A 43,642-nucleotide genomic window follows, 5' to 3' on the forward strand; every position below is an offset into this window, starting at 1 on the left:
CCTACTCTCATTTCCCATACTCTCCGTGTAGATCCAATGTCAAATCACTGGCTCCATCTATAAGTGGTTCAGCCTTAAATCTCAAGCGTTTCTTACCAAATCTCACAACTTTTTCTTGTTCTTCTAACCGAGTTGTTGTGCTTTTGATGGCAAGCCCCTTAAAACTCTCACTTTTTGACCAACTTAGAGCATTGACGTCAGATTTTTACCAAAAAACTTATTTCTTGTTACACAATAAATCCACATTACAAAAGATTTGCTTTCATTAATAACTCAAAATTTAAACACTAAATGCTACAAATTAACCACTTGGACGATATAAATCACAACAAAGAGCATTAATGTCGATATATTATTTTAACTACGGTAAAGTGCACTCCGACTCAATAAGGATATCCTGACTCCTTACTAACGATTGGATAAGAGGCTCTTAGTATGTTACAAGCCCAACAACGCCTACCAAGTTTGACTCAAGTGATTGTCTCTCTTGGCCTGTTTTTACTGTTAGCGTTTTCATTTACTGCGCAATTGGATCTACCAATCCAACTTGCTCTGTACATCGGCTGGTTCGTTATTATTACTTTAGGTATTCGCCTAGGGCACAAATATAAAGATCTAGAAACAGCGGCTTTAAATGGCATTTCAAATGGTTTAGGTGCAGTCCTGATCCTACTTGCTGTTGGTGCACTGGTCGGTACTTGGATTTCCGGCGGTATTGTTCCAACCATTATTTACTACGGTTTGAAAGCAATTCACCCCTCTATCTTTTTATTAGCCACTATGGTGATTTGCTCATTAACCGCTTTAGCAACAGGTACCTCTTGGGGTGCAGCCGGTACAGCGGGTATCGCAATGATGGGGATCGGCCAAGGCCTTGGCATTCCTGCACCAATCACTGCGGGTGCGGTGCTTTCAGGCTGTTACTTCGGCGATAAAATGTCTCCACTTTCTGACTCGGTGATCTTGGCTTCATCCATGTCTAATGTAGAAGTGATGGAGCATATTAAAGGCATGCTGCCAATTGCCCTGATCAGCTATGTCATCACTGGCATTCTGTTCACTCTGTTTGGTTTCCACTACGCAGGTAATGTTGATATGTCTCAAGTGGAGACTGTCATTGCAGCGATGGAACAGCAGTTCTACATCACGCCTTATTCTTTCGTCCCTGTGTTGATCGTACTTGGCCTATTGGCAATGCGTATGCCTTCCTTCCCAGTGATCAGTTTTGGTTCACTACTGGGAATTATTTGGGCCGTGATGATTCAGGATGTGGATTTCCTACAAGCCTTCAACACTGCATGGGCACCTTACAATATTGAATCAGGCGTGAGCTTCATTGATGCGATCCTTAACCGTGGTGGCATGTCATCTATGCTGGGTTCTGTAGCGGTTATCGTGTTCGGCCTTGGCTTTGGTGGTCTGTTAGATAAGGTTGGCGTACTTGAAACCATCGCTAAATTATTTGAACGTCGTGTAACTAGCCCAGGCTCATTGGCAACAAGCACAATTGGTACAGCCTTTATGGGTAACGTGTTTGGTTCAGCGATGTATGTTTCACTAATCCTGACGCCAAAAATCTGCGCTAAAAACTATGACCGCCTCGGTTATCAACGTAAAAATCTGTCTCGTAACGCAGAATTCGGCGGCACGCTGACTTCAGGTATGGTTCCATGGAGTGATAACGGCATCTATATGGCGAGTATTTTGGGTGTTGCTACCCTATCTTACGCTCCATTTATGTGGCTGAGCTTCGTGTGTATTATCGTAACCATCGTCACGTCTTACTGTGGTTGGTTTGTCGATAAGTGTGAACCGACAGCTCGGTGAGTGCTGAAGAAAATTCAGAATCTCAAAAAGTTCCAGTGTCGGCATAACCCTACATTAAATATTACCTAAAGAGCGCTTCGGCGCTCTTTTTGTTTATTGAGAAGCATTGTGTGATTCTAATCGCACCACATGCCATTCAGCTTCACGCACCGTTTTTGCTAAATATGAGGAAAGATTATCCAAGAGTCTTTCACTCGGTATCTGTCCTAAACGCAATTCACCTTCAATCTCTGCCGCTGCATTTTTTAACCGTTCAGCGCCCAAGCTTGCGGCCACACTCTTTAAACTGTGGCTAACTCGCTGTGCGCCATCAGGATCATTTAGCAATAACGTTCGTATCTGCTCATCATCAGTTTTGTGATCTTCTAAAAATACATTCAGCAGTTGCCGAACCGACTCGATATTGCCATTCATAGCTTGTTTAACTTGTTCAATGTTCACATGGCTACTCGCTCCATCCATCGAACAACCTAGGGATGTTTCTTGTGGAGTGATTAGTGACGACTGAAACTGACGACAAGACAGCAGCAACATAAAACTGAACATAGCGAGTAGACTACTCACCACCAAAATAACGATCATCATCCATAGTTGATGGTGATATTCCATTTCAAGCAAGCTAGCTTCTTCATACACTGCATGCTTGAGCAGTTTATTGGCAATGTTGTCCCCTTCTGCATACTGAGTGAGAAGACGAGATATTTGTGCCAGTGCTATTTGCAGATGTTCCTGCTCAGCATTAGGTAGGCTCAATGAGTTCTTCAAGATCCGATCTAAACTGCGATAAATTTCCGGATTATTTTTGAGGCCAGCAAACAAGGCCTCAAAGCTAAATGCCCCCAACTGAAAATATTCACCCAAGAGTCTGTCGTCAGACAGCACTCGTTGACGGCTTTGGTGCAATAACTCCGCCAGTTGTGTTGAATGAAGTTCAATGTTGGTAAAAGATCGAGCCTGTTCCACGAATCGATCCGTTTGATATAAGAGCTGCTGTATATCACCAGCAAACCAGATGTTTGGGTGCTCAGCCTCAATTTGCATTCGTAATGCTTGCAGTAGTGATAATTCCAACTCTAGGTCCGACGCTTGATTGGCGCGATAGGGCTGCGGAAAATACAGGGCATCACGAAAATGCATTAAACGGTTGGTGAGTTCTTCGAGATTACGAGTGGAAGCTGAGATGTTATGAAATTGCCACAGTATCAAAGTAGCAACGATGCTCCAGACAACGCAAATCGTCATCACCGCTTTATTCCTAAAGCGCTTGTTCGATAAAAGCTGTTCCATGCACACTGATCCTGTTTAAAACCTAAGATCAAGCATATACGCTATTTTTCCACTTGATTGGCAATGCGGTGATTTGCGTGAAAAAAAGAGAGCGTGATCGCTCTCTTTATCAAGATAATGGTTAAACCAATTATGGTTTCGTTACCATGTCCTTAACGCAGACGCGTTAATTGGTCACGTAAGTTTGGCGGCGTACCTTTGATGGTAAGAGTATCGGTTTCTGGATCATAGAAAACGCGCTCTCCAAGCAGCAAGCTATCAAAGCTCAGATTCAAACCGCCGCCCGCGCCCACATATTTGGTTAGTTTGCGTACGGTTGAACGATCGGCTGGGAAGCTCTCTTCTAACTCATAACCTTGCTCACGAGTGAAATCAAAGAAGCTTACGCCTTCATTGCTTGGCGGCAATTCGCCAGAAAGATCCTGCACCTTAACTTCGTCACCCGATTTGATTTGATCGTTACAATATTCATAAACCTGCTTCTTGTAGCTGATCACTTCATCTTTTTCGAATTTTGCATCAGCGCAGAAATCTTCTACCGCCTGCATCAGCACCTGGTTTTGCTGCTTAGTATCAAGGCCAATATCCGCCTGCAGAAAATCAAGGAAGAAATCAGCTACCTTACGACCAACTCGACCTTTAATGTAGCTCAGGTAACGTTTTGATTCTTTGTCGGTTTCAAAACTGGAGAGATCAATACGTGCCACGATATCCATTTTGTTGATATCCAAATAATCGGTGGCACTGATGTCTAACCCTTCTGTAACTTTCAGGCTTTGGTTGAGTGGCAGTAAGCCAATAAACAGATAATCGGTAGCCAGCGATTGATATTCCGCCATAACCAAAATGCCTTCATCGGCAAAAGGATACTTGGCTAACTCATTTTTCAGGCGCTGCGCACTTTGTTGTGAAAAATCATAGAACGGCAAATCACCACGGCGCATCTCTTGCAACCAAAGCTGAAATTCACTGTCTGACTTAAAGCAACCGAAACCTTTACCTGCTTTCGCATTAAAAACACGATGTAACTCAGCGACTAAGTTTTCAGTTGACGTATCATTGCGAAGAGATTCGGCGCGATAGTTCACCACCAACTCATCGTTATCGTTTTTACGTAGTTGGTGCAAAATCACGTTAGAAAGGAATAGGCTCATAGTGAAATAATCATCGTTCTGGTTTCAGTTGTCAGGCATAGTAGGTTATCATAAGCCGCTTTTACTATCATCATCAGAGTCAATATGCCTATTACATCTAAATACAGTGACGAACACGTTGAATCCATTCTGACTGAAATTGCTGCGGTACTAAACAAACACAATGCGTCACCAGAACTCACCTTAATGGTGGTTGGTAATATCGCTACCAATGTACTCAATCAAAACGTTGCTGCTGCGCAACGTAAAGTGATTGCAGAAAAATTCGCGCAAGCGTTAGTGTCATCTTTGCAAAGCTAAATTGACCCATTTAACCAATAAATAGAAAAAGCACATGGTAGACAGCGAAAACACATACGGCGATCGAGTATCTCGTTTGGTAGGTTGGGGACATTGGTTCGCCTTCTTTAATATCATCGCAGCTATGTTGATTGGTACGCGATATATCTCTCAATCACCTTGGCCAGAAACTTTGCTTGGACAGCTCTATTTGGTGCTGTCTTGGGTTGGTCATTTTGGTTTTCTTGTTTTCGCACTCTACCTATTAGTGCTTTTTCCACTCACTTTTATTATTCCATCGAGAAGCCTATTCCGTTTCTTAGCGGTCTGCTTCTCGACTTTAGGCCTGACTGTTTTACTGATTGACACTCAAGCCTACCAGATCATTAACCTGCACCTTAACCCTGTGGTGTGGGAGTTACTGTTTAGCGATGAAACAAGCAGTGTTAGCGCTGATTTACAACATTTGTTTGTCGTACTACCACTGATATTTCTACTCGAACTTGGCCTATCTGAATGGGTATGGCGTAAGCAGCGCAAGCTATCACACAAGCGTATTGGACGCCCACTCGCCGCAGTGTTTTTCGTGAGTTTTATCGCAAGCCACTTAATTTATGTCTGGTCAGACGCTTATCTGTATTCTCCCGTGACCAGTCAACGAGCGAACTTCCCTCTTTCTTATCCAATGACCGCGAAGTCCTTTATGGAAAAACACGGTTTGCTCGATAAAGAAGAGTACAGCAAGCGCCTTGCAGAGCAGAGTAGCGATTTTGATGTTCTTGCTTATCCGCTTGAACCGCTTGAGTTCAATCGCCGAGCGAACAACCTGAACGTGCTAGTGGTCAGCATCAATAATTTACGTGCAGATGCACTGACGCCTGAGCTCATGCCAAACACGTATCAGTTTGCCAATGAGAACCTCAACTTCACAAACCATTACAGCTCAAGCAACGATATGTTTGGATTGTTTGGTTTGTTCTACGGATTGCCAAGCACATACGCCAGCAGCGTACGTGTACAAGGTAATCCCCCATTGTTTATTGATGTCATGAAGAAGAATGACTATCAATTTGGGTTATTTAGCGGCAACAACTTCGCAGACTCGATTTACCAAGAGACCATCTTCCGCTCTCTAGAACTTGAAAAAGTCGCAGCTAGTGATGGCATCAGCCCTGATGAACAAGCCGTGAAAAATTGGTCTGAATGGGTGCAAACCAAACAGAAAAGTCCATGGTTCAGCTATTTAGAGCTAACAACTGTGGAGGAGTTTTCAGAGCTCACTACTAACGCAGCTCAAAAATCAGCAGAAGAGCGTTTACGTACCACTTATAATCTTTCGGCAACACAAGCCGACTTAGTGGTTAAGAGTTTGCTAGAGCAGCTTGAATCTTTAAGCCTGCTGGATAATACCATTATCGTGATCACGTCTAATCACGGCACCGAGTTTAATGAAACGAAAACCAACACTTGGGGTTCAAATAGCAACTACAGTCGCTATCAACTACAGGTTCCTATGGTGATTCATTGGCCGGGTAAAGTGGCTGGCACTTATGCCCACCGCTCAAGCCACCTCGATTTTTCGGTGACACTGATGCAAGATTTGCTTGGAGTCTCCTCGAATCCTATCGATTACAGTAGCGGCAAAAATCTGTTTAATGAAAGTAAGCGTAAATGGATTTTAGCGGGCGATGCGCGTGAGTTGGCTTTAATTACCGATGAACAAACTACGGTCATCGATAAATTTGGGAACTTTAAAGTTTATGACGGTGAATACCAACGTCTTAAACAAACGAATCCGACTCTACCTGTCTTAATGCAGGGTTTAACCGAATTGCAGCGTTTTTACGCAAAAGATAATTAAATTCATTATTTTAAGTCGGTTCAGGGTTGACGCATTTGGTAAAAGTTATTAGATTACGCCCATCGGACTGTAGCGCAGCTTGGTAGCGCACCGTCATGGGGTGTCGGGGGTCGGAGGTTCAAATCCTCTCAGTCCGACCATACACCTAAAGGGGAGTTTCTTAGAAACTCCCCTTTTCCGTTCTAGAATATGTGAAAAATAAGCGCTTACCAATAAAAAAAGCGACCAAGTGTACATAATTAGAGCAAACAGCATTTTAGGGGCTTTACAAGCGAACTTCAGGTCGATATTATGCGCCCACAAAGGAGAGATGGCTGAGTGGTTGAAAGCACCGGTCTTGAAAACCGGCGAAGGTTTGTAGCCTTCCTAGGGTTCAAATCCCTATCTCTCCGCCACATTCTAAGCCCCTGATTTATCAGGGGCTTTTTGTTTTAGGACGCATCAAATATCACCTAAGAAACGTGGGTGATATATCTATATCGACAAAGCTAGGGATAATGCAGTTAAGTCCCTGATATGAAATCATCGTAACACGACAAACAACCGCCTTTTCCCTCTATTGGTTAGTTAATAGCCACAAACCCACTTTCTCCGATAATAAATTTTCCAGTAAGTGTCGCCAGACTCTCAAAAGATTACCTCTTTCAACTTTATTACCCTCCTCGTTTTTACAGCTATGAGTAAAGATAACTGGCGTAAATATTCAATATTTCCTTATCGAACCTCGTTACATTGCTTTGGCCGATGGAGGAGGATATATGGAAAAGAGTAATGCAGTTCAAATTGGACAAGTTAATGCAGAAGTGACAAATAATCGCCAACTTAATCCAAGGGTGGTGTTTGAATACAACATCACTATAGAGAAGTTAGATAACGGCTTCTTTAAAGCCACGCGAATTTGGCAAGGAACAGGCAGAAAAGACATCGCAATAGAAGAAGTGTTGTGGTGCCCCCAAAAAGGGCTTCAGTTTGCATCAATGAATCACCCTCATTTAAATGAAACTGGGTGTTTGAATGTAATGGAGCAACGCGGCATATCAAAGTTAAACAGCTACAAAACCAAGTACAGAGACAAAGAAAAGAGTCTGAGTTTTATTACATCCCCATGCACGTTATTAAGCATCCCTTTTGAAATTGCTAAGCATTGGGATGCACTAATGAGTGGCGAAGAAATCGAGTTGGACTACACAGTCCTGAAAGTCCAAGCGCATACAGGGATAACACTACAAAAACACAATATCCAAGACAAATTTGTTATTCGTGTTACACCCCAAAAATGGTTTTGGAAAATGCTTTTTGGATCAACAGATTTCTACTTAAACAGTGAAACACACTGTTTAGAAAAAATAGATGGTCTTTTAGAACCTAGAGATAGAAATATTCGAGGGAAATACATCGAATATTTAGGATTGGCAACATTCGATACAGCAATCGACTTATCTATTATCAAGGAGCATGCAAATGTCTAAGACCGTACTGATTACTGGAGGCACACGTGGTGTTGGCAAAGCGCTTGTTTCCAAATGTCTTTCTCTTGGGTACACAGTCATTTCAACAGGAAGCAATGATAGAACGGTTGATGCAGCAAAACTGAGTTCACCTAGCGTTAGATGGATATGTTGCGATTTATCCGATAAAGCAAGCATAACGCTACTGGCTGAGGTCATTAATGGCGAACCATTGGATATGGTGATCCATAATGCAGGTGTACAGCAAGCTAGAGACTTATTTGATCCCGCTCACGATGATTTAAGCGTAGCCGTTGAAACGCAAATTAATTTTAATGCACCGATTGAATTGACGCAGTTGTTATTTAGGAATGTGGAAAGCGTGAAAGGCACATGGATTTATGTCACTTCGGGGCCGGCCATTGCGCCAAAACAAAGTTCACCCATTTATTGTGCAAATAAAGCGGGCTTGCGTGCATTTTGTAAATCTTTTAATGGTCAGATAAAACTCAAAGGCAGTGAGATAAAAGTCTGCGAAGCGATACTTCCGTTAGTCGATACCGATATGACTAGAGGGCGTGGCAGAGGAAAAATATCGGCAGAACAAGCTGCTAACGAGATCATTCAAGGCGCATTAGAGGGTAAGAAAGAAATTCATATAGGAAAAATGAAACTGCTAATGCAAGCACGACGGATTTTCCCAAATCTTATCGAAAACCTCAAGCTGTATACATTCTGGCCGGCATTTCGATTGGTGACTTTTTTGTACCTGCCCTTCCGACTCAAACATCAGTAATGTTGCTTGCTTGGCTTCAGCCCAGAAAGGCTTGGGTTATTACGCTGATGTTTGCTTTCGCAGCTGCAGTTGGAGCAAGTATTTTATGTTTTCTCTCTATTTTGCTTGATAACTATCTACAAAGTGCGATTCCAACTGAGCAATTAAGCCATTACCAAAATTGGGAGAAGTTAAAAGGTTATGTTAGCCAATACGGGCTTTACGCTCTGGTTTCAATGTCTTTATTGCCTACACCTCCACGAACTATGGTCATTTTGAGTTTGTTGTCGGGCATTTCTGGCTACTGGGTTGTTGCGACCATATTTTTAGGTAAGCTGATGTGGTTTGGTGGCGTAGTCTTCACTGTGTCTCGTTCGCCAAAGTGGTTAATAAAACTGCCATGGATCGGCAGAAAAATCGCACAGTCTATATCTCAGAAGCAATCGCAGTTACATCAAGCAACAACGAGCTTCAATGCTGATAAGTAGACTCTCTTTTCATGGAACGCCTAACGAATGTCTGGAAAAAATCGAAATACAGATTTTGCAAGTCGCGCCATGCTGGACATTCTGTTAGCGGGTTTAAACAAACTATCATTTCACGAGTTATCTCCGACTTACTCTCACGATCAAGCACATGTCTCTTTAGAAACAAAACGAGAATTTGTGTCTTTTATTGGTCGGCAATATGGGCTTTCTACATTATTAAAAACAGGTGCAGGTGTTAGTGAGTTTGTGGATACTCCGACAGGTAAAGCACTTCTTTCTCGAAGTACGCCCCACTCATTGTTAACCAAGTGGCAAAGACTTGAGCGTTATATTCACAGCAGTCACTATATCGAGTGTGAAACACGACCAACATTTGCTCGAATATCTCATAAGTCCAGAGGGCATCAAGCACCAACCATTGAGGAAGACTTGGCAGTATTAGGTGTGATATGCGGATTAATCCACCATTTAACAAGCTCTCGTGTAACACTGACCTCAGATGAGGATGGCGAACAACAAATATTTAGCTATCCAGATTTCACTGTCTGCGAACCAATAACACATATCAGTGAATGGTATGTACATTGGTCCCCAGACTTGCCTCTATCTGAAACTCTGCCTTCTCAAAGTGTTTCTAAGGTGTGCTCCCCATTTGATAATGATGTGATTGGTAAAACCAAAAGAGCGATAAATAGTGTTGGATTGTTGGAGGCGAACATTCTTAACACCGCAAATTTTATGGCGCTATCAACGCGAAGCTTGCAACGCTATCTCAATGTGGAGCATGCGAAATTTGCTTCAATTCTGCAGGAAGTGAGGGTTCACAATGCAAGTCATTTTCTATTGAATGACAATTTGAGTTTTGCAGAGATAGGATTCATCTGTGGCTTCTCAGATCAGGCACACTTTAACCGAATATTTAAAAAGTGGACGGGTATGTCACCAAAGCAATACTGCCACTTTAGGAGTGACTGAGGTGTAAACTTCAGCGTTAAGCACAATTAAATGTGAGTTTCACTTTTGAGTTTGCAAAGCGGCCTTTAACAGCTCAAGGTGCAGTGGAACCAGTGAAGCATGATTTTCGCGGTAACCACCACCAATCACACAAGCAATTGGGATGTTGGACTGTTTTGCTAAACTCAGCATGAAATAATCTCTTCTTGCAATCGCAGCTTGTGAAATCGACAAATAGCCCAGCTCATCATCACTATGAATATCCACCCCCGCATCGTAAAGAATGAGGTCAGGTTGATGGAGATTCACCGCCATCTCAACCACCTGAGTAAACGTTGATAAAAACTCCTCATCCCCTGTCTGCTTAATAAACTCTATATCCATATCAGAAGCGGGTTTACGTGCAGGGAAATTCTTATCACAGTGAAAAGAAAGGGTAATGATCTCTTCACGTTCCGCGCACAACGTTGCCGTGCCGTCACCATGATCCACATCACTATCAATGATCAGAACTTTATCAACACCAGACAAAGAGAGTGCGAAGTGTGCTGCTATCGCCAAATCATTAAACAGACAGAAACCGCTGCCAAAATCCGCGTGAGCATGGTGATACCCACCACTAAGGTGGATTGAGAGGCCTGACTGCAAAGCTCGCTCGACCGTTAAGCAGGTTCCCCCCACAGAAAGCAACGTACGCTCAATCAGTTTTTCACTCCAAGGAAAGCCAATTCGGCGCATCTTGGCTGCTGGCAATGCTCCCTCCAACAGGGCCTGTACATATTCTGAATCATGCAATGACTTCACCAAGGAGAGTTCAGCTATTTGTGGTGTAAAAAATCCAAATGCTTCTCGCCACTCTTCGTTTTGTGTTTGTTGGCGAACAATGTCTTCATACAGTAAGCGGTACTTATTAATTGGATATCGATGGCCGACAGGCAAATCCAGTTGCGAATAAATTGGATGGTATATCAGCGGGATCATACTGCGCTCAGTTTTGGTTAATTTAGGCTTTATACGTTTTAGCTTTACTCTTTGGCGCACGGCGTGAGCGCTTGAAAGTTGGCTTATTCACCGCAGGCAAAGCTTGTAGTGAAACTGGCACTGGGGCCATTTTCACTTGTTCTATAAGCTGTTCAAGACGCACTTGCAAAGTCTGCATAAACGGTTGGTAAGCTTGTCCTTTCTCTGAGATCGCTTGCAGTTGGTGTTCCCAATGCGCTGTCATATCTGGATAAGTCGCTTCAACCGGAAGAGCATGGATCAAACCTCGCCCAGCAGGAGTGCTTTTAATCAGCTTGTTATCGCGCAGCAAAAGTCCGCGTTTAAACAAGGTATCCAGAATCCCGGCCCGAGTTGCTTCTGTACCCAAACCATCCGTATCCCGCAGAATTTTCTTGAGTTCTTTATCTGCAACGAAACGGGCAATCCCCGTCATCGCTTGTAAGAGAGTTGCTTCGGTAAAATGGCGAGGAGGTTCGGTTTGTCTTTGTTTGATTTCCCCTTCTCGGCACTGAAGCACAGTGCCAACAGGCAGAGGGGGTACTTTATCCACGCCCTCTTCTTGCTCATCTTGATGACCTGTCAGCGCTTTCCATCCAGCACTAAGCAGTTGACGACCTTTAGCAATAAAAACGCCGCCAGCGATATTGAAAACCAATTTAGCCTCTGCATACACTGCCGCTGGATAGAACTGAATTAAGTATTGGCGAGCAATGAGTTGATACACCTTCATCTCATGGCCAGACAACGCATTCACGCTAGCCTTTTTGGGCGTGGGGATAATGGCGTGGTGAGCATCCACTTTACTGTCGTTCCAGGCTTTAGAACGCAGTGACAAATCGGCATTATTAACGGCAGTGACCATTTCTTGTGCGTTGTTGGCAATCGCCGCCACAACATCAGCAGCCTGAGCCAGATGCTCTTTCGGGAGATATCGGCAATCTGAACGCGGATAGGTGATCAGTTTGTGCTTCTCATACAGCGATTGGCAGAGATCCAAGACTTGCTGCGCACTAAAGTTATAACGCTTAGCGGCATCTATCTGCAGCGCAGACAGTGAATAAGGCAAAGGTGCTGCTTGCTTGGTTTGATCTTGCTCTGATTCAGTCACAGTCGCGGGCTGGTTAGCAATGCGGCCAGCGACATTTTCCACCAATTTACGGTTAGTGACCCGCCCTTCTTCATCTTGCCAAGGTAAACAAGCCTCACTCGGTTTCCAGCGGGCACGTATGTCGAATTGATCGGCTCCATTTGGGTATGGAATTAAAGCATCAAGAGTAAAATAATCATGCGGGACAAAATTCTCGATCTCTTCATCCCGTCTCACCACTAAACCGAGTACCGGTGTTTGCACTCTCCCCACGGAGAGCACGCCTTGATAACCGGCTTTTTTTCCAAGCAAAGTATAAGCTCGCGACATATTCATGCCATATAGCCAGTCAGCGCGTGAACGCGCCAACGCAGAGACTGAGAGTGGAATAAATTCACGGTTACTGCGCAAACCTTGCAAGGCGCGTTTTACCGCAGAAAGGTTCAAATCACTAATCAGCAGCCGCTGTACCGTTTCCTTTTTATGATTCGGAACTTTGCAATGATCCAGCACTTCATCCACCAACAGTTGCCCTTCACGGTCAGGGTCTCCAGCATGAATAATTTGGTTGGCGTCTTTAAGCAGCTTACGTACGACAGTTAGCTGTTGGGAGGAAGATTTTCTCGGGCGCAATTGCCACTGCTGCGGAATAATCGGCAGATCCGCCATGTTCCATTTTTTGTAGCGTTCATCATAAGCATCAGGTTCGACTTGCTCGAGAAGGTGCCCAATACACCAAGTTACTACATCGCCATTGGCACAGCGAATACAGCCCTGTTCTTTCTTATGGGGTTTTGGCAAGGCATCGGCAATCGCTCGAGCAAGGCTTGGTTTTTCAGCAATAAATAGTCGGCTCATGACAATCATTGACGAGATAAAATTAAGGCCACATTACTCAATGTGGCCTTATAAAATCAAGAAAAACTGTAACTTTATACAGTGTTATTCTTCACTTGCTGAACGTGCTGCAGCTTCTTTAACCAGAGTTTGCAGTTCGCCTTTTTGGAACATCTCAAGAATGATGTCACAACCACCAATCAGTTCACCTTCAATCCACAGTTGTGGGAAAGTTGGCCACTGAGCATAAACAGGTAGTTCAGCACGGATGTCTGGGTTTTGTAGAATGTCTACATAAGCAAACTTCTCACCACACGCCATCAAAGCTTGTGCAGCTTGCGAAGAAAAACCACAGCTTGGCAGTTTTGGTGAGCCTTTCATGTAAAGCAGAATCGGGTTTTCGGCGATTTGCTGTTTGATTTTGTCAATAGTTTCCATCGCTTCCTCATTAATGGATGTCATCAAATATGGGCACATTCTAAAGCAATACCGGAGAATAAAAAGCATATTCTCTGTGTGGATAAAGACTAGACTATTCTTGCATATCTAGGTTATGCCTCTTGCCATTAATCCCTGAGGATCTTTTTCTGCCTTCGGGGTTTTAATAAAGTAAAAAGTTGCTAAAATACTTGGCAAGTCAGTCGTAACGACGAAGAAAACAATACACTGGAAGCAATGACTAAAGAGAACCCTCTCTTTACACTCAACGGAGAATCGAGCAATGGCATTTGAACTACCCGCTCTTCCTTACGCGAAAGACGCGCTGGAACCACACATCTCAGCAGAAACTCTGGATTTTCACCACGGTAAACACCACAACACTTACGTGGTAAAACTGAATGGTCTGATCCCAGGTACTGAGTTTGAAAAGAAATCACTGGAAGAGATCATCAAGACCTCAACTGGCGGTGTTTTCAATAACGCAGCGCAAGTTTGGAACCACACTTTCTACTGGCACTGTCTGTCACCAAACGGTGGTGGTGAGCCAACTGGCGCAGTTGCTGAAGCAATCAATGCGGCATTCGGTTCTTTCGCTGATTTCAAAGCAAAATTCACTGATTCTGCAATCAACAACTTCGGTTCATCTTGGACTTGGTTGGTGAAAAAAGCTGACGGATCTCTAGCAATCACTAACACTTCAAACGCAGCAACTCCGCTGACTGAAGAAGGCGTGACACCGCTACTGACTGTTGACCTGTGGGAACATGCATACTACATCGATTACCGTAACGTGCGTCCAGACTACATGAACGGTTTCTGGGCACTCGTTAACTGGGATTTCGTAGCGCAAAACCTAGCCAAATAAGTGCTATTTGCCTAATAAATCGACATAAGCCTGCAATTTTGCAGGCTTTTTTCATTTCTATCACTCAAGTTTTCTGCTCTCGCGCCGTTAAATAAACATCAAGGGGAGAGAGCCATGCAAGTCCACACATTAGACAAAGCGGGAATCATTAGCGAGCTGCATTTTGGCCAAGGTATTAGCCAAGCAGTTACGCAGGGGCGTCGTGCTGACTTTGCCCTACTGCTCGCGCTTTTTTCCAATGATGTTCGTGATAACACCCCGGTCGACAAAATCAATGAAGCGCCAACCACCGAAGAGGTACTACGTCAGCGTTTCGAATTGGCGCAACCACAGCCACTGGAAAATGATGAGAGTTCCTATCAAGTTTCAGCGAAACAAGCAGCCATGTTCCATGAAGGTGGAATGGCAAGTGCCAAACTCAGCCATTACCTTAATCCAGAAGCATTAACTTACCGCCCTCAGGATACCCAAGCTTACCTGAAGAGGTGTATTTAAACCTTTCAGGACATGAAAGACGCCATCTGGCAGAAAAAACTCCTATCTCCCTGCTTGCAAAAGATTTCTATCATCGCCTCGCTACGGCTTATCGCCAAGATCAATTGCGCATGGCAGTTTGATCTTTCAGTGTCACTTATTACATAAGCCGTACTGCAAACGATATTAGCCACAAATTATTTTTGTGAATGAATGCAAACTATCAACTTTCTGTTTAGTGAATCCGAAGTTATTTGAAGTTATTCACACCGTATGCACATCTAATCAACCATGCTGTCCGAACCCCTGCGTAACCTGCGATTTAATCGGCAGATAAAAACAAGATGAGGTGGCACTCATGGATATAAAAAGTGCAGTAATATTAATTACTTCGGCAAGCTCTATTCTTGGTAGCACGCTAGCAACTCATTTTGTGAAGCTGGGCGCTAAGGTGATCCTTTGTGATCGAGACCAACAAGGCTTGGTTGATACCTATTGGCGCTGTCATGCTATCTCAAATCAAGTCGCTTACTTCCACCTCAGTGATTTTTCACCTGAAAGTATTGAACACCTGCTCGATATGGCGGAACAAAAATTTGAGCGCGTACCCGATGTATTGATTAACAATTTACCTTCAGCGTCATTGCCATCTTTGACTGATGAAAAACCTAGTGAACAGTTTATTCAACAGTTGGCATCCATCGCTTCCTCACTGTTTAACTTCAGCCACGCTTGCTCCGTGAGAATGCGCCAAAGGAAAACCAAAGGAGTGATTGTGAATGTGGTGTGCAATCACGCACCGCAAGACATGTCGGGGATTGAGAGTGCGAACTCGATGGTATCGGGGTTTACACAAAGTTGGGCGAAGGAGTTAACCCCATTCAACATTCGAGTCGGTGGGGTCGTTCCGCAAGTCGCCAGTGCAAATGATGAGATGGTGCACTGGTCTGAGATTCGTGAAGAGCTGATCCGCAATACAGAATATATTGTTGCTAATGAATACTTTAGTGGGCGGGTGATGTCGGCTTAGCCTAAGCTAAGCCGCTTTTAATCATAGCCCTTCACTCAGATAGTCATCGAGATACTCTTCTTCGACAGGGTCGTAATCATCGACTTGGATTTCCGCTTCAAAATTACGTCGCTGGATGTAAGCATCGCGAGTCAAACTATAAGGATCTGGCGAGTTATGGAGCAGAGCCTCTTGTGAAACTAAAGCGGCGCGCGTTTCCATTCCTTCTAATGCCCACTTGCCTATTCCCGCCCAAATATTGAGATACGCGAGTGGAAAATAGAAGCCATCCACCACATCCGTCACTTCACGGACAGTATAAGGCCCGTAACCCGGCACCATTAAATAGGGACCATTGCCTACCCCATAGTGGCCAACCGCATCACTGAAGGCTTTCTCATCGTATTTTTTGATGCCTGCCTCAGTAGCAATATCTATGATACCGAGCAGACCAAAGCTGGTGTTAATCCAAAAACGGTTGAAATGATCAACGGCTTTTGAGCCATTGCCCATCAGCAAGTTATTCACCATGCTGGCTGGTTCATCTAAGTTTGAGAGAAAGTTCGCGACACCAATTCGCAGCGGTTTAGGAACATACCCCACATAAAACAGAGATACCGGACGTACGACATAAGGGTCTAAATAGTCATAGTTAATTGTCCACATCTGTCGGTTAAAACTTTCAAGGGGATCATTAACTTGCGAGTGGGTCGAACTTTCATCAGGTGCACTGCTACACCCAAGCAAAAACGTTGTGAATAGAACAATCCAAGATAAACGGCCAACCATACGTTATTCCATGTGCAAAGGCCGATGATCACATCGGCCTTGTGGTTATATTATTTTTCAGCTTGTGATTTTATTCATACTGCTTATCTAATACAACGTCAACTGGTTCACCTGCTTTCATTGTGGGACTTTCTGCGTACCAGTCACCAGTTTTAGTCGCTACATTTCCATCAGTATCGATGCGCACACGTACAACATACGACTCAAGACTAGAAAGCTTAGAACCTTGCATCATGCTGTTATTGTCATCCAACACAACGGTTCTTGGGAACTCACCTATCGGATAACGTGCTGCCGCAACTGGCATTGGAGAGCCCGGTGCATGAACAGATACGATCAATACTGCATTCGGATCAATTTTTACCTGCTCCGCAACATTGATCGTCACCTTAACCGATTTTCCATCCGCGATACCCTCTCCCATTCTCTTACGAGCACTTTCAATGCTACGACTGAGCATTTCATAGCGCGCATCTTCTGGGCCAATTGCCTGTTGCATTAAGCTCCAGTATTTAATCGCCGCTGGGAAATCACCACTTTCAAAGGCATCAAACGCGAGCAGAGAATAAACACGCAAGTCTGCATAACCACGTTGAGCAAGTTTGAGCAAAATAGATTTAGCCTCTTGCTGATCAACTGGCTCATTTGAAAGCATTAACGCTTGCGCATAACCAAATTTCACATCTGGGTCTTCGCTATCCAGTGCGAATGCTTTCTTCATCGCTCCAATTGCGGTTTCAAGGTCACGATTAGCTAAACCAATTCGGCCTAGCAACAACCACCCTGTCACATCATCCGCTTGATAGTGCAGTCGAGTACGCAGTGCCAACGTCAAATCATTCATCTCTTCATCGCTGAGTTCAGCTTGAGGCGACATGAGTTTTTTGGACAGTTCAGGTAGCTGCGCCGAGACTTGCTGCCAAGCCTGTACATGCTGATAGTTACCAAACTTAGCGTATAAGGCATAGCTCAAACCGACCACCAACAGAACGGATGGGACGACAACCATCCAAAGCGAAACCTTGTTTTCTTGCTGGTGTTTTTGCTGAGTAGGAATATCATCCAGTAGGGTCTGCTTTAAATCTGCAATCAAATCTTGCTGATCAACCACAATCCCTTCTTCCGTTTCCTCTTCAAGCTCTTTGAGTCGGTCTTTATAAAACGCTTTATTCAGCTCATCGCGCAGTTCTTGGTCATTATTCGCACGCTTCTGAATAAACGGAATAATGACGAATACCACCGCAATCGCAACAAGCAATAAGGTCGAGATCCAAAACATCCACATGATTACTTCTCTCCCTTTTGCTCTTCTTTTAGCAATGCTTTCAAACGCGCTTCTTGTTCTTCATTCCAATCCGCTGCATTCACTGCACCACGCGCTTTACGTCGGCTACGCAGTACAATCACGGTAAAACCAATCACTAACACCGAAATGGGGCCTAGCCAAAGAATGGCGGTACCTAAAGTAAACGGTGGATTGTAAGTTACAAAGTTTCCGTAACGGGCAATCATGTAATCCACGATTTCCGATTTGGATTTCCCTTCTTTAGTCATCTCATACACTTTTTGGCGCAAGTCTTGCGCCAATTCAGCATTGGAATCTGCAATCGTGTTGTTTTGACATTTCGGACAACGCAGCGTAGCTCCTAGCTCTTGAAACTGCTTTTCCTGCTCAGGTGTATCGAAGTCATACACTTCGATGGTCGCTAATGCAGAGAGTGAAACCAGCATTGCGGCAAAAGCCGCGAACAGCCACTTCTTCATTGTTTCGCCTCCACCAGCATTTTTTCATAGATAGGAGCAAGCGTTTCTTGCCAGTTGCGTGAATTCACATCCCCAACATGACGATATCGGATCACGCCATTGGCATCGATTAAGAAGGTCTCTGGTGCGCCGTAAACACCCAGATCCAATCCCAACATGCCATTACCATCAAACAAGCTGATCAAATAAGGATTGCCCAAGTCATTAAGCCACTGAGTCGCTTTATCTCGTTGATCCTTGTAGTTAAGGCCAATGATTTTTACACCTTGCTTAGCCAGTTCATTCAAGTATTGGTGCTCGGCATAACACGTTGGGCACCATGTTGCCCACACATTCAGTAGTAAAGGCTCACCTTTAAAAATTGACTGATCATATAGCTTGCCGGGTTCCGCCAAATCTTCGAGGCGGAACTGAGGTACTGACTTACCAACCAAAACGGATTCCAACTTAGTGGGATCATCACCCGCCGAGTTTCTCATCAATTGCGTTGCAAACACTCCAGCCAGCAACAAAAAGGCAATGAGTGGGATAAATAGAATCTTCTTATTCACTTAAGCCTCCTGATGTGCGTTTTTTCTAAAACGGTAGCGCTTATCGCTGATTGCCAAAGCACCACCCAGCGCCATGAGTAAGCCACCAGCCCAGATCCAGCGCACATAAGGTTTGTAATAAATACGGACAGCCCACGAGCGGTTATCTTCCAAACGTTCACCCATAGCAATGTACAGGTCACGCGTGATGCCGCGATCAATCGCCGCTTCAGTCATCATGGATTTTGCCGTGCGGTAGAAACGCTTCTCCGCATGCAGCGTATTCACATATTGACCTTGGCTGGTCACTTCAAAGTCAGCGATGTAGCCATCATAGTTCGGGCCATCTTTGTCGCGTACGCCTTGGAAATAGAAGTTGTATTCATTGAGCTGGAAGTTCTCACCCGGAGCCAAACGAACATCACGCTCAATGCTGTAGTTTTGCACCATAGCAATACCGATGATGCTGACCGCTAAACCAACATGGCCCATCATCATTGCCCAATGACTGCGTTGCAGCTTCTTCACCCCCACCATAAAGGTATGGCGATGGGTGGCACGTGTATACAGTTCATAGCCATGCAGTAACAGAATCCACCACGCCATAACCCAACCGATATAAGCCATTAGGCTAAAGGTTGAAGTGTTTAACCACATCATCACTGCTGATAAGACTAAGGATGCAACAGCTGTGATCAGCATAGGTTTAAACAGGGTTGAAATTTGGTCACGCTTCCAACGAATCAGTGGACCAATTCCCATCAAGAAAGCAAATGGGATCATCAGCCATGCAAACAACATATCGAAGAATGGCGCACCGATGGAGACAGATCCCAAACCAAGCTGCTTATGAACCAATGGGAGCAAGGTACCGATTAACACCACGGCTAGTGCTGTCATCAGCAGCACGTTGTTAGCTAGTAAGCTGTTTTCACGCGATACCAGATCAAAGTTGCCACGTACTCGTACTGAAGCGCCTTTAATCGCGAATAGCAGTAATGAACCGCCAATCACTGCAATCAAGAAACCGAGAATGAACATGCCGCGCGCAGGATCTGACGCAAATGCATGCACGGAAACCAGAATGCCTGAGCGCACCAAGAAAGTACCTAATAAGCTCAGCGAGAAAGCAGAAATCGCGAGTAACACTGTCCAAGCTTTGAACGTGCCACGTTTTTCAGTCACCGCTAATGAGTGCATCAGCGCGGTGCCTGCAAGCCAAGGCATGAAAGAGGCGTTTTCTACTGGATCCCAGAACCACCAGCCGCCCCAGCCAAGTTCGTAGTATGCCCACCAAGAACCCAACACGATGCCCAGTGTTAAAAATAGCCACGCAGCGATTGTCCAAGGACGCGACCAGCGAGCCCATGCGGTATCCAATCGGCCTGTCATCAAAGAAGCAATTGCAAAGGAAAACGCAACAGAGAAACCTACATAGCCCATGTACAGCATAGGCGGGTGAATGATCAGACCCGGGTCTTGCAGCAGAGGGTTTAAGTCACGACCATCAATCGGGAAATAAGGCAAAGTACGCACAAATGGGTTAGAGGTAACAATGATGAACAGCAAGAAGCCAACACCAATCATACCCATCACAGCCAATACTCGAGCCACCGACTCTTGTGGCATACCACGGCTAAACGTCGCAACCGCAACCGTCCAAGCCGCTTGGATCAATACCCAAAGTAATAATGAACCTTCGTGCGCTCCCCAAACTGCCGTTAACCGATAGTACCAAGGCAATTCACTGTTTGAGTTGCTCGCCACATACTGAACGGTAAAGTCATTGGCATAAAACGCCCACAACAAAATGACAAAAGAGATCAGCAGCATGAAGAACATGCCCCATGACAAGGGGCGAGCGGTATTCATCAATAATGTGTTATTACGTGATGCACCGATAAGAGGTAACACACTGAGTAATATCGCTAAACCTAACGAAATGATCAGTGCAAAATGGCCAATTTCAGCAATCATTGAGCACTTCCTTTCTGTTCTTCTGAATACTGCAAAGGCTCATGTGTTTTTTTCATCGCTTCTGCAATTTCAGGCGGCATGTAGTTTTCATCATGTTTCGCCAGCACTTCAAATGCTTCAATATTGGTTGGGTCGGTAAGAACCCCTTGCGCTACAATACCCTGACCTTCACGGAACAGATCAGGAAGAATACCTTCATAAGTAACGGTAACGCTTGGGCCAACATCATGCAGATCAAAACTCACTTTTAAAGAGTTAGGATCACGTTTCACTGAGCCTTCAACCACCATACCGCCGATACGCAGACGCTGGCCAATTTCCGGCTTTTTACCTTCTTTGCCATACACCAATTCTGTCGGGGTATAGAAAAGATCCATATTCTGATTCAGGGCATAAATGATTAACCCGACCGTTGCACTCAGGCCAAGTAAGATTGCCAAGACAACACCGAGCCGCTTTTTACGTCTTGGGTTCATAGTGTGTTCTCCATATGTTTTGCGGCATCGACACGAGCCTGACGCTCCAGTTTATTGCGCACTTGATTGAGTAACTTGTTCTTACGTCGCACGCTGGCTACCCAGAGCACAGCCATCGAAAAATAGGTGATACCAAAAGCACTCCAGACATAACTGGCATAACCGCCCATGGCTAAAAAATCACTGAAAGATTCAAAATGCATCACTGAGTTCCTCGCACAGATTGGTTAGCTAAGTCACAAACCCAAGGGCGATGACTTTCTCGGCTAAGGATTTCATTACGTAAGCGGATCATAGTCACGGCAGCGAAGAAGAAAGCAAAGCCAAAAATACAAGACAGTAGTGGCCATAACATATCAGGAGCGATCGACGGCTTGGCGAACTTAGTGATCGTCGCGCCTTGATGCAAGGTGTTCCACCACTCAACAGAAAAATGGATGATGGGCAGATTGATGACGCCCACAATGGCTAAGATCCCTGCGGCTTTCGCTGCGGTTTTTTGATCATCAAATGCATGATAAAGCGCAATCACGCCCAAATAGAGAAACAGGAGTACAAGCTCAGAAGTTAAACGGGCATCCCATACCCACCAAGCGCCCCACATGGGTTTGCCCCAAACCGCACCGGTGATAAGAGCAATAAAGGTGTACACCGCGCCAATCGGAGCCATGGCCAACGCTGCCATATCCGAAATACGAATTTGCCAGACAATACCAATGAAGCTGCAATCGCCATCGACATATAAACACCCATTGACCATATCGCCGCCGGTACATGGATATAGATGATTCGGAAACTGTCACCCTGCTGGTAATCTGCCGGTGCATAGGCTAAGCCAAGCACAGTCCCTACCGCGAGAAACAGGAATCCTAAACTGGCAAACCAAGGTAGCAACTTACCGCAAAGATGGTAAGCCGCGTCTGGTTTGGCGTAGGGATGAAGCCATTTCCACATGTTTATCTCACTTTGCTTTCAATTTATTGAGTTTTAACTAAGTTATTATAATTTATCTAACGCAGCATTTTCGTGCTTGATCGAGAACAATCAATGAACACTTACTCGTAACGCTGCACTGATCGCAAATGGGGTCAAGGTCATTGAACCCATCAGCATTGCGGCCAAAATGGCCAATTGTCCGTTATACGGCATACCCAGTGCTGCTGCATCAATGGCTGATGTAGCAAATATCAATATTGGGATAAAGAGCGGTAATACCAATAAACTCAGCAGCACTCCCCCCTTCTGTAGCCCTACCGTCAAAGCCACTCCAATCGCACCAATAAAACTTAAGGTTGGTGTGCCCAACAAAAGAGTTAATACAACCGATAACCAAGTTGAGCTATCAAAAGAGAGCAAAATCGCCAGTAGTGGGCTTAACAAAATCAGCGGTAAACCAGTCAATAGCCAGTGAGCAATCACTTTCGCCATAACCACAACGGATAGTGGCAGTGGTGTCAGCATTGATTGCTCTAGCGCACCATCTTGGAAGTCATCACGAAATAGTCGCTCTAAAGAGAGCAATGCTGCCAACAGTGCCGCCACCCAGACAATACCTGGAGCAATTCGCGCGAGCAAAGCGGGCTCAGGCCCCACACTGAGCGGGAACAAGGTAATCACTATGATAAAAAACCACAGTGGGTTAAACACATCCGCTTGACGGCGAAAAGCAATCAAGAGTTCGCGGCGGATAAACTGAGTAAAGGCAGCGATCATGACATCTCACCACCGAGGCGAATTTTGCGTAGCTTGGGATTGTCCGCAAACATATCTTGGTGCGTGGTTAGGATCACAATTCCCCCTTGCTCGGCATGGCTTAAAAACAGTGCTTCAAGCACTTTAACGCCTTGTTTATCTATCGCCGTCAACGGCTCATCTAAAATCCATAGCCGCTTTTGACTTAACCATAATCTTGCCAGTGCTACACGGCGCTGTTGCCCAGCAGAAAGTTGAGCCACTGGCACATCTTCTCGGCCAACAAGACCAACCTTTACTAAGGCTTGAAATATAGCTGGCTCATCAATAACTTGTTGGTGAACTGCTTGATAAAAGCGTAAGTTTTCTAATGCGGTGAGTTCCCGCTTAATTCCCGTTTGGTGCCCCAAAAACAGCAAATCTTGATGATAGCTCTCACGATCACTTTGAATTTTTTTCTGCTGCCAAAGGATTTCACCACATTCGCTCTCTCCAAGGCCGGCAATGATCCGCAACAAGGTGGTTTTCCCCGTGCCATTGCGGCCTTCAATCTGGACTAATTCGCCTGCATGAATCTCGAAAGAGAGCGATTCAAATAAGACCCGTTCATCTCGAATGGCGGTGAGATTTTTTACTTCTAACATGCTTATCTCTATGAGCGTTGGGACGATTATATTAACACAGCAAGGGGGAGACTAAACCCACGAAGCTAATTACGAATCACGAAACTAAGTAAGAAACTATTAAAAATTAGCGAGTTTTGTTTGCATCTAACCCTTTGTGGTTACAACCATAATCAACGACTGGAATTCATCTTTAAAAAGCGAGACTACGGTCACACACCTGTACAAATGCGTTTGAATGCTAGTGGCAAACGCATCAATGAAACCCATTGAATAAAAAAAGGAAGCCTTGGCTTCCTTCGAAATACAGCAAACTTGTATGAATTAAGGTTTGGCTTTTCTCGCTTGACCTCGTCCCTCAGGGTGGCTTTCAAGAGGAGGAATGCTTTCCTTGCCTGCCAGCTTATTCTGCAAAGACATCATCAACTCAGCTTCTGCTTTGGGTAGCTCACACTCTTGGATGAGTTCATTAAGATCCGCCCCCAATTGAACCATTTTGCTGGCACGAGTATACAGACGCGCATCTGAGTCCGTATTCTCTAGCTCAAGCAAACGTTCATTCAAATGACGGATGATGTCTTGTTGCTCACTGACTTTCTGCCCTAAGCCAACCATCACTGAACGAACTTCAAGCAACTGTTTGTTTGATTTTTGTAGCTCTTTATCCAGATTGCGGATTTGCTGGCGTAAGGTTTCACTTTGACGATGTTGACCACGCTTGAGACGCCACAACGCCAACATGATGCACAAAACAACAAAAACCAACCCTCCCGCCATAACAGGAGGGGTTAACCAAATCAAATCAACCATTACATATGAGCCATGTCGTCCCATTCTTCATCGGTTAAGAACTTATTCAGATCCACCAGAATCAGCAGTTTGCCATCGCGGTTGCTTACCCCTTGGATAAACTTCGAGCTCTCATCAGTACCCACACTTGGGGTTGAATCAATTTCTGATGAACGCAGGTAAACCACTTCAGCTACGCTATCAACTAGGATACCGATCACTTGACGTTCTGATTCGATCACAATAATACGTGTGTTATCAGTGATCTCACCTTGCATCAGGCCAAAACGTGAACGAGTGTCAATAACTGTCACTACGTTACCGCGCAAGTTGATGATGCCTAATACATAATCAGGCGCGCCCGGTACTGGAGCAATTTCTGTATAGCGCAGTACTTCACGCACTTGCATTACGTTAATGCCGTACGTTTCTTCTTCCAATTGGAACGTCACCCATTGAAGTACTTCATCGTTCGACTTTTCTTTTCTGACTTTCACTTCATTCGCCTGAGACATACCTTTCCCTCTCTGAGTCGTTTCCGACACCCAATGTTTTAATTTTCCAGTGCTTTTACATCAAGCCCTGCATTAAGCATAGCTACCAATGCTTGAACATGGATCAAAGCGCACATTTTTTCTTTCACCATGCCAGCGAGCCAAGGACGTTTACCGACCTGTTCGCGCCACCGCACTTTTTCTGTACTGAGCAATTCCGTGCCCATGAGCTGAGTGCTGGCGAGTCCCCATGCACTCTCACCCAACATCACAATGTACTGATAAGCTTGCTTATAACTATCGTCATGCAGTTTTTCAGCCATTACCCATTTCGCTGTGTCCACCACATCAAGCTGTGAATCTCGATTAGTTTGCAGACCCAAATACCATGGCGGACGACCAATAAGATGGTTAAGGGTACTCATACGATGAATCCCACCAAGCTCGTCCAGTGGAACCGCAAAAGTGACACCATTTACGTCAAAATAGAGCACTTGGAAATCTTTCTCACGAATCGTGTTAGTCCAAGTACCCAGTTTATGTTGCCCAGCTTGTGTTTCAGGAGTAACAGAAGTTTCGACCACATCCTCAGGCACAACCTCAGCAACTGCGATATCAACTTCAGGCTCCGCTTCTACGTAAGCAGGCTCAATTTCTTCTTCAATCGCAAGTTCTGGCTCAACATAGTCGCTTTCAATTTGCCATTCTTGGATCTCTTCCACCACAATGGTTGGTTGAACCACAGGTTCAACGCGAGCAATCTTGGCTGTGTTCTCTTCAAGAATCTGCTCAAGATCCAAATCCGCGACTGGGTTGCTCGACTCTAATTGGCTCAGTAAACGCTGAACATCTTCTAAGTTGGGGAGTTCGAGTTCTTCAACTTCCGCATCAAAGTAGCTTTTGTTCGGCACAGACTGAACAACAGGAGCCAGTTCCCAAGTAGAATCTTGCTTGGGCATTGTTTGCTCAAACTCTGCCGCTTCTTCATCCAATAACGCAGTGAAGTAGTCGTTAAGTGCTTGTTCGCTGGATATCAACGCGCTACTCATCGATCGCTAGCCTCTCTAAAAAAAGCAGAAGCTGCTTGTACGCGAACACGCCGCGGCTGCCCTCAGCAAAATGCGATGCGGGCAAACGTTGTAAACTGGCATCACGGAACTTGGTATCGATAGGCACCGCTGAGGTCCAAACTTTATCCGGATAGTCTTTTTTCAACTGATTCAACGTCTGCAGAGAAGCTCTCGTGCGCTTATCATACATGGTCGGCACTATGGTGACTTTGAATTCGCGACTACGCGATTTCTGCATAATCGCCAGTGTACGCACCATGCGTTCTAGCCCTTTCATAGCCAGAAATTCAGTTTGCACCGGGATAAGTATGCGATCACTTGCCGCCAATGCATTCACCATCATTACCCCCAAAATCGGCGGGCAATCGATCAGAACATAATCATAGGCATGGCGCAGCGCGAGCAATGCACGTTTTAAGATCAACCCCATTCCACTGCGATTACCCATCACGCGATCCAGTGTCGCCAGTGACATGTGCGCAGGAATGAGGTCAATACCCTGAATGTCGGTGTTTAAGATCAGAGGCCTAACAGAAGCCTCATTGTATTCACGCAATTGAAAAAGGTCGAATAAGCTGGCTGGCACACCATCAGAGTCATAGCCCAGATAGGTGGTCAGCGAGGCATGCGGATCCGTATCGACCAGCAGGACACGCTTACCCTGCTGGCTTAACAAGCCGGCCAATGTAATCGTTGTGGTGGTTTTTCCTACCCCACCTTTTTGGTTTGCTACACTCCAAACGATCATTGTGGTTCCTTATGCGAGCCCTACTTCTACCAGCATGCGCTCTGCGATTCTGTCAAGCGGTAGATCTTCTGTTGAGATTCCCGCTTTGGCTACCGCCTGTGGCATTCCGTACACCACACAACTCTCTTCATCTTGTGCCCAAATGGTCGCACCTGCTTGTTTCAGCATTCGCGCCCCTTCACGTCCGTCAGCACCCATACCAGTCAAAATCATCGACAACACTTTGTCGCCATAGATTTTTGCGGCTGAACCAAAAGTCACGTCTACACATGGCTTGTAGTTCATTCGGTCACCACCATCAATGATGCGCAATCGCGCAGCACCTGGGCGTCCGTCTAACATCATCTGCTTACCGCCCGGAGCCAAATAAGCAACACCAGGACGTAGCACGTCACCATCTTCCGCTTCTTTGACTTCAATTTTGCACAGTGAGTTGAGTCGGCTCGCAAAAGCAGCCGTAAACGTTGCTGGCATGTGTTGGATCAAAACGATCGGATGTGGGTAATTAGCTGGCAACTTAGTCAGAATTTTCTGTAACGCAACCGGGCCACCTGTTGAGGTGCCAATGGCCGTTAGCTGATATTTCTTACCGGTTGCTTTGAAGCGAGCCGCAGCACTGACTGGCGCTGCCGTACGATTACCCGCAGCCGATGTAGATGAAGTTGCGCGCTCTTGCGCCACTGATGAACTTGCTGTCGACAAAGATGACGCTGGCGTTGGACGCGCTATCGATGGGCGACGTAAAAAGATTTTTTTCGACGCAATGGATAGCACTCGTTGCTGAAGCAGAGTCACTGCATCATCACGGTTACGGGCAATGTCTTCAAACTTTTTAGGCAAAAAGTCTAACGCACCTGCATCTAGGGCATCTAGTGTCGCTTTCGCACCGTCATGAGTCAGCGAAGAGAACATCAGAATCGGCACTGGATTGTTAGCCATAATTTCACGCACGGCTGAAATGCCGTCCATGACGGGCATTTCAATATCCATGGTAATCACATCTGGCTTGAGTCGAGCGGCCTTTTCTACGGCCTCTTTACCATTTACAGCAACATCAATGACTTCTAAGCGCGATTCGGAGTTGATGATTTCACTCACGCGACGACGGAAAAAACTCGAATCATCAACAACTAATACTTTAATCGCCATGTTTATCCTTATCGTTGTACCGCTAATCAGATTCTAGAAGCTGCGGCATACTGCTTAAGCAGATCCGGCACATCCAAAATCAGAGCGATATGACCATCACTCGTGATGGTTGCACCAGACATACCTGGGGTACCCTGTAGCAATTTATCAAGCGGCTTAATCACCACTTCTTCTTGGCCGATTAAGGTATCAACCACAAGGCCAACGCGCTGGCTACCGATTTGCACAATCACGACATGTCCATGACCTTGACGAAGCTGTGCTTTGCCTTTCTTCGGTGCTAACCAGTTTTGTAAGTAGAACAGCGGAATTGATTTTTCACGCACTATGATAGTCAGCTGACCATCAACCACGTTGGTACGACGTAGATCCAAGTGGAAGATCTCATTCACACTCGCCAAAGGCAGCGCAAATGGGTGATTGGCAACTCCTACCATCAAGGTCGGTAGGATGGCCAGTGTCAGCGGCACTTTAATGGTGATTTTTGTGCCTTTGCCAATCGTGGAGTCGATATCAATCGAACCATTGAGTGTGTTGATGGCGGTTTTCACCACATCCATCCCTACACCACGACCAGAAATATCGGAAATCTGTTCTTTACTGGAGAAGCCCGGCATGAAAATCAGGTTAAAACACTCTTTGTCAGACAGACGCGAGGCTGTATCTTCATCCATAATTCCGCGTTTTACTGCGATAGAACGCAGTTTGTCCGGGTTCATACCTGCGCCATCGTCCACAATGGCCAGTTCGATATGATCCCCTTCCTGAGACGCTGAAAGTATAACTTTACCTGTGCGCGATTTGCCATTTTTGGCACGCTCATCCGGCATTTCAATACCGTGGTCAACCGAGTTTCGCACCAAGTGAATCAATGGATCGGCGAGTGCTTCTACCAAGTTTTTATCTAAATCGGTTTCTTCACCACGTAGCTCAAGATCGATCTCTTTATTCAAGCTACGCGCCAAGTCACGAACTACGCGAGGGAAACGACCAAATACTTTTTTGATTGGCTGCATGCGCGTTTTCATTACCGCACCTTGCAGATCTGCTGTAACCACGTCTAAGTTGGCTACGGCTTTGGACATCTCTTCATCGTTACTATTCAGGCCAAGGCTTAATAGTCGGTTACGTACTAACACCAACTCACCCACCATGTTCATGATGGTGTCTAGCGTTGAAGTGTCTACACGAACTGTAGATTCTGCTTGGGCTTTCTTCGCACCACCTGCGACCGCAACTTCACGAGAGTCATCCGCCTCTTTTACGGCTGGTGCTTTTGCTGGTGCTTCTTTTGCTGCTGGTTTCGGCGCAGCGGCAGGCTTAGCAACCGGTTTTGCTGGCGCAGCGGCTGGTTTGGCAGCGGGTGCTTTGCTTTCTGATGCTTTAGGTTCAGATGAAGCGGTATTGGTGGCAACAGGACGAGTCGCCATATCTAGCTCTTCAACTGACGGGCCTTTACCCGTGCCATGCAGCTCATCCAAGAGTTTTTCAAACTCTTCATCTGTCATTAAATCATCGCCACCAGGGGCTGATTTTGCTGCAGCGGCCGGTTTAGCAACATCCGCAGCCTTAGGAGCAGCAGGTTGAGATGGCGCAGATGATTCGACTGATGGACCTTTTCCAACACCGTGCAACTGATCGAGTAGCTTTTCAAACTCATCATCTGTGATATCACCACTCACATCAGAGCTTGCGGCTGGCGCGGCTTTTACTGGCGCAGCAGGCGCTTTAGTTTGCTCAGTACCTGGTGCTTTGCCTTTGCCATGCAGTTCATCAAGCAGCTTTTCGAACTCATCATCAGTGATGTCGTCAATCGAACCTTTATCAATAACGGTGTTATTGGTCGGTGCTGGTATCTCAACGATCTCTTCAACTTCAGGAGCGATTTCTTCAAGAATGTCTTCAACGACCTCTTCGACAAACTCTTCTTCGGGTTCATCAAAGTGCTCTTCTTCTGCTTCATCATCTGAAGCAGGTTTACTTAAACGATGAAGTTCATCGAGGAGTTCTTGATCGGCAGGTTGCAGCGGTTCACGATCTTGTACCGCGCGGAACTGTTCATTAACGGTATCCAATGCTTTCAGCATGGTATCCATTAAGCTAGGGGAAACATGTCTCTGACCATTACGTAAAATGTCGAACACGTTTTCTGCGCCGTGACAGGTTTCCACTAACTCAGATAACGCCAAGAAACCCGCACCGCCTTTAACGGTATGAAAACCACGGAATATGGCGTTCAGCAAATCTCTGTCTTCGGGGTTATTTTCCAGTTCAACGAGCTGCTCAGAGAGCAGCTCCAAAATTTCGCCGGCTTCTACCAGAAAGTCCTGCAGGATGTCTTCGTCTAATTCGTAGCTCATAGGTTACCCCTAAAATCCAAGACTCGATAACAAATCGTCAACTTCGTCTTGAGATGAGACAGCATCAACTCTTTCGTGAGGGTTCATAATAGGTCCCTCAGGCTCAGTTGGTGCAACGGTCGTCTTATCTGCTTTTTGTTCTTTTTGCGTCGCGCCGAAAACCTTCAATATTTCTACTAATCGATTTTCGACTTCATTCACCAGATTAATCACGCGTTTGATGATCTGCCCTGTTAAATCCTGGAAGTCTTGTGCCATCAGGATTTCGGTCAGTTCTCCACGTAATTCACTGCTGTCACCTTCAACTTGCGATAGCAAATCGTCAATCCGGTGACACAGTGATTTGAAGTGCATGAGTTCAATCCGACCGTTCATCAAGCCGTTCCACTCAGGACGAATCTGGAGCAAACTATCATGTAATTTGTCGGCGATCGGCATACACCGATCTACTGCATCCATTGTTTTGTTCGCCGCAACTTCCGTTTTCTGAATAACGTAATGCAGTCTTTCCCGAGCATCTGGAATTTCATCGGTCGCAATTTCACTGAAACGTTCATCAATGTGAAAATTATTCAGCGCTTCGTGTAGATCCCGTGTCAACATTCCTATCTCTTTGAACATGGGATTATTTGCGGACTCATAGACATAGGTGAGAAGACGATTCGCATCATCTTGCTGCCCTTGTTCCAAAAGTTGCACGAGTTCTTTAGCCTGTTCTAATGAAATCATCCTGAATCAGCCTTTTGCGCGTGTGAATAGAACACCTTTTGCCGCAGCAAAAGCCTTATAAACGCTCAAATATTTTCTCTAATTTTTCTTTGAGCGTAGCAGCGGTGAATGGCTTAACGATGTAACCATTTACACCCGCTTGAGCGGCTTCAATGATTTGCTCACGTTTGGCTTCAGCCGTAATCATGAGCACAGGCAGATGTTTCAATTCTTCATCAGCGCGGATGTTACGGAGCAGGTCAATACCTTGCATTCCTGGCATGTTCCAGTCTGTGACCACAAAGTCAAAATCACCTTTCTTGAGCATAGGCAATGCCGTGAGGCCATCGTCCGCTTCCTGCGTGTTATTGAACCCCAGATCTCGAAGTAGGTTTTTAACGATTCGGCGCATTGTTGAAAAGTCATCAACAATAAGGATCTTCATGTTTTTATTCAAAATTGCCTCCACTGAGTTTGAGATCAGTGATATTTAATCATTCCGAGTCCAAGAACTTAACTTTGTTCTTAGTCGCTGCATTGATTGGCTGAGTATCTGGCTGACGCGAGATTCACTAACTCCAAGTACCTCACCAATTTCTTTTAAGTTTAGCTCTTCATCATAATAGAGCGAAAGTACCAAAGCTTCACGCTCCGGGAGCGATTTTATTGATTCAACGAGTGCTTTGCGGAAAGATTCTTCAGCGACACCATGAAAAGGCGAATTATCTTCGCCCTCTTCAAACGGTGAAATTGCGTCATCAGAAACGCCGAGATCTTCTATCCCAACAATGCGTGAACAGTTAATGTCCATCAGCACGCTATGATATTGTTCTAGCGACATTTCTAAAAACTTCGCCACTTCAGCATCCGTTGGATCGCGATTGAGTTCTCCCTCAAGAACGGCAATCGCTTGACTGATTTCCCGATTATGTTTGTGAACGGATCGCGGAACCCAGTCACCACGACGGATATCATCGAGCATAGCTCCACGAATCCGAATTCCGGCATAGGTTTCAAAGCTCGCGCCTTTACTTCCATCATAATTTTTTTGTGCCTCAAGCAAGCCAACCATGCCAGCTTGAATGAGATCTTCAATCAAAACGCTTGGGGGAAGACGACCAATTAAATGATGAGCGATACGCTTAACCAATACAGAGTACTTCTCAAGAAATAGCTGCTGGCTATTAAGATTTCCGTATTGATCGTATGTAAGCGCTTTATTCACCGAAAGGTTCCCCTACTGTTTCTGACCGATTAAGTAAGCGTTCAACGAAAAACTCTAAATGTCCACTTGGTGTCCGTGGTATCGGCCAAGTTAACGCTTTGTTTGCGAGTGAGCTGATCGCCAGTGCAGCTGGCGAGCGTGGATATGCATCCACCACGATTTTTTGTCGCTTCACTGCTTGACGCACATTGTCGTCGAGTGGGATGCAAGCCACAAGTTCCAAGCTCACATTTAAAAACCGTTCTGTCACTAATGTTAATTTAGCAAATAATTCACGGCCTTCACGATAACTTCTCACCATATTAGCAACAATTTTAAATCGTTGAACTTGATGCTCCTTGCTCAGTAGCTTAATCAAAGCATACGCATCGGTGATTGACGTAGGTTCATCACATACCACTACCACCACATCTTGCGCGGCGCGTGAGAAACTCACCACCATGTCAGAGATGCCTGCAGCAGTGTCGATGAGCAGAATATCCATCTCATCTTCAAGAGTGCCAAATGCCCGAATTAATCCCACGTGCTGTGCATGTGATAGCTCGGTCATCGATTGAGTACCAGAGGTTGCCGGGATGATACGAATACCATGTGGACCTTCAACAATGGCATCTTTGAGTTCACACTCTCCCGCTAAAACATGGCCTAGGTTGCGTTTAGGGCGAATGCCGAGCATCACGTCAACATTGGCGAGCCCTAAGTCGGCGTCCAGCACCATGACTTTTTTGCCCTGTTTTGCCATGCAGATAGCCATGCCTAGGGTGACATTCGATTTCCCTACACCACCTTTGCCCCCGGTAACCGAAATCACTTTGGTCACTGAGGGTTGCGTTAAGCGACGTAGGCCGCTTGCTTGGTCATATATCATTTTGTTTGTCATACCTGTCCGCCGCCTAGAATCTCTCTGAATCACTGGTCCAGTAATGAGGTTCATCTTCAGTCGACTTCTCTAGCAATTCGTTTGCCTTTGCGACCATGTATTTGGGTTGCGCGATTACGATATCTTCGGGCACTCGTTGTCCATTAGCGATATACGCTACAGGCAACGCATTTTGTACAACCACGCTAACGAACTCGCCTAAGCTCAGGCATTCGTCTAGTTTGGTCATAATGCATCCAGAAAGTGGTATCCTTCTGAAATGCTCAATAGTTTCTTGTAGCACTTTGCGCTGCGCTGTCGCAGGCAAAACGAGATAGCTGTGGATGGTCTCTCCGCTCTCTTGCATCAAGGTATCAAGCTGCTCTGACAACCGAACATCTCGCTGCCCCATCCCTGCGGTATCGACCAAAATCAGGCGACGATTACGTAGCTGATAGATTACATCGGCTAACTCGTTGGAATCTTTAGCAACTCTTACAGGACATCCCATAATTCGGCCATAAATCGATAATTGTTCGTGCGCGCCGATACGATAAGTGTCTGTTGTCACTAGGGCGACGTTGTCTGAACCGTATTCCATCGCAGCACGTGCAGCGAGTTTGGCTACGGTTGTGGTTTTACCTACGCCAGTAGGCCCAAGTAGCGCCACGACACCACCGCGTTTAAGAATGTCATGTTTGACCACTGGAATTTGGTCTGATACCAAGCCCAGCAGTGCCTTCCACGCTTTAGGAGGAGGCGTGTCTTCAGGAATGTAGCAAGCCAGTTGGTCAGCCATTTCCAAAGAAACACCCATGCGTTCTAAACGTTTGATCAACATGGCACGCAGCGGCTCACGACGCTCCACTTCTTGCCACATTAATCCAGAAACTTGATGCTCCAGCAGACGACGAATGGACGTCATTTCTTCGCGCATCGATTCCAATTCGCTCACCGCCACCATGGGTTCATCCGGCGTTTTTCGGTCATAGCGAGTAGGATCAAGTCGAGGTTTGCGACGTGAATTGGCATCATCTTGCAGCAATTTGCTCAGTGCAGAGTCAGGACGTTGACGATCGTTGCTATTGTTCACGCCTCTTTGTGGTGCACGATTTTCTGATTGACGCTTGAGGAGCGCAGAGAGTGAGTCTTCGTTTTCCGCACGATGCTCTTGTTCATCCGCTGTACCATTGCTGTATTGCTTCAGCATGTTGGCAAAACGTTGGGTCATAGAACGGCCGCTGTCTGCATTCGACTGTAGACTGACGCGATCATCTACCAATTCTCGGCTCTTGGTCGGAGCGACTGAGGGAGAAACTTGGTTATAGCCGTGTCTAGGCTGCGAGCTGTAACGTTTAGCTGGCGCAGGTGTAGTATCACCATCGACCGCCGCCACAATTTCGACCCCGCCCGCGACTTTTTTATTCGACATGATCACCGCATCCACGCCCAGTTCTTCTTTGACCTGAAGCAGCGCAGTTTTCATATCTTTGGCAAAAAATCGTTTTATTTTCAAAGCAGATTTCCGTCTTTAAAAAACGTGCGGACGATTAATTACCCACGGCCTGCACAATTCGAATTTGTTTCTCATCGGGGATCTCCTGATAGGAGAGCACACGAAGGTTGGGAATGGTATTTTTCACAAACTTCGCCAGTGTTGAACGCAATACGCCAGATGTCAGCAATACTGCGGGTTCCCCTTTCAACTCCTGCTCTTGGGTAGCATGGCTTAACGCCATTTGCAGTCTTTCTGCCAGTCCCGGCTCAATACCGGCCGATTCGCCACCCGAAGCTTGCATTGTTTGATGCAAAATTTGTTCCAGCTCAGGAATCAAGGTAATCACAGGCAGCTCTGGCTCTACACCATTGATTTCTTGGACGATTAGCCGTTTTAGCGAGATGCGCACAGCCGCAGTCAAAATGTCGGGTTCTTGACTCTTACTGGCGTATTCGGAGAGGGTTTGTACTATCGTGCGAATATCTCGGATCGGAATCGCTTCGTGCAGTAAGTTCTGCAGCACTTTCACCACCACACCAAGCGATAGCTGGTCAGGCACAAAGTTTTCCACCAATTTAGGCGCAGAGCGTGAAAGCATTTCCAACAAGTTCTGCACTTCTTCGTGACCAATCAACTGTGCCGCATTATTGGTGAGTAGCTGACTCAAGTGGGTTGCCAATACGGTGGACGAATCCACCACGGTATAACCCAGCGCTTGTGCATGTTCACGCTGCTCTTCACGGATCCATACAGCATCCAATCCAAAAGCTGGGTCACGCGTGCGCTCGCCATCGATCATGCCATACACCTGTCCCGGGTTTATCGCCAGCTCTTGGTCGGGGCGAATCTCAGCTTCACCCACCGCAACCCCCATCAAGGTGATTCGGTAGCTATTCGGTGTCAGCTCCAAGTTGTCACGAATGTGCACAGGAGGGATAAGGAAGCCAAAATCTTGCGACAGTTTTTTGCGCACCCCTTTGACTCGTTCGAGTAGTTCCCCGCCTTGGTCTTTATCCACCAACGGAATTAGGCGGTATCCCACTTCCAAACCAATTACATCAACGGGTTGTACATCATCCCATGACAGTTCACGTTGGGTTGGCGCATCCGCCTCGCTCTTAGCCGGGAGCTGTTTATTTTGCGCTTTGGTTTTTTGCTTACGGTGCATCCAATAAGCGGCTCCGCCTGCCAAACTTGCCAATAATAAGAAAGCAAAATGTGGCATCCCCGGCACAATGCCCATTACGCCAAGAATCGCAGCGGTAATGGTTAAGGCTTTAGGGTTATCAAATAACTGGAAGATGACCTGCTGTCCCATGTCCTCATCGGTATTTTGACGCGTTACCATGATCGCAGCGCCAATTGAGAGGAGCAATGAAGGGATTTGAGCCACTAAGCCATCACCGATCGTCAACAAGGTATAGATTTCAATCGCTTCTCTGAAACCAAGACCGTATTGAATCATCCCGATACTCAAACCGCCGATAATGTTGATAAATAGGATCAAAATACCGGCAATCGCATCGCCTTTAACGAATTTTGACGCACCATCCATCGAGCCGTAGAAGTCTGCTTCTTTGGTTACTTCAAAGCGGCGCACACGGGCTTGCTCTTGATCGATCAGACCTGCGTTCAAGTCAGCATCAATTGCCATTTGCTTACCGGGCAAGGCATCCAAGGTAAAGCGAGCACTTACTTCAGAAATACGTCCCGCACCTTTGGTTACTACCATGAAGTTGATGATCATCAGGATAAGGAACACTACCAGACCCACAGCGTAGTTTCCGCCAATCACAACGTTACCAAAGGCTTCAATCACGTTACCCGCAGCACCGGGGCCTTCATGACCATACAGCAATACAACCCGAGTTGAGGCCACGTTTAGTGCCAAACGCAGTAAGGTGGCGATCAACAATACGGTAGGGAATGCCGCAAAATCCAGTGGACGCCGCGTATATACGGTAACCAGCAACACCACCAGCGATAAGGCAATGTTGAAAGTAAAGAATAAGTCGAGCAGAAACGCGGGCATTGGGAGGACAACCATCGCCAATGCCGCCAAAACCATGACCGGTGCACCGATGGCTGGCATGCTGCGCTGTGGGATAGAAGGCAATTTGTCCGCAAATGGCAGAGTAAACTTCATAGATTTCTGGCAGTCACTTAATGGTTAATCGGAACATCAATGGAGCGCAGCTAAAACGCGATTGCTGTAATGCAAGTTTCAGTCCAGCGTATACGTCAATTTTATGGCAATCTCAATAAGACAGCGAATCATCATTAAAACAATAAGTTAAAAACGATGAGAGCCACTTAAGGCTCTCATCATGCATTCAATAAGAATTCGTGACTCGTCTGTTTTAAGGATGCACATTCCACAAAGGTTGTCCTGTTTGCGTCACAGGATCGTATTCGATGCAGATCATTCCTGAGGTTGGGAACATAGGCGGAATCATCCCTTCCACAAATTCAGACACCAAATAGCCGACTAGAGGGAGATGAGAAACCAACAGAAGCGACTCAAGCTGATCGACTTCAATCAAAGCGGATAAATAATCAAACACGCGATCCGATTGACCATAAGGAGTAATACCGTCACACGTTTCTACTTTACGAACGGAGAAATGCTCAGCCAATAGCTCCCAGGTCTGCTGAGCCCGTAAGTAGGGACTCACCAACACAAGATCGAACGATTGGACGTCTCGTTGGCGAGCACATGCTCGGGCAACCGCTTCGGATTCATGGCGGCCTCGATCAGTCAATGCTCTTTCCGCGTCACTAGAGGCAAACTGCTGCGCTTCACCATGACGCATAATATAAATCTTCATGTACACTACCTACGCTATGCAGTCTCTGGCTGCTTGATTTTTTGATTATAACAGCAGTCTGAGCAAAGACTTCGACTTCGTTAACAGTCTATTAAAAAGCCAAGCTACAGACTAAACTGACAGGAGTAATAATAGTACGATGTGTCAGTTTGGTGTTCTGTGACTCGTCTTTGCCCCTATCAATCCGGAGAATTGCTGTGCATATCAGCCCCAATGATACTCACCAGTACCGTTATCTTACGTTGAGCAATGGCTTGCGGACTTTACTCATCCAGAATTCTGAAGCACCTAAATGTGCTGCTGCTCTGGCTGTCAACGTAGGGCATTTTGATGATCCCATCGAGCGCCAAGGGTTAGCTCATTATCTTGAACACATGCTGTTTTTGGGCACAGAAAAATACCCTAAAGTTGGAGAATTTCAAGCTTTTATCAGTCAACATGGTGGTTCCAATAATGCATGGACGGGCACCGAACACACTTGCTTCTTCTTTGATGTTGTGCCGAATGCCTTTGCTAAAGCGCTTGACCGTTTTAGCCAATTTTTTATCGCTCCCCTATTTAATGCCGAAGCGCTAGATAAAGAGCGTCAAGCCGTAGACTCTGAATACAAACTCAAAATTAAAGATGAGTCACGCCGCCTCTATCAAGTGCAAAAGGAAACCATTAACCCACAGCATCCGTTTAGCAAATTCTCTGTCGGGAATCAGCAAACTTTGGGAGATCGTGAAAACAGCTCCATTCGCGATGAAATTATCGAGTTCTATCAATCACATTACTCTGCCGAGCTGATGACTTTAGCGTTAATTGGTTCACAAAGTTTTGATGAGCTTGAAGAGTGGGCTGAAACGTATTTCGCCGCAATTCCTAATCCACATCGCGACATCAAACCTTTGCCTCCTTTTGTTTGTGATGAACACACCGGAATTCTGATCCGAGTTGAGCCACTCAAAGAGATCCGCAAGCTAATACTGGCTTTCCCGATGCCAAGCACTGAAAGTTACTATCAGAAAAAGCCTCTTTCCTACTTTGCTCATCTAATCGGTTATGAAGGTGAAGGCAGCTTGCTGCAAGCGCTGAAAGATAAAGGTTGGATCACAACTCTCTCTGCCGGTGGCGGTGTAAGTGGCAGTAACTACCGTGAGTTTGCGGTCAGTTGTGTGCTCACCCCTGAGGGGCTAGAACATGTTGATGAGATCATTCAAAGCTTATTCCAAACGCTGGTTCTGATCGCGACTCAAGGATTGCAGGAATGGCGTTATCAAGAAAAACGCGCCGTGCTTGAATCCGCTTTTCGTTTTCAAGAAACACAACGCCCGCTGGATATGGTAAGCCACTTGGTAGTGAATATGCAGCACTATGCCCCTGAAGATACTGCTTATGGGGACTACATGATGGCGGGTTATGATGAGCCGCTACTCAAACATATTCTGAGCTATCTGACCCCAGAAAACCTGCGTGCAACCTTGATTGCCAAGGGTGATGACTTTGATAAAGCGGCGCAATGGTACTTTACGCCTTACTCGGTGCAGCCTTTCAGCACTGAGCAGCTGAATATGTTCCATCAGCCATTAGATTTACCGCTCACCTTACCTGAGCCTAATCCGTTTATCTGTTATGAGCTTGATCCTTCTGAAATCAAAGAAGCCAGTCAACTGCCACAGGTATTGCAAGACTTACCCGGTTTTAAACTTTGGCATCAACAGGACACTGAATTTAATGTCCCCAAAGGGGTGATTTACATCGCAATCGACAGCCCACACGCTGTGGCTAACTGTCGCAACATCGTAATGACTCGCCTGTGTGTCGAGATGTTTTTGGATGCCCTCGCCAAAGAAACCTATCAAGCGGAAATCGCAGGGATGGGCTACAACCTGTATGCACATCAAGGTGGCGTGACTCTGACGCTTTCTGGCTTTAGCCAGAAACTTCCACAATTGATGGAAGTGATTTTACATAAATTTGCCCAACGTGATTTTCAGCATAAACGTTTTGCGACCATCAAACAGCAGATGATCCGAAACTGGCGCAATGCCGCGCACGATAAGCCCATATCCCAACTGTTTAATGCGATGACTGGGTTACTGCAACCCAATAACCCACCTTATGCCGATTTGCTGGCAGCCATTGAAGATGTGCAAGTGGAAGAATTGGCTGATTTTGTTGATGCCATCTTGTCGCAACTGCACGTTGAAATGTTTGTTTATGGTGACTGGCCAGCAGCAGAAGCACAAAAAATGGCGGAAGTGTTGAAAGATGCGCTTCGCGTTCATGGGCAGACCTACGAAGAGTCGCTCCGACCTCTGATCATGCTAGGAAAGAATGGAACGTTCCAACGTGAGGTTAATTGCCAACAAGATGATTCTGCGATTGTGGTTTACTACCAATGTGAAGAGATAAGCCCGCGCAGCATCGCCTTGTACTCACTGGCAAACCATTTGATGTCGGCAACTTTCTTCCACGAAATCCGCACAAAACAACAGCTTGGCTATATGGTGGGAACTGGCAATATGCCGCTCAACCGTCACCCGGGATTGATTCTGTATGTTCAATCACCTTCAGCTCCGCCGAGTGAATTGATCCGCGCGATTGATGAATTCTTGAATGCCTTATACATGGTGCTGCTTGAATTGAACGAATATCAATGGCACAGCAGTAAGCGCGGTTTGTGGAATCAAATATCGGCACCAGACCCAACTTTGCGCGTGCGAGCACAACGCTTATGGGTTGCGATTGGCAATAAAGATACCGATTTTTATCAACGAGAGAAGGTTCTTGAAGAACTCAAAAACCTGAGCCGTACAGACATGATTCGCTTTGTGGTCAACGAACTCAAACCAAGAACGGCTCACCGTTTGATCATGCATACACAAGGGCGAGCGCACCACGATTCGCCCGCCCTGCAACTTGGTCAGGAAATCGGCTCAGTAGAGGAATTTCAATTACGTCCGAAAGCTTACGATATCGGTTAAAAGACTAAGCTCTTTCCGACTCAACAATAGTTTGTAACGGGTGTGGATGCAGTTTAATGCACACCCCTTGCCACTGAAACGCAACCGTTGGATTGGCTAAGCGTTCGCCTTCACCTTGTGGGCTCGAAAGCTTTACTTTGATGCCTTGTTCAGCAAGTTCATCCCATTTTTCTGCAAGCAATGGGTAATGTGCTTTCAGTTCATCACAGAAGGCTTGCACACTCTGCGCCTGTGACGAAATCACAAACTCAACGTGTTCCCAACTCTGCTCTGGATAGGTTTTGCCCAACGTAGGGTAAGGCAATTCAAGACACTCAATCTGCCAATGACTAGAACGCAGCGGCTCATTAAAGCGAATCACGATAATCGGACGACCATTAATCTGCGCGCAAGAGATTTCTTCACCATAAGCCAGCCAAGCCTGATGTGCTGCTTGCGCCAACTCTTGTTCATTAATTCGCAGTGCAATGTGGTCTAGCTGATTAGCTCGCAGATCCAAGCCTAAAAGATCAAGCAACTGCTCTATTTTTGCGATGAATGTGTCGAGTTTTCCGAGCAGTTGTTCCGGGGCAAGCCCTGTCTCACAAAGTTGTTGTTGCATCTGATTGCCTTAAAATGCCTGTTTGAGCGCGATACTACCAAGATTGACGGAAAAAGGTGAAAATTTCCTGCGTTTCTCCCTAGGTGGATAAGCTGAATATTGTTATCATGGCCGCCAATTAACTAATGTTATTGTGACATGCCTCACTCCCTAAATGATGGCATTCCTACCTATTTCCTTGAATTGAAGGGTAAGCGTGTGAATATCCAAGCACTGATCAATGATCGAGTTTCTCAGGCTATCGAAGCCGCAGGCGCACCAGCAGGCACCCCTGCTCTGGTTCGTCAATCAGCAAAAGCACAATTTGGTGACTACCAAGCGAATGGCATTATGGGTGCAGCCAAACAATTGGGTACCAATCCTCGAGAATTTGCACAAAAAGTCTTGGATGTTCTCAACCTAGAAGGCATTGCGAGTAAAACTGAAATCGCAGGCCCTGGCTTTATCAATATCTTCTTAAGCGAAGAATTCTTGGCTGCACAAGCAGAAGCAGCACTGGCGGATGAACGCCTTGGCGTTGCTCAAGAAGCTCCAAAAACCATCGTGGCTGACTACTCTGCTCCTAACGTAGCAAAAGAGATGCACGTAGGTCACTTGCGTTCAACCATCATCGGTGATGCAGTCGTGCGAACTCTGGAATTCCTAGGCCATAAGGTGATTCGTGCGAACCACATTGGTGACTGGGGTACTCAGTTCGGTATGTTGATCGCCAACCTTGAGCGCGTGCAAAAAGAATCTGGCGAAATCTCGATGGAGCTGTCTGACCTCGAAGCTTTCTATCGTGAATCGAAAAAGCTGTATGACGAAGATGAACAGTTTGCTGAAACTGCGCGTAACTACGTGGTGAAACTGCAAGGTGGCGACCCATTCTGCCTAGAGATGTGGAAGAAGTTGGTTGACGTCACCATGATTCAAAACCAGCGTAACTACGACCGCCTTAACGTATCTCTCACTCGCGAAAACGTGATGGGTGAAAGCATGTATAACGACATGCTGCCGCTGATTGTTAGCGACCTTAAAGCCAAAGGCTTGGCAGTAGAAGACGATGGCGCTCAAGTGGTATTCCTTGATGAATTCCAAAATAAAGATGGCGAACCGATGGGCGTTATCGTGCAGAAACGTGATGGCGGCTTCCTGTACACCACGACTGACATCGCGTGTGCGAAATACCGTTATGAAACGCTTGGTGCCGATCGTGTACTTTACTTCATCGACTCACGTCAACATCAACACTTGATGCAAGCGTGGACTATCGTGCGTAAAGCGGGCTATATCCCAGAGCAAGTCAGCTTAGAACACCATGCGTTTGGCATGATGCTGGGCAAAGATGGCCGTCCATTCAAAACTCGCGCAGGCGGTACCGTTCGCTTGGCTGATTTGCTGGATGAAGCGGAAGAACGTGCAAAAGCGCTAATCGAATCAAAGAACCCAGATCTATCAGCTGACGAAAAAGCTAAGATTGCCAATACTGTCGCGATGGCCGCTGTGAAATATGCGGATCTTTCTAAGCACCGCACCACAGATTATGTGTTCGATTGGGACAATATGTTGGCGTTTGAAGGCAATACAGCCCCTTACATGCAGTACGCTTATACCCGTGTCGCTTCTGTATTTGCTAAAGCAGGCGTGGATATGAACGAGCTAACTGGACATATCCAAATTACTGAAGAAAAAGAGAAAGCTCTGATCGCCAAACTGCTTCAGTTCGAAGAAGCGGTTCAGTCAGTGGCTCGCGAAGGTCAGCCACACATCATGTGTAGCTACCTATTTGAACTGGCTGGTATTTTCTCTAGCTTCTACGAAGCCTGCCCAATTTTGGTGGCTGAACAAGAAAGTGTTAAACAGAGCCGCTTGAAGCTCGCTGCATTGACGGCCAAAACCATCAAGCAAGGTCTTGCTCTATTGGGTATTGAAACACTCGAAAGAATGTAATTGAGTTGCACAAAAGGTTGGCACATTGCCAACCTTTTTTATCCTCTTAACTCAACCATTGATGGAAACGCATTTCTCTTTATGAGGCCAATGTCATGCTGAATTTTGAACTGCACCCACAACTGAAAAAAGATACCGACGTCATCGGACATTTCCCGCTCTGTGTTGCTCTTTTACATAAAGACTCCGCCGTACCTTGGATTATTTTGGTACCTCAGAAGCCAAACCTACGTGAATTGCATCATTTGCCAATGAATGAGCAACAACAGTTTTTGGTTGAATCTCAGATCGTTTGCCAAACATTAGAAAGCTTATTTTCGCCCGATAAACTCAATCTGGGCGCACTTGGGAACATGGTGCCACAACTGCATATCCATCATATCGCTCGCTTTACTCATGACATGGCATGGCCAGGTCCGGTATGGGGTCGTACTCAAGGTGTTTTCCGTTCGGAGCAAGAACAAAAGCAGCTTCTCAGCTCCATTCAAGATCATCTTGCGCAAAACCCACTCTTTGCACTTCAAGTTGCTTAAGCATTTAGCTAAGCCTGATCGTCAAAAAGCCGCATTACGCCTGTCTCTTATACACAAATCCCCCGTCAAGTACGGGGGATTTTTTTGAACTCTGTTTGATGTTGTCGATCTGATCTTCATTACAACATCAGGCAAACACTATGAACTTTATATCAAACTCTGCACAATGGGCTAAACATGTCTTTCAACATGCCAACTTAGGTGATAGCCGACGCGTTAACCGCTTGATTAAACTCTCGG

The 43,642-nt window shown here is 45.8% G+C and carries 42 protein-coding genes, 2 tRNA genes and 2 pseudogenes (1 of these 46 running past the window's edge); 16 read left to right on the top strand and 30 right to left on the bottom strand.

The genetic code is table 11. The features are described 5' to 3' along the window. Window positions 1-11, bottom strand: the beginning of a protein-coding gene (gene asd / locus D908_RS12635; RefSeq protein ID WP_001263696.1) for an aspartate-semialdehyde dehydrogenase. Its footprint begins 1,102 nt before the window's first position; 11 of the gene's 1,113 nt are visible here — the first part of the coding sequence; its start codon is at window positions 9-11; its stop codon lies beyond the left edge, outside the window. 424 nt (window positions 12-435) lie between these two features. On the opposite strand from asd, the gene nhaC reads away from it, so the two are divergent. Continuing rightward, window positions 436-1,827 (top strand): Na+/H+ antiporter NhaC, encoded by a 1,392-nt coding sequence (gene nhaC / locus D908_RS12630; protein WP_005523684.1) that lies wholly within the window; start codon window positions 436-438, stop codon window positions 1,825-1,827. 93 nt (window positions 1,828-1,920) lie between these two features. Here nhaC and D908_RS12625 read toward each other — a convergent pair whose 3' ends face one another. Then, window positions 1,921-3,114: an Hpt domain-containing protein gene (locus D908_RS12625; protein WP_005523686.1), complete on the bottom strand. Its 1,194-nt coding sequence runs from the start codon at window positions 3,112-3,114 to the stop codon at window positions 1,921-1,923. A 152-nt stretch (window positions 3,115-3,266) separates the two neighbouring features. Then, window positions 3,267-4,268 (bottom strand): nucleoid-associated protein YejK, encoded by a 1,002-nt coding sequence (yejK, locus tag D908_RS12620; protein WP_005523688.1) that lies wholly within the window; start codon window positions 4,266-4,268, stop codon window positions 3,267-3,269. A gap of 84 nt (window positions 4,269-4,352) precedes the next feature. Between yejK and D908_RS12615 the strand changes: the two genes are divergently transcribed. The 8 genes from D908_RS12615 to D908_RS12580 all read left to right on the top strand — a co-directional run bounded on the left by D908_RS12615 (window position 4,353) and on the right by D908_RS12580 (window position 10,094). Then, the gene (locus tag D908_RS12615; RefSeq protein ID WP_001123170.1) at window positions 4,353-4,568 is read left to right on the top strand and encodes a YejL family protein; all 216 of its coding nucleotides are present in this window, start codon (window positions 4,353-4,355) and stop codon (window positions 4,566-4,568) included. Between the two features lie 34 nt (window positions 4,569-4,602). Continuing rightward, window positions 4,603-6,408, top strand: coding sequence for a DUF3413 domain-containing protein (locus tag D908_RS12610; RefSeq protein WP_005523690.1), 1,806 nt, complete (start codon window positions 4,603-4,605; stop codon window positions 6,406-6,408). Window positions 6,409-6,471: 63 nt separating this feature from the next. Continuing rightward, window positions 6,472-6,548 (top strand) — tRNA-Pro (locus D908_RS12605). Window positions 6,549-6,712: 164 nt separating this feature from the next. Beyond that, window positions 6,713-6,803 (top strand) — tRNA-Ser (locus D908_RS12600). A 363-nt stretch (window positions 6,804-7,166) separates the two neighbouring features. Then, a complete protein-coding gene (locus D908_RS12595; RefSeq protein ID WP_005523691.1) occupies window positions 7,167-7,877 on the top strand; it encodes a hypothetical protein in 711 nt (236 codons plus the stop codon). Continuing rightward, entirely contained in the window at window positions 7,870-8,652 is a 783-nt protein-coding gene (locus tag D908_RS12590; protein ID WP_005523692.1) for an SDR family NAD(P)-dependent oxidoreductase, read from the top strand. The genes D908_RS12595 and D908_RS12590 overlap by 8 nt, the downstream gene beginning before the upstream one ends. Next, the gene (locus tag D908_RS12585; protein ID WP_005523693.1) at window positions 8,652-9,119 is read left to right on the top strand and encodes a hypothetical protein; all 468 of its coding nucleotides are present in this window, start codon (window positions 8,652-8,654) and stop codon (window positions 9,117-9,119) included. The genes D908_RS12590 and D908_RS12585 overlap by 1 nt, the downstream gene beginning before the upstream one ends. Before the next feature lie 27 nt (window positions 9,120-9,146). Beyond that, window positions 9,147-10,094, top strand: a complete 948-nt coding sequence (locus D908_RS12580; RefSeq protein WP_005523697.1) for a helix-turn-helix transcriptional regulator — start codon at window positions 9,147-9,149, stop codon at window positions 10,092-10,094. Window positions 10,095-10,133: 39 nt separating this feature from the next. Here the strand turns inward: D908_RS12580 and D908_RS12575 are convergent, their stop codons facing one another. From D908_RS12575 to D908_RS12565, 3 genes are all read right to left on the bottom strand, one after another. Further along, a complete protein-coding gene (locus D908_RS12575; protein WP_005523698.1) occupies window positions 10,134-11,054 on the bottom strand; it encodes a histone deacetylase family protein in 921 nt (306 codons plus the stop codon). 22 nt (window positions 11,055-11,076) lie between these two features. After that, a complete protein-coding gene (locus D908_RS12570) occupies window positions 11,077-13,020 on the bottom strand; it encodes a DNA topoisomerase III (RefSeq protein WP_005523705.1) in 1,944 nt (647 codons plus the stop codon). A gap of 84 nt (window positions 13,021-13,104) precedes the next feature. After that, entirely contained in the window at window positions 13,105-13,437 is a 333-nt protein-coding gene (locus tag D908_RS12565; protein WP_000447536.1) for a Grx4 family monothiol glutaredoxin, read from the bottom strand. 283 nt (window positions 13,438-13,720) lie between these two features. Here D908_RS12565 and sodB point away from each other — a divergent pair, with 283 nt between their 5' ends. The 3 genes and pseudogenes from sodB to D908_RS12555 all read left to right on the top strand — a co-directional run bounded on the left by sodB (window position 13,721) and on the right by D908_RS12555 (window position 15,809). Further along, window positions 13,721-14,305, top strand: coding sequence for a superoxide dismutase [Fe] (sodB, locus tag D908_RS12560; protein ID WP_000863546.1), 585 nt, complete (start codon window positions 13,721-13,723; stop codon window positions 14,303-14,305). Window positions 14,306-14,419: 114 nt separating this feature from the next. Next, window positions 14,420-14,847 (top strand): annotated as a pseudogene (locus D908_RS0119130) (VC2046/SO_2500 family protein); the annotation flags it as partial. Between the two features lie 290 nt (window positions 14,848-15,137). Continuing rightward, on the top strand, window positions 15,138-15,809 hold the full coding sequence (locus D908_RS12555) for an SDR family oxidoreductase (RefSeq protein WP_005523708.1): 672 nt from the start codon (window positions 15,138-15,140) through the stop codon (window positions 15,807-15,809). A gap of 21 nt (window positions 15,810-15,830) precedes the next feature. On the opposite strand, the gene D908_RS12550 is transcribed toward D908_RS12555, so the two are convergent. The 23 genes and pseudogenes from D908_RS12550 to sixA all read right to left on the bottom strand — a co-directional run bounded on the left by D908_RS12550 (window position 15,831) and on the right by sixA (window position 37,367). Beyond that, window positions 15,831-16,577 (bottom strand): MlaA family lipoprotein, encoded by a 747-nt coding sequence (locus tag D908_RS12550; protein ID WP_005523709.1) that lies wholly within the window; start codon window positions 16,575-16,577, stop codon window positions 15,831-15,833. A 70-nt stretch (window positions 16,578-16,647) separates the two neighbouring features. Next, on the bottom strand, window positions 16,648-17,862 hold the full coding sequence (gene ccmI, locus D908_RS12545) for a c-type cytochrome biogenesis protein CcmI (protein WP_000266872.1): 1,215 nt from the start codon (window positions 17,860-17,862) through the stop codon (window positions 16,648-16,650). Between the two features lie 2 nt (window positions 17,863-17,864). After that, on the bottom strand, window positions 17,865-18,308 hold the full coding sequence (locus tag D908_RS12540; protein WP_172462048.1) for a cytochrome c-type biogenesis protein: 444 nt from the start codon (window positions 18,306-18,308) through the stop codon (window positions 17,865-17,867). Between the two features lie 29 nt (window positions 18,309-18,337). Next, the gene (locus D908_RS12535) at window positions 18,338-18,892 is read right to left on the bottom strand and encodes a DsbE family thiol:disulfide interchange protein (protein WP_005523710.1); all 555 of its coding nucleotides are present in this window, start codon (window positions 18,890-18,892) and stop codon (window positions 18,338-18,340) included. Then, window positions 18,893-20,848, bottom strand: a complete 1,956-nt coding sequence (locus D908_RS12530) for a heme lyase CcmF/NrfE family subunit (protein WP_005523711.1) — start codon at window positions 20,846-20,848, stop codon at window positions 18,893-18,895. Beyond that, entirely contained in the window at window positions 20,845-21,324 is a 480-nt protein-coding gene (gene ccmE / locus D908_RS12525) for a cytochrome c maturation protein CcmE (protein ID WP_001069624.1), read from the bottom strand. Before ccmE ends, D908_RS12530 begins: the two co-directional genes overlap by 4 nt. Further along, window positions 21,321-21,527: a heme exporter protein CcmD gene (gene ccmD / locus D908_RS12520; protein ID WP_000545364.1), complete on the bottom strand. Its 207-nt coding sequence runs from the start codon at window positions 21,525-21,527 to the stop codon at window positions 21,321-21,323. Before ccmD ends, ccmE begins: the two co-directional genes overlap by 4 nt. Beyond that, window positions 21,527-22,278 (bottom strand): annotated as a pseudogene (locus D908_RS0119135) (heme ABC transporter permease). Before D908_RS0119135 ends, ccmD begins: the two are co-directional and overlap by 1 nt. A gap of 90 nt (window positions 22,279-22,368) precedes the next feature. Then, window positions 22,369-23,037 carry a heme exporter protein CcmB gene (gene ccmB / locus D908_RS12515; protein ID WP_005523716.1) on the bottom strand — a complete coding sequence of 223 codons (669 nt, stop codon included), beginning with the start codon at window positions 23,035-23,037 and terminating at the stop codon, window positions 22,369-22,371. Next, complete coding sequence (gene ccmA / locus D908_RS12510) at window positions 23,034-23,660, bottom strand: cytochrome c biogenesis heme-transporting ATPase CcmA (RefSeq protein ID WP_000895177.1); 627 nt, start codon at window positions 23,658-23,660, stop codon at window positions 23,034-23,036. The genes ccmB and ccmA overlap by 4 nt, the downstream gene beginning before the upstream one ends. A 303-nt stretch (window positions 23,661-23,963) precedes the next feature. After that, window positions 23,964-24,473, bottom strand: coding sequence for a flagellar transcriptional regulator FlrD (flrD, locus tag D908_RS12505; protein ID WP_080551371.1), 510 nt, complete (start codon window positions 24,471-24,473; stop codon window positions 23,964-23,966). Further along, on the bottom strand, window positions 24,449-24,943 hold the full coding sequence (locus D908_RS12500) for a chemotaxis protein CheW (protein ID WP_000075895.1): 495 nt from the start codon (window positions 24,941-24,943) through the stop codon (window positions 24,449-24,451). Before D908_RS12500 ends, flrD begins: the two co-directional genes overlap by 25 nt. Window positions 24,944-24,981: 38 nt before the next feature. Further along, window positions 24,982-25,971, bottom strand: coding sequence for a chemotaxis protein CheW (locus tag D908_RS12495; protein WP_005523718.1), 990 nt, complete (start codon window positions 25,969-25,971; stop codon window positions 24,982-24,984). Then, a complete protein-coding gene (locus tag D908_RS21425) occupies window positions 25,964-26,740 on the bottom strand; it encodes a ParA family protein (protein WP_000637672.1) in 777 nt (258 codons plus the stop codon). The genes D908_RS12495 and D908_RS21425 overlap by 8 nt, the downstream gene beginning before the upstream one ends. A gap of 9 nt (window positions 26,741-26,749) precedes the next feature. Continuing rightward, window positions 26,750-27,889 (bottom strand): protein-glutamate methylesterase/protein-glutamine glutaminase, encoded by a 1,140-nt coding sequence (locus D908_RS21430; protein ID WP_005523720.1) that lies wholly within the window; start codon window positions 27,887-27,889, stop codon window positions 26,750-26,752. Window positions 27,890-27,915: 26 nt separating this feature from the next. Then, on the bottom strand, window positions 27,916-30,249 hold the full coding sequence (locus D908_RS12480) for a chemotaxis protein CheA (RefSeq protein WP_005523722.1): 2,334 nt from the start codon (window positions 30,247-30,249) through the stop codon (window positions 27,916-27,918). Window positions 30,250-30,258: 9 nt separating this feature from the next. After that, window positions 30,259-30,978 carry a protein phosphatase CheZ gene (locus D908_RS12475; RefSeq protein ID WP_005523724.1) on the bottom strand — a complete coding sequence of 240 codons (720 nt, stop codon included), beginning with the start codon at window positions 30,976-30,978 and terminating at the stop codon, window positions 30,259-30,261. A 55-nt stretch (window positions 30,979-31,033) separates the two neighbouring features. Further along, window positions 31,034-31,402, bottom strand: coding sequence for a chemotaxis response regulator CheY (gene cheY, locus D908_RS12470; RefSeq protein ID WP_000697870.1), 369 nt, complete (start codon window positions 31,400-31,402; stop codon window positions 31,034-31,036). A 45-nt stretch (window positions 31,403-31,447) separates the two neighbouring features. After that, entirely contained in the window at window positions 31,448-32,182 is a 735-nt protein-coding gene (locus D908_RS12465; RefSeq protein WP_001030416.1) for an RNA polymerase sigma factor FliA, read from the bottom strand. Further along, entirely contained in the window at window positions 32,175-33,062 is an 888-nt protein-coding gene (locus D908_RS12460) for a MinD/ParA family protein (RefSeq protein ID WP_000182546.1), read from the bottom strand. The genes D908_RS12465 and D908_RS12460 overlap by 8 nt, the downstream gene beginning before the upstream one ends. Window positions 33,063-33,075: 13 nt before the next feature. Continuing rightward, the gene (gene flhF / locus D908_RS12455; RefSeq protein WP_005523729.1) at window positions 33,076-34,557 is read right to left on the bottom strand and encodes a flagellar biosynthesis GTPase FlhF; all 1,482 of its coding nucleotides are present in this window, start codon (window positions 34,555-34,557) and stop codon (window positions 33,076-33,078) included. A gap of 34 nt (window positions 34,558-34,591) precedes the next feature. Then, window positions 34,592-36,685, bottom strand: coding sequence for a flagellar biosynthesis protein FlhA (gene flhA / locus D908_RS12450; protein ID WP_000673277.1), 2,094 nt, complete (start codon window positions 36,683-36,685; stop codon window positions 34,592-34,594). 214 nt (window positions 36,686-36,899) lie between these two features. Then, window positions 36,900-37,367: a phosphohistidine phosphatase SixA gene (gene sixA / locus D908_RS12445; RefSeq protein ID WP_005523731.1), complete on the bottom strand. Its 468-nt coding sequence runs from the start codon at window positions 37,365-37,367 to the stop codon at window positions 36,900-36,902. Between the two features lie 197 nt (window positions 37,368-37,564). Between sixA and D908_RS12440 the strand changes: the two genes are divergently transcribed. Further along, window positions 37,565-40,336, top strand: coding sequence for an insulinase family protein (locus tag D908_RS12440; RefSeq protein WP_005523733.1), 2,772 nt, complete (start codon window positions 37,565-37,567; stop codon window positions 40,334-40,336). A 4-nt stretch (window positions 40,337-40,340) separates the two neighbouring features. Here the strand turns inward: D908_RS12440 and D908_RS12435 are convergent, their stop codons facing one another. Further along, the gene (locus D908_RS12435) at window positions 40,341-40,937 is read right to left on the bottom strand and encodes a VOC family protein (RefSeq protein WP_005523735.1); all 597 of its coding nucleotides are present in this window, start codon (window positions 40,935-40,937) and stop codon (window positions 40,341-40,343) included. A 198-nt stretch (window positions 40,938-41,135) separates the two neighbouring features. On the opposite strand from D908_RS12435, the gene argS reads away from it, so the two are divergent. The 3 genes from argS to D908_RS20420 all read left to right on the top strand — a co-directional run. Beyond that, on the top strand, window positions 41,136-42,869 hold the full coding sequence (gene argS / locus D908_RS12430) for an arginine--tRNA ligase (RefSeq protein ID WP_005523738.1): 1,734 nt from the start codon (window positions 41,136-41,138) through the stop codon (window positions 42,867-42,869). Window positions 42,870-42,964: 95 nt separating this feature from the next. Beyond that, complete coding sequence (locus D908_RS12425) at window positions 42,965-43,402, top strand: HIT family protein (RefSeq protein ID WP_000931473.1); 438 nt, start codon at window positions 42,965-42,967, stop codon at window positions 43,400-43,402. Window positions 43,403-43,542: 140 nt separating this feature from the next. Further along, a partial coding sequence (locus D908_RS20420; protein ID WP_134815413.1) for a transposase DNA-binding-containing protein occupies window positions 43,543-43,642 on the top strand: 100 nt, incomplete at its 3' end.

Source organism: Vibrio mimicus CAIM 602 (assembly GCF_000338875.1).
GTDB classification, from domain to species: domain Bacteria; phylum Pseudomonadota; class Gammaproteobacteria; order Enterobacterales; family Vibrionaceae; genus Vibrio; species Vibrio mimicus.

Excerpts from the sequence above, each read along its gene's own strand:
- nhaC (WP_005523684.1), top strand. The coding sequence starts at position 436 with ATGTTACAAGCCCAACAACGCCTACCAAGTTTGACTCAAGTGATTGTC.
- D908_RS12625 (WP_005523686.1), bottom strand. The coding sequence starts at position 3,114 with ATGGAACAGCTTTTATCGAACAAGCGCTTTAGGAATAAAGCGGTGATG.
- yejK (WP_005523688.1), bottom strand. The coding sequence starts at position 4,268 with ATGAGCCTATTCCTTTCTAACGTGATTTTGCACCAACTACGTAAAAAC.
- D908_RS12615 (WP_001123170.1), top strand. The coding sequence starts at position 4,353 with ATGCCTATTACATCTAAATACAGTGACGAACACGTTGAATCCATTCTG.
- D908_RS12610 (WP_005523690.1), top strand. The coding sequence starts at position 4,603 with ATGGTAGACAGCGAAAACACATACGGCGATCGAGTATCTCGTTTGGTA.
- D908_RS12595 (WP_005523691.1), top strand. The coding sequence starts at position 7,167 with ATGGAAAAGAGTAATGCAGTTCAAATTGGACAAGTTAATGCAGAAGTG.
- D908_RS12590 (WP_005523692.1), top strand. The coding sequence starts at position 7,870 with ATGTCTAAGACCGTACTGATTACTGGAGGCACACGTGGTGTTGGCAAA.
- D908_RS12585 (WP_005523693.1), top strand. The coding sequence starts at position 8,652 with ATGTTGCTTGCTTGGCTTCAGCCCAGAAAGGCTTGGGTTATTACGCTG.
- D908_RS12580 (WP_005523697.1), top strand. The coding sequence starts at position 9,147 with ATGTCTGGAAAAAATCGAAATACAGATTTTGCAAGTCGCGCCATGCTG.
- D908_RS12575 (WP_005523698.1), bottom strand. The coding sequence starts at position 11,054 with ATGATCCCGCTGATATACCATCCAATTTATTCGCAACTGGATTTGCCT.
- D908_RS12570 (WP_005523705.1), bottom strand. The coding sequence starts at position 13,020 with ATGAGCCGACTATTTATTGCTGAAAAACCAAGCCTTGCTCGAGCGATT.
- D908_RS12565 (WP_000447536.1), bottom strand. The coding sequence starts at position 13,437 with ATGGAAACTATTGACAAAATCAAACAGCAAATCGCCGAAAACCCGATT.
- sodB (WP_000863546.1), top strand. The coding sequence starts at position 13,721 with ATGGCATTTGAACTACCCGCTCTTCCTTACGCGAAAGACGCGCTGGAA.
- D908_RS12555 (WP_005523708.1), top strand. The coding sequence starts at position 15,138 with ATGGATATAAAAAGTGCAGTAATATTAATTACTTCGGCAAGCTCTATT.
- D908_RS12550 (WP_005523709.1), bottom strand. The coding sequence starts at position 16,577 with ATGGTTGGCCGTTTATCTTGGATTGTTCTATTCACAACGTTTTTGCTT.
- ccmI (WP_000266872.1), bottom strand. The coding sequence starts at position 17,862 with ATGTGGATGTTTTGGATCTCGACCTTATTGCTTGTTGCGATTGCGGTG.
- D908_RS12540 (WP_172462048.1), bottom strand. The coding sequence starts at position 18,308 with ATGCTGGTTTCACTCTCTGCATTAGCGACCATCGAAGTGTATGACTTC.
- D908_RS12530 (WP_005523711.1), bottom strand. The coding sequence starts at position 20,848 with ATGATTGCTGAAATTGGCCATTTTGCACTGATCATTTCGTTAGGTTTA.
- ccmE (WP_001069624.1), bottom strand. The coding sequence starts at position 21,324 with ATGAACCCAAGACGTAAAAAGCGGCTCGGTGTTGTCTTGGCAATCTTA.
- ccmD (WP_000545364.1), bottom strand. The coding sequence starts at position 21,527 with ATGCATTTTGAATCTTTCAGTGATTTTTTAGCCATGGGCGGTTATGCC.
- ccmB (WP_005523716.1), bottom strand. The coding sequence starts at position 23,037 with ATGATCGCTGCCTTTACTCAGTTTATCCGCCGCGAACTCTTGATTGCT.
- ccmA (WP_000895177.1), bottom strand. The coding sequence starts at position 23,660 with ATGTTAGAAGTAAAAAATCTCACCGCCATTCGAGATGAACGGGTCTTA.
- flrD (WP_080551371.1), bottom strand. The coding sequence starts at position 24,473 with ATGGGACGACATGGCTCATATGTAATGGTTGATTTGATTTGGTTAACC.
- D908_RS12500 (WP_000075895.1), bottom strand. The coding sequence starts at position 24,943 with ATGTCTCAGGCGAATGAAGTGAAAGTCAGAAAAGAAAAGTCGAACGAT.
- D908_RS12495 (WP_005523718.1), bottom strand. The coding sequence starts at position 25,971 with ATGAGTAGCGCGTTGATATCCAGCGAACAAGCACTTAACGACTACTTC.
- D908_RS21425 (WP_000637672.1), bottom strand. The coding sequence starts at position 26,740 with ATGATCGTTTGGAGTGTAGCAAACCAAAAAGGTGGGGTAGGAAAAACC.
- D908_RS21430 (WP_005523720.1), bottom strand. The coding sequence starts at position 27,889 with ATGGCGATTAAAGTATTAGTTGTTGATGATTCGAGTTTTTTCCGTCGT.
- D908_RS12480 (WP_005523722.1), bottom strand. The coding sequence starts at position 30,249 with ATGAGCTACGAATTAGACGAAGACATCCTGCAGGACTTTCTGGTAGAA.
- D908_RS12475 (WP_005523724.1), bottom strand. The coding sequence starts at position 30,978 with ATGATTTCATTAGAACAGGCTAAAGAACTCGTGCAACTTTTGGAACAA.
- cheY (WP_000697870.1), bottom strand. The coding sequence starts at position 31,402 with ATGAAGATCCTTATTGTTGATGACTTTTCAACAATGCGCCGAATCGTT.
- D908_RS12460 (WP_000182546.1), bottom strand. The coding sequence starts at position 33,062 with ATGACAAACAAAATGATATATGACCAAGCAAGCGGCCTACGTCGCTTA.
- flhA (WP_000673277.1), bottom strand. The coding sequence starts at position 36,685 with ATGAAGTTTACTCTGCCATTTGCGGACAAATTGCCTTCTATCCCACAG.
- sixA (WP_005523731.1), bottom strand. The coding sequence starts at position 37,367 with ATGAAGATTTATATTATGCGTCATGGTGAAGCGCAGCAGTTTGCCTCT.
- D908_RS12435 (WP_005523735.1), bottom strand. The coding sequence starts at position 40,937 with ATGCAACAACAACTTTGTGAGACAGGGCTTGCCCCGGAACAACTGCTC.
- D908_RS12425 (WP_000931473.1), top strand. The coding sequence starts at position 42,965 with ATGCTGAATTTTGAACTGCACCCACAACTGAAAAAAGATACCGACGTC.